This is a genomic window from Pseudomonas fluorescens, assembly GCF_018614775.1.
Classification (GTDB): Bacteria; Pseudomonadota; Gammaproteobacteria; order Pseudomonadales; family Pseudomonadaceae; genus Aquipseudomonas; species Aquipseudomonas fluorescens_BY.
The window spans coordinates 1-48,763 of record NZ_JAGGOF010000071.1; the positions used below are offsets into that span (position 1 = coordinate 1).

Here is a 48,763-nt window from a genome sequence, read left to right on the forward strand (position 1 = left end):
GCCTTGTGACGGATGCTTTTTCGCGAAAGATCGTGGGCTATCACGTCCATGAAAGCCTGCACACCGAGTCGGTCGCGCAGGCGCTGCGCCGGGCGGTGAAGCACCGTCGAACGGAGCAGCCACTGGTTCATCACTCGGACAGAGGCAGCCAGTATTGCTCGGGAATGTACCAGGAACTGCACGCGAAACACGGCATCAGGTGTTCGATGACGGACGGCTATGACTGCTACCAAAATGCCTTGGCAGAGCGGGTCAACGGGATATTGAAGACGGAGCTTTTGCTCCAGCGACCACAGGATTTAACGCAGGCGAAGAAGATGGTGAGCGAGTCGGTATCGATCTACAACCGCGAGCGTCCGCACCTGTCGTTGAAATACAAAACGCCCGATGCGATGCATCGGGCGTTAGGGTGAAACAGGTGTAAACCTATTTCAGGACTAGACATGGATTTTATTGCGCTGTGCGCCGTTCCTGTCCTTGGCTAAACTGCCTGATCTCTAGCCAAAAAGCCGCCCATCATGCTTCGTTTACTGTTCTGGATCGCCCTGATTGCCGCCGCAGTATGGTTCTGGCGCAAGTTCAAGGGCGCCGCGTCCGCACCGAACGCTTCCCGGGAGCAGGACGCGCCGCCGATGGTCCGCTGCGCCCATTGTGGCGTGCATATGCCACGTGACCGGGCGCTGGCCCTCGAACAACAGTGGTATTGCAGCCAGGCTCACCTCGAGCAAGGCCCGGGCACTCGTGATCGCTGAGGCGACGAGCCCGCGCGTCAAACAGACGCAGCGCCTGCTGCGTCTCTATCACCTGTACCGCCTGAGCATCGGCATCACCTTGGTGCTGTTGATCTCCAGCAACATGGACAACCGTTTGCTGGAGTTCGCCAATGACGACCTGCTGCGCAGTGGCAGCTGGTTGTACCTGGTATTGAACATCCTGCTGGTGGTGTTCCTGGAAAACACCCGCCGCCCTGCCCGCCTGTTCGGCCTGGCCCTGGCCGACGTGCTGTTGCTCTCCTGGTTGTTCTTCGTCGCGGGCGGCGCCCCCAGCGCCATCGGCAACCTGCTCATCGTCTCCGTGGCGATCGGCAACACACTGCTGCGAGGCCGAATCGGCCTGTTGATCGCCGCCGTCGCCACCCTCGGCATCGTCGGTTCGAGTTTCTTCCTCGGGCTGAGCGATACGAACCGTCCCAGCAGCTATTTGCAGGCCGGTACCCTGGGGGTGCTGTGTTTCGCCGCCGCGTTGCTGGTGCAAGGCCTGACCCGGCGCCTGGAAGCCAGCGAAACCCTGGCCGAGCAACGGGCCAGCGAAGTGATCGGCCTGGAAGCGCTCAACGCCCTGATCCTGCAACGCATGCGCACCGGCATCCTGGTGCTCGACCGGCAGCGCCGGGTGCAACTGGCCAACGAAAGCGCCCTGAACCTGCTGGGCATGCACGACCTGGTCGGCCAGCAGATCGACGACTACTCCAGCGCCCTGGTCGAACGCCTGCAACTGTGGCTGAACAACCCCAGCCTGCGACCACAGAGCCTGACCGTCATCGGCACCGGCCTGAGCCTGCAACCGAGTTTCATCGCCCTGGGGCATCACGAGCAGCACCAGATCCTGGTGTTTCTCGAAGATCTGGCCCAGGTGTCCCAGCAGGCCCAGCAACTGAAACTCGCCTCCCTCGGACGCCTCACCGCTGGTATTGCCCATGAAATCCGCAATCCCTTGGGCGCCATCAGCCACGCGGCGCAATTGCTGCGGGAGTCCGAGGAACTGAACGACGCCGACCGGCGTCTGACGCAGATTATTCAAGACCATTCCCAACGAATGAATCGCGTCATTGAAAACGTCTTGCAGCTGTCCCGTCGCCAGCAAACCACGCCGCAACGGCTCGACCTGCGGGCCTGGCTCGACCAATTTGCCCAGCAGGCCCGCGAAAGCGCGACCGAGCATCAGGCGTTGCACTTGAGCATCGATCCGGGCGACTACACCACGCTGATGGACCCTGACCAGTTGACCCAAGTACTCGACAACCTGCTGCGCAACGCCTGGCGCCACAGCGCGATGGCCCATGAACGGGCCGAAGCCTGGTTGAAGCTGTTCATCGCCCCCCACAGTCAGTTATCCACGCTGGACATCATCGACAACGGCCCCGGCGTGACACCTGAGCAGCAGGCTCATCTGTTCGAACCGTTCTTCACCACCAGCAGCCAGGGCACTGGCCTCGGGCTCTATCTGTCCCGTGAGCTGTGCGAAAGCAACCAGGCCCGCCTAGACTTCAAACCACGCCAAGGCGGCGGCTGCTTTCGCATCACCTTTGCTCACGGACGGAAACAGATTTGAATACACGCTCACGGCAACGAATCCTGATCGTCGATGACGAACCGGACATCCGCGAACTCCTGGACATCACCCTGGGAAGGATGAAACTCGACACCCGCAGCGCCAAGAACCTGGCCGAGGCCCAAGCCCTGCTGGCGGACGAGGCTTTCGACCTGTGCCTGACCGACATGCGCCTGCCCGACGGCACCGGCCTGGAACTGGTGCAGCACATCCAGCAACGATACCCTCAATTGCCGGTGGCGATGATCACCGCCTACGGCAGCCTGGAAACCGCCATCGACGCTCTCAAGGCCGGGGCTTTTGACTTCCTGACCAAACCGGTCGACCTGGCCCGGCTCCGGGAGCTGGTCACCAGCGCCCTGCGCCTGCCGCCCGTGACTACACCGGTCGCCACCCTCGAGCGCTGCCTGCTGGGCGATTCCCCGCCCATGCGCAGTGTGCGCAAACAGATTGAAAAACTCGCCCGCAGCCAGGCACCGGTGTACATCAGCGGCGAGTCGGGGTGTGGCAAGGAACTGGTCGCCCGGCTGATCCACGACCAAGGCCCCCGCTCCAACCGGGCTTTCGTACCGGTCAACTGTGGGGCGATTCCCACGGAGCTGATGGAAAGTGAGTTTTTCGGCCACCGAAAAGGCAGCTTCAGCGGCGCCATCGAAGACAAGCCCGGGCTGTTCCAGGCCGCCCATGGCGGCACCCTGTTCCTCGACGAAGTGGCCGACCTGCCGCTGGCGATGCAGGTCAAGCTGTTGCGAGCCATCCAGGAAAAAGCCGTGCGCGCCGTCGGCGGCCAGCAGGAAGAGGTCGTGGACGTACGCATCCTCTGCGCCACCCACAAGGACCTCGACGCCGAAGTCGCCGCCGGGCGCTTTCGCCAGGACTTGTACTACCGGCTGAACGTCATCGAACTGCGCGTCCCGCCCCTGCGCGAACGCCGCGAAGACATCGAGCTGCTGGCCAACCACATGCTCCAGCGCTTGGCAGCCAACACCGGCAGCCCTGCGGTAAAACTCCACCCCCAAGCCCTGGATGCCCTCCGCAACTACCGTTTCCCGGGGAATGTACGTGAACTGGAAAACATGCTCGAACGGGCCTACACCCTGTGCGAACACCAACAGATCGAAGCCGACGACCTGCGCCTGGCAGAGGGCAACCACGTCACCGACGCAGGCAGCCCCGATCTGGTGCAGGTCGACAACCTGGAAGACTATCTGGAGGGCGTCGAACGCAAGCTCATCCTCCAGGCTTTGGAGCAAACCCGCTGGAACCGCACGGCGGCGGCCCAGCGGTTGAAGTTGTCGTTTCGCTCGATGCGGTATCGGTTGAAGAAACTGGGGTTGGATTGAGCCTCGGGTTTTGAAGCTCTCGCTTGCTCCCTCGCCACAATGTCGCTCTGTGCGATCCGTTGACCTATGCCACTGGCACCCGCTCATCCAGCACGCGATTGGCCAATAGCTCGCTCAACTCAATCAGTTGCTGCACGCCCAACGCCACGTGCCGTCGTGAGCCTTCAAGCTCGAAGGCCAGGTCGCTGATGGTTGCGTTGGCTGATGCGAGGGTTTCGCTGAGGTTGGCGAGGAGGCACTCGACGTCAATGCCCTCCACGACGGTGAACAGTTGGCTTGAGGTGGATTTTTCTTTGGCTTCAGGTTGAGGGGCTAGGTAGTAGTCGAGGGCGCGCTTGGCGGCTTCATCGAGATTTTTGGGGTTAAGGCCGGTGTAGGGAGAAGGGTTGTTGGTTTCTGAACGTGATTGAGGTTTGTCACTCATTGCGGTACTCCAGCGAAAAATGGATTACCAAGGTTATGCAGGCCGCGACGCCCGGACGCTGAACTGGCAGCGACCGGGAAAGGTTAGCGAGAAGGCTTCCCACCTGGCAACCGCCAGAGATCGTCGGAAGATTCTGCCCGGATGTACGAGCATTCCCACAAATTCTGGTTGGCTGTCAGGTCCTTGTAGGTGTGTATATCCGTTTCTGCGGTAACGGCTACTAAAACTCGCCGAGGCGGCCTAGTAGCCGACCTGCTTTTTGGAGCGACCGCGTTCCCCCCTGTGGGAGCGGGCTTGCTCGCGAAAGCGGTGGGTCAGCATGCAGTGATTTTGGATGTGCCGACGCCTTCGCGAGCAAGCCCGCTCCCACAATTGGATCGGGGTATAGCCGATAGGGCCAGGCCGGCTGTTAGGCCGCCTCGCGAGCAAGCTTTGCTCCCACAGTCCCACAGTCCAGTTCCCACAGTCAGCCTGCCGCCAGAACCTACAACCGCCCCGCCGGCGCATACGGCGCAGGATCAATCACCGGCTCACGCCCCAACATCACATCCACAAACAACCGACACGACGCCGGCGCCAACACCAATCCATTACGGTAATGCCCACAATTCAACCAAAGCCCCGCAAACCCCGGCACCTCACCGATAAAGGGAACCCCCTCCGGCGACCCAGGCCGCAACCCAGCCCAATGCCCCACCACCTCGGCATTTGCCAGCGCCGGAATCAACTGTTGCGCCGAAATCTTCAGGCTCTCAAGCGCAACATCAGTCGGCGTCTTGTCGAAGCCCTCACGTTCCAAGGTACTGCCCACCAGGATATGCCCGTCACGACGAGGAATCGCATAACGCCCCTTGGCCAGGACCATGCTCGACAGAAAATCCGATGCGCACTTGTACAGGATCATCTGCCCCTTGACCGGCTCCACCGGCAGTTTCAGCCCCAGCGTACCAAGCAGCTCGCCACTCCAGGCACCTGCGGCCAGCACCACCTGATCGCCATGAACCGGCCCCGCCGAGCTGTTCACGCCCACTACGCGCTCGCCGTCGCGAATGAACCCACTGATCTCGCTGTGCTCATGCAACGTGACATTGGGCAGCGCCAGCAAGGCGGCCTTGAGGGATTTCACCAATCGCGGGTTGCGCACGTTGGCGACGTCGGCCATGTAGATCGCCCGGGAAAAACCCGGGCCCAGCACCGGCACCGCATCATGGACGCAAGAGATATCCACAGCCCGCAACGGGCGCCCTTCCCGCTCAGCCCAGGCCAGCGCTTCTTGCTGGTCATCCAGGTCCAGCCAATACAGCCCGGTGACATGCACCTGCGGGTCAATCCCGGTGGCTGCAAACAGACGTTGCCCCAGCTGTGGGTAAAAATCCTGCGACCAATGGGCCAACGCGGTGACCGCCGGGCTATAGCGCCAAGGGTACAACGGCGACACGATACCGCCGCCGGCCCAGGACGATTCCTGGCCGACACTGGAGCGGTCCAGCAGCACCACGCGTTGCCCTTCGGACGCCAGATTGAACGCGGTCAGCAGGCCGATGACTCCGCCGCCGACAATCACCACTTGCTGTTGCCTGGTCATGTATTGATTCGACTCATAGGACAGAGGGCGCAAGACCGCGCCCGAAACAAAGAAACCTAGCGCCCCCAGCAGTCCTTGGCGGTCAACCCGGTGGCGGCGTTGAGGATACCCCGTACGCCGGTATTGGTGATCGTGAAGTCACCGCATTTGTCCGTGGCCATGGACGACCCAGGCTTGCGCGCGGCGGTCAGGGTGAAGCTCTGGTCCGCCAGCGTCGGGGTAATGGTGTAGAAATCGTTACCGCCGCTCAAGCCCGTCACGATGGTGTTGTAGACATTGTTCTTCGAGTAGTAGCGCTCGAGAATCTGCGCCTGCTCCGACAACAGCCCGGCGATTTCGGTACGTCGGCCCTTCTTCATGTATTCGGTCAGGCTCGGATAGCCGATGGTGATCACGATACCGATGATCGCGATGACGATCATGAGTTCGATCAAGGTGAAGCCCCGGTTGAATCTGCGCATGCCCTTGCCTCTCACTGTATTTGCCGCCACATGATGCGTCGGCTGCCGCCTACTGATTTGCCCAGCAGATTGGTGATGCCACCACTGGAGTCGTTCACGACCATGTTGGTCGCGCCGTTGGCACTGACGACAGCGCTCAAGGTCGGAATACCCCCCGTGAACACCACGCCCGCCGAGATCGTGTCGAGGCTGTTGAGCGCGCCGTCGCCATTGGTGTCGAGCACCGCGTAGTTGAGCATCTTACCGTTGAACGCATCCACTTCGATCAGTTTGCCGGTGCCGAAGCTGACGCAAGGATCGGTGGTGTCCACCGCGGCGGTGGTAAAGACCACGCGCCCGAGCACCAGGTTGGCTGGGTTGATGACCCGTTCCCCGGTCAACGCGTTGTTGTACACCAGGGGCAGGTACCAGCCCTTCTTAGCAGGGTATGCCACGTCCGTCTGGCTGGTGGTCACGAACTGCCCCGTGCTGCCAGAAAACACACCGGTGATCGACTGGGCCTGCAAGCTCGATACGGTGATTTGCCCCCCACCGCCCGTGGCGTCCCATATCGAGTAGAAAGCCTGCAGATCCTTGTTGAGCTTGTCCGCTGCCTCGTTGAATTTGCCCGTACCGAAAAAAACCTGGGTGCCGCCCTGGGGATTGTCCGCCAGCAGCGGCTGCACGGTGATGGGCTGGGTAGCGCCACCGGGCGCGGTGAACAATGGCTGGCCTCCAAACGCCAGTCCCCACGACGTCGGGGACGTGCCGCTGAGGTCGAATTTCCACATCCGTCCCTTCAAATCGCCACCGTATGCGGCCTGCACCACGTTCTGCGAATTGACCCGAAGCTTGACCGACGACAGGCCGTTATCGGTCTCGCTGCTGTTGATGACGATTTTACGGATCAACGAACCGTCACGGATGTCCACCACGTACAGCGCCGCCACGCCGCTGTTGCTGCCGTAGCCATTGGCGATGAACGCCGCCCAGCGACCGTCCGCCAGGCGCGCGACTTCCGGACGTGCGTAGGCATAGCCCAGGTCATTGAAATTGTTGGCCGTGCTGGCAACAGCCGGCGCGCTGATTTCCCACAGCGCCCGCAACGCATTGCCCGCCGCCGCATCGAACAGTTGCACCGCATAGAACGCCTTGCCGCCCGCCCCAGTGCCGCCCAGGGCCAATGTTTTCCAGGCGCTGCCCGCCTGCACATCAAAAACGCCGACCTGCCCGTCCACCAGGAACTGGTGGCTCACGCCATTGACGTAATTGGGGTCGGCGATATTGTCCAGCGAGAGCAGCACGCTGGAAGGCATATAGGCGTAACGCCGCGTGCCGTTTGTACTGTTGATGACACTGAAGAAGCCGTCGTTGGCGTTCACCACCAGGCTGTCGTTCATGTTCGTCGCCTTGGTTGCCAGATAGGTGCTGTAGCTGGTGTCGTTCAGCAGATCCGAGGCGGTCTGGTCATTGGACGACGCCAGCACCAGGGGCGAGTTGATGATGTCCCCCAGTAATACGCTGCGCACCTTCAGGCCGGTCTTGTTGACACCTTTGCTCCACTCCACCAGATCATTGCCGGTGACACCCGAGGGCAGGCCCTGATTGAGGACGGTTTGTTGCGCGGCTGAAAAGTTGCCATAGGCCAAGGTCACCGGCGCGTTGGTCGCGGTGTTCCAGGATTGGTAAATCGGCGCCAAGGCGCTGGGCACGATCGCGGTGTCGGTGGTCCACTGTACCGCCGCCGTATCGACCGTGCCTGCGGACGTGAATCCAAACGCCCGGATGGTCCCGCGCCAGTCCTTGGGGTCATACGTGGTCTGATAGAAACTGGAGGTACTGGTTAGCGAAGCACCGTTGGTAGCGCCACCGCCCCCCGAGCCGGCCTTGGAGGTGATGTCGCTCAGCGCCGAAGACAAGGCCGAACTCAGGCCTTCGCTGTCAGTCGCCTGGTAATAGGTGCCGGCGCCGTAGCGGGCGGCATCGGACAACATCGGGCTGGCGGCGGTAAACCCCACGGTGTAGGTGTTGAGGTATTGCCGGGGGAAATCCGTAGCGTTCCAGCTCTTACCGGTGGCATCGGTGCCGGTGGAGCGCATGTCGATGTCGAAAGCGAACTTGGCTATGTCGTCCAGGTAAAGCGTATCGCCCTCCCCGTCGCCATTGGGATTATCACCATCGTTGCTGCTGATGCCATCCCAGTTGGGCAGGCGTGTCCCGCCCAGCGGGTCATTGGTGGGGAACGTCCGGTCATAGGTGGGCAAGCCATCGGTGATCACCACGCCGAAGTTTTTCTGGCACCGGTATTGGATCGGACTGGTGTAGGTGGTCGGGGTGGCGTTGTAATAAGGCGCCATGCCCCTGAAATAGCGGGTGACCTCGTAATAGCTCTCGGCCAACGGCGTATTCGCGACAGCGCCCAAAGCACTGATCGAGTTGATCAAGGCGGTGTAGTTGGTATTGGCCTGGGTCTGGGTGACGCTGCCGCTGACCGGCGACAGGTCGCTGACTGCCCGGGAAATAAAGCCTCCGGGGCCGGAATTGCTGCTATTGGGCGGGTTGAACGTGGCCAGGCCAATGCGCAAGGCACGGTTGTTGGTAACCAGGTCCGTGGACACATCCCGGGCGACATTGATTCGATAGTCGTTGGGAATCGTGCCGGTGGTGAAGTCCCGGTTCGAGCCGTTGGCCAGTGTCAGAAGATACGCCAGATATTGGGTGGTGTAGCGGGTATTGCCGCCGCCCACCGGATCCGGCAAGCGCAAGCAGACTCGGCCTAGATTACCCCGGTAGAAGCCGTACCAGCCGCTCGTACAATTGCCACGGAACAGGCTGCCCAGCAAAACGTTTCCATCGTCTGGATCCAGCGGTACACCTCCAGAACAACTCGTGCTGGAATTACAGTTGGAAATAGGGGGCCGCGGTACCGTCGGATCGAACCCCGACGCCCAGATGATGTTGTTCATACTCCCCGAATCGTCGATCAGCAGCATCACGTTTGGCGTAACGGCGGCCGCGCTCAACAAGGGCGAGTCCGACGGTGTGAATGCATAGGCCGGGGCCGCCAGATAAAGGCTGCATACCGCGCCCCATAACACCTGCATCCAGCGGCGAAGCGCCTCAGTATTTCGCATAGATGCTCTCCACCACGCTGCGCTGGTTATTGCCCATCACAGCCACCGCCGTGATTCGATACAGCGTCGCCGAGGTGTTGCTCGGCACGTTCACCGCCGTGAGCGTGGTGCCGATGTTCTGCACGCCATAGAAGCCGCCAGGCACCGCAACCCAGGTGACCCCCGAGGCTGAATTGCGCCCGGCTGCCGTCACAGTCGCCGACTCGGCCGGCGGCGCACATTGGGTCGCGGTGGTACACACGGGCAGGGAGTAGGTAGCGACCTGCACCGCACTCTCGCCCATCCGCAACGCCGCTTCGGCCACCTGGAAGGACTGGTTGCGCAACATGACGCTGCTGGTCATCTTTTCCTGGAGCGTCGCGCTCTGCATCGACGACAGGCCGATCAACGTCAGCAACAGCAGGAACACCAGGCTCACCAGCAAGGCCATGCCACGCTGGTGATGATTGATGGACGTAGGTTTCATGAGTCAGCCCTCACAACAGACGGTTGCGCAAAGCGGCAACCACGTTGAAGGTCTGCTCGCGCACGGCGTTCCTCGGATCGAAGAGCGTCAAGGTCAGGCGCACGCTGCGAATCAGTGCCGGGTCAGCCGGGTTGCTGCTGTAGCTGGACGCTGCGATGTCCGTCGCGCTGCCCGCTACACCGAAGGTCACGTTGAACGCGCGAACATTGTCGACCAGCACCGCCATGGCCGGGTTGGCAGGCCCGCCAGCGGCCTGAACCCCCATGAGCAACTGATTATTGCTGAAACTGTAGATCAGACGCCGTATCGGGAACGCCATCTGCCCGGCCGCCGGTGCCCGCGCGCCGGTGTAGGCGGTAGCCGAGGTGCGGCAATCGGAAACCACCGTCCAGGTAGGCGTCCCGCCACTGCCGCCCACATCGGCCGTCACCAGGGTCAGCTTCAGGTTGGCGTTGTCCCAGCGGATCGGCGTGATCTGGCTGGCATTGAAATCCCCTGCCGAGGACGCGTCGGTGATGGTCCCCAGGCAACCGAACATCCCGACCATGCGCAGCTCCTGGACCATTTTGCTCAGGGCGAACCGGGCGTCCTCCTGTATCACCGCCGCCGCCCCTTGGCTCATGTAGGTGTTTTTCGCCGCGATGAAAATCTGCACCACGCCCAACACGACAATCAGGCTGAGCACCAGCGCAATCATCAGCTCGATCAGGCCGAACCCTCGGCTATACCTGTTCATGGTGTCGTCGCCACCGGGTCGACGGCGACGCGGCTGGTCAGCACGAAACTGCGCCGCGCCTCGGCCGCGTTGGTGGTGTTGGCCGCCCGGGCGTCATCCCAGGAAATGGTGATGGTATAGACCCGCTGGCTCAGCGCGACAGTGCCGGTGGCGGTGGCGCCACCGAAGGCGATGATGTTGGTCTTGAAATCGTAGAGGTCCTGGTCGCGGGCCACGTTGAGGTTCGGCGCGCTGGGGGGTGTCACCGTGTAGTCCGCGCTGGAGTTGGCGCGAATGCGGTCCAGCAAGTCATAGGCAATGAAGCTGGCCTGGCTGGTCATGCGCGAACTGTCGGTGTACTTGAGGGCGTTGAGCTGGATCATCGCGGCGCCCAACAACCCCACGCCGAGAATCAGCACCGCCACCAGCACCTCGATCAGCGTCATGCCTCCCTGTGCGCTTTTCCTGGATTCCTTCATCCGCAACTTCCACCCAATACGATTCTTCCGTTGAGACAGACATTCAGCGTCCTGCTCTGTGTTCCCCGTACATAATTGAAGCTCACCGGTGTAGCCGGCGCCGACAACCCGCCCAGGTTGTTGAAATCAATCACGGTCACGTCTGAGGGTAGCGTCAGAGTCGCGCCGCTGCCCATCGCTGGAACAACCCGCAATATATTGGCCAACGTGCCAGTACCGTCATACACCGTCAGTTCGCCGCTCCAGGCGCTGCCCAGTACCGAGGGGCGAATCCGGATGGTCGCGCCCCGGTCGATGGCCTCCATCCGGGCGAAGTTCAGCGCCCGGCGCAAGTCACCAACCTCGGTGTCCGCCTTGGTGCTCTGCACCGCACCGGTAAAGGCCGGCACCGCCAGGGTGATCAGGATCAGCATGACGCCAAGGGCCACCAGTACTTCGATCAACGTGAAACCTTTTGTACGAAGATCCATCGATTCCCTCTGCCGCCGTCGGCTATACCTGCTTCTACACGCTAGAACAAACCCGTGCCCTGTGCTTGTGGCGAGGGGATTTATCCCCTCGCCACAATGATTTCACAAATCTCAAGGACCGTTTCACGCTCGCCAGGGAGGAAGCAACATGCACCAACAAGGTTTCAGCCTGATCGAACTGCTCATGGGACTGGTGATCGCCGCAATTGTTCTGTCGTGGGGCGGTTCCAGCTTCAGGGCGCTGGTCGAATCCACCGAACGCGTTGACGCCGCGCGCCTGTTGGCCAGCGGCTTGCGCATCGCGCGAAGCGAAGCCATTACACGCAACCGAACGGTGGCGATCAGAGGAATAGACAACGATTGGGGCCAAGGGTGGCAAATCAATCTGGATGGCGATGACCAGGCGTTACTCACACAGCGCAGCAGCGGCGCTCGCGTCATTGGCAACGGCGCGATGAAGGGTTCGGTCAGGTTCGCCGGCCATGGCCAGGCACTATGGCCCAGTGGTGCCTTTCATTCGGGAACGCTACACGTCTGTGGGAAACACGACCCGGTCAGTCACCATCAAGTGGTGCTGGCACCCTCCGGGCGCGTGAGCCTGCGCAGCGAAGTCGCCGAACAGGCCTTATGCGAAAAAGGGCTTAAAGCAAGGAGCGGACGCGCAGTTCCTTGGGCATCGAGAAGGTGATGTTCTCCTCACGACCGGCCAGTTCATCGGCACCGGTGGCGCCCCAGGCCTGCAATTGCTGGATCACCCCGCGCACCAGCACTTCCGGCGCGGAAGCACCAGCGGTGATGCCGATGCGCTCGACGCCTTCAAACCAGCTGCGCTGCATGTCCTCGGCACCGTCGATCAGGTAGGCCGGCGTGGACATGCGCTCGGCCAGTTCACGCAAGCGGTTGGAGTTGGAGCTGTTAGGGCTGCCGACGACCAGGACCACGTCGCACTCATTCGCGAGTTGCTTGACCGCGTCCTGGCGGTTCTGGGTGGCGTAGCAGATGTCATCCTTGCGCGGGCCGCCGATGGCCGGGAAGCGCGAACGCAGGGCGTCGATCACGCGACTGGTGTCGTCCATGGACAAGGTGGTCTGGGTAACAAAGGCCAGGCTTTCAGGGTTGCGCACCTGCAGGGCGGCGACGTCGTCTTCGTCCTCGACCAGGTAGATAGCGCCGCCATTGCTGGCATCGTATTGGCCCATGGTGCCTTCGACTTCCGGGTGGCCCTCGTGGCCGATCAGGATGCATTCGCGACCGTCTCGGCTGTAGCGCGCCACTTCGATGTGCACCTTGGTCACCAGCGGGCAGGTCGCGTCGAACACCTTCAGGCCACGGCTGACAGCTTCGGTGCGCACGGCCTGGGAAACCCCATGGGCGCTGAAGATCACGATGACGTCGTCCGGCACCTGGTCCAGTTCCTCGACGAAAATGGCCCCGCGGCTGCGCAGGTCCTCGACGACGAATTTGTTGTGGACCACTTCGTGGCGCACATAGATTGGCGGGCCGAAGACTTCCAGGGCGCGGTTGACGATTTCGATCGCCCGGTCCACACCGGCGCAGAAGCCACGGGGGTTGGCGAGTTTGATTTGCATGCTGTGCCTCGTGTCTTGCCTGTTGATCGAACGAAGGGCTCGAACACAATGGAGATACCTTGTGGGAGCGGGCTTGCTCGCGAAGAGGACCTTACATCCAACATCGATGTTGGCTGACACTCCGTCTTCGCGAGCAAGCCCGCTCCCACACTTGACCGGATCCGGTCAGTTACAACGCCTTGACCTCGAGAATTTCCACTTCGAAGTTCAAGGTCTTGCCCGCCAGCGGATGGTTGAAATCCACGGTCACCTGGGCGTCGTCGAAAGCCTTCACCACGCCCGGCAGCTCGGTGTTGGCCGCGTCGTTGAAGATCACCAGCAGGCCATGGGACAGCTCCATGTCCTGGAATTGGGAGCGTGGCAGGGTTTGCACGTTTTGCGGGTTGGGCTGACCAAAGGCGTTTTCCGGCGGCACGACCACGGTGCGCTTGTCACCGGCCTTGAAACCGAAGATCGCCGCCTCGAAACCTGGCAGCAGGTTACCGTCACCGACCTTGAACACCGCCGGGGCCTTGTCGAAGGTGCTGTCGACGGTGTCGCCGTTTTCCAGGTGCAAGGCAAAGTGAAGCTTCACTTCGGTGTGTTGAGCGATACGCTGCTCAGTCATGGACGGCTTCTCCGGTTTTCTTGCTCTTGAACATGTCCAGGGCGAGCATGATCGCGCCCACGGTGATGGCGCTGTCGGCAAAGTTGAACGCCGGGAAGTACCAGCGGTTCTGCCAGTGCACCAGGATGAAATCGATCACGTGGCCCAAAGCAATGCGGTCATAGAGATTGCCCAGGGCGCCGCCGAGCACCAACGCCAGCGCCACGGCCAGCCAGGTTTCGTCGCGGCCCAGGCGTTTGAGCCAGACCACCAGCACCGCACTGACCACAATGGCGATCAGGGCAAACAGCCAGCGCTGCCAGCCCGAACTGTCGGCCAGGAAACTGAACGCTGCTCCTGTGTTGTAGGCCAGGGTCCAGCTGAAGTAGTCGGGGATGATCACGATCTGCTGGTACAGGGTCAACGAGCCTTCGAAGTAGAACTTGCTGGCCTGGTCGATGACCAGGACCAGCACACTCAACCAGAGCCAGCCCAGCCTTCCGAAACGGCCCGCTGCATTAGGCATAGTGGCGAACCTCGCCAGTGCCGCTGATGTTGTCGACACAACGCCCGCAGATTTCCGGATGCTCCGGATTCACGCCGACGTCTTCGCGGCAGTGCCAGCAACGGGCGCATTTGACGAAGCTCGACTTGACCACCTTGAGTTTCAGGCCGGCCACTTCGGTGACCACTGCATCGGCCGGCGCCTGCACGAACGGGGCGACACTGGCGGTGGACGTGATCAGCACGAAGCGCAGCTCGTTGCCGAGTTTCGCCAGGTCGACGCCCAGGGTTTCTTCGGCGTAGAGGGTCACTTCGGCCTGGAGGTTGCCACCGACGGCCTTGGCCGCGCGCTGGATCTCCATTTCCTTGTTGACTGCGGCCTTGACCGCCATGACGCGATCCCAATAGGCACGGTCCAGCTCGAAGCCTTGCGGCAGTTCGGTCAGGCCTTCGTACCAGGTGTTGAGCATCACCGATTCGTTGCGCTCGCCCGGCAGGTACTGCCACAGCTCGTCGGCGGTGAACGCCAGGATCGGCGCGATCCAGCGCACCAGCGCTTCGCTGATGTGGAACAGCGCGGTCTGGCACGAACGCCGCGCCTTGCTGTTGGCACCAGTGGTGTACTGGCGATCCTTGATGATGTCGAGGTAGAAACCACCCAGCTCCTGCACGCAGAAGTTGTGGATCTTCGAGTAGACGTTCCAGAAGCGGTATTCGCCGTAGTGTTCCTGCAACTCGCGTTGCAGCAGCAGGGTACGGTCCACGGCCCAACGGTCCAGGGCAAGCATTTCGTCAGCTGGCAGCAGGTCGGTGGCCGGGTTGAAGCCGGTCAGGTTCGACAGCAGGAAGCGTGCGGTATTCCGGATCCGCCGGTAGGCGTCCGCGCTGCGCTGCAGGATCTGCTCGGAGACCGCCATCTCGCCGGAATAGTCGGTGGACGCCACCCAAAGGCGCATGATGTCGGCGCCCAGGGTGTCGTTGACCTTCTGCGGCGCGATCACGTTGCCCAAGGACTTGGACATCTTGCGGCCGGCCTCGTCGACGGTGAAACCGTGGGTCAGCAATTCGCGATACGGCGCGTGGTTGTCGATGGCGCAACCGGTCAGCAACGACGAGTGGAACCAGCCGCGATGCTGGTCCGAGCCTTCCAGGTACAGGTCGGCGCGCGGGCCGGTCTCGTGGCCCATCGGGTGCGAACCGCGCAGCACGTGCCAGTGGGTGGTGCCGGAGTCGAACCAGACGTCCAGGGTGTCGCTGATCTTGTCGTACAGCGGCGCTTCGTCGCCCAGAAGCTCGGCGGCGTCCATCTTGAACCAGGCTTCGATGCCATCGACTTCGACGCGCTTGGCCACGGCTTCCATCAGTTCGACGGTGCGCGGGTGCAGTTCGCCGCTTTCCTTGTTCAGGAAGAACGGGATCGGCACGCCCCAGTTGCGCTGGCGGGAGATGCACCAGTCCGGACGGTTGGCGATCATCGAGTGCAGGCGCGCCTGGCCCCAGGCCGGGACGAAGCGGGTCTCTTCGATGGCCTTGAGTGAACGCTGGCGCAGGGTGTCGCCGCTGGTGGGCTGCTTGTCCATGCCGATGAACCACTGCGCGGTGGCGCGGTAGATCAGCGGGGTCTTGTGGCGCCAGCAGTGCATGTAGCTGTGTTCGATGACGGTGGTGTGCAACAGCGCGCCGACTTCGGTCAGCTTGTCAACGATGGCCGGGTTGGCTTTCCAGATGAACTGTCCGCCAAAGAACTCCAGCGAGGGCACATACACGCCATTGCTCTGCACCGGGTTGAGAATGTCGTCGTTGACCATGCCGTACTTCTTGCAGGTCACGAAGTCGTCGACGCCATAGGCCGGTGCGGAGTGAACCACACCGGTGCCTGCGCCCAGTTCCACGTAGTCGGCCAGGTACACCGGCGACAAGCGGTCATAAAACGGGTGACGGAAATTGATCAACTCCAGCGCCGAACCTGGCGCGGTGGCCAGCACCGAGCCTCCGAGGTTGTAACGGGCCAGGCAGGATTCAACCAGCTCCTCGGCCAATACCAGCAGCTTGTCGCCAACGTCGACCAGGGCGTAGCTGAATTCCGGGTGGACGTTCAGCGCCTGGTTGGCCGGGATGGTCCACGGGGTGGTGGTCCAGATCACGATGGCGGCGGGCTTGCCCAACTGGCCCAGGCCGAACGCGGCAGCCAGTTTGGCTTCATCGGCGATCGGGAACGCGACGTCGATGGTCGACGACTTCTTGTTCTCGTACTCGACTTCCGCCTCGGCCAGGGCCGAACCGCAATCGAAGCACCAGTTCACCGGCTTGAGGCCCTTGAACACGAAGCCACCCTCGACGATCTTCGCCAGGGCACGGATTTCACCGGCTTCGTTCTTGAAGTCCATGGTCTTGTACGGGTTGGCGAAGTCGCCCAGCACGCCAAGGCGGATGAATTCGGACTTCTGCCCTTCGATCTGCTCGGTCGCGTAGGCACGGCACAGTTCGCGGGTCTTGTCCGCGCCCAGGTTCTTGCCGTGGGTGACTTCCACCTTGTGCTCGATCGGCAGGCCGTGGCAGTCCCAGCCCGGGACATACGGCGCGTCAAAACCCGACAGGGTCTTGGAGCGGATGATCATGTCCTTGAGAATCTTGTTCAGCGCGTGACCGATGTGGATGGTGCCGTTGGCGTACGGAGGGCCGTCGTGCAAGACGAACTTCGGACGATCCTTGCCAATTTCGCGCAACTTTCCGTACAGGCCAATGCTGTCCCAACGCTGCAGAATCTGTGGTTCGCGCTGAGGCAGGCCGGCCTTCATAGGGAAGGCGGTGTCCGGAAGGTTTAGCGTGGCTTTATAGTCGGTCATTTAAGGCTCTTCATTAGCGATTGGCGCTGGTTGCGACAAGGGCACGGGCGGCGGCGATATCTGCATGGATCGCCGTCTTGAGCGCCTCCAGAGAGGCAAAACGCTGCTCTTCACGCAGCTTCTGGTGGAAAACCACCGTCAAACGCCGGTCATACAGATCGCCGGCAAAATCCAGAACATGTACTTCGAGGTGGGCCTTGCCATCTCCTTGGACCGTAGGCCGCACGCCAATATTGGCGACACCGGGCCAGGTCTTGCCGTCGATCTCGACACTGACCAGGAACACCCCGGTCAGCGGCACGCGACGACGCTTGAGTTGCACGTTGGCGGTCGGCGTGCCCAATTGGCGCGCCAGTTTCTGCCCGTGCAGGATCCGCCCGGCAATCCGGTACGGGCGGCCGAGCAAGCGCTCGGCCAGTTCGAAGTCGGCGGCGGCCAGGGCATTGCGGACCTGGGTGCTGCTGACGCGCAAACCGTCCATCTCGACGGTCTGCGCCGCTTCGACGGTAAAGCCATGGGCCAGCCCGGACTGTTGCAGGTAATCGAAATCCCCTGAACGGTCGCAACCGAAGCGGAAATCATCGCCCACTTCCAGGTGCTTCACGTCGAGACCGTCCACCAGGATGGTCTCGACGAATTCGGCGGCGCTGAGTTTGCTCAGGCGCTGGTTGAAGGCCAGGCACAAGACCCGGTCGACGCCTTCGCTGGCGAGCAGTTGCAGCTTGTCCCGCAGCCGGGCCAGACGGGCCGGCGCGGTGTCCGGGGCAAAAAACTCCCGCGGCTGCGGCTCGAAGATGACCACGCAACTGGGCACGCCCAATTCCAGCGCACGCTCACGCAGCCGCGCCAGGATAGCCTGGTGGCCACGGTGGACACCGTCAAAGTTGCCAATAGTGGCGACACAGCCCCGATGCTGGGGGCGCAGGTTGTGGAGGCCTCGAACCAGCTGCATAACGCGCTTCTTGCTCATAAAGTGGCCGATTATAACCACACCCGGCGGCCGACGACAGGCAACACCGTAACCCAAAGTGCCCGAACCGACAAAACCACTGTCCGGCCCGGGATTATCGCGAGCCCGCGCTCAGCCCAAGGCCTTGCGGTTGAAGTCGCGCAGACGGAACCCCATCAGCAGCAGCATGCCGAAATATGCCACCACGCCCGCAACGACCAGCACGCCCAGGCGCAGGAATCGCTCGAGCATCTGCCCTTCGTCCCACGCCGGCATAAAGTGCATCGCCCCCAGCAGGACCGCCGACATCACCGCCACGGCGACCAGCAATTTGAGGCCGAACAGCCCCCAGCCCGGCTGCGGTTGATACATGTTCTGCTTGCGCAGTTGGTAAAACAGCAGCCCGGCATTGAGGCAGGCGCCAGCACTGATGGCCAGGGCCAGGCCAGCGTGGGCCAGCGGACCGATCAGCAGCAGGTTGAACATCTGGGTCATCACCAAGGTGAAAATGGCGATTTTTACCGGCGTGCGGATGTTCTGCTGGGCGTAGAACCCCGGCGCCAGCACCTTGATCACGATGATCCCGAGCAAGCCCACTGAATAGGCGATCAGCGCCCGCTGGGTCATCGCCGCATCGAGGGCGTTGAACTGGCCATACTGGAACAGCGAGACGGTCAGCGGTTCAGCCAGGATCCCCAGCGCCAAAGCACAGGGCAACACCAGCACAAAGCACAGGCGCAGGCCCCAATCGAGAATGCGCGAGTATTCGTGGCGGTCCTGGCTGGCGTAGGTCTTGGCCAGGGTCGGCAACAGGATCGTGCCCAGGGCCACGCCCAGCACACCCGACGGCAATTCCATCAGACGGTCGGCGTAGTACATCCATGACACTGAGCCGGCCACGAGGAATGAGGCAAAAATAGTGTTGATGATCAGGGAAATCTGGCTGACCGATACCCCGAGGATCGCCGGCAGCATCTGCTTCATCACCCGCCATACGCCGCTGTCACGCAGGTTCAGTCGCGGCAGCACGAGCATGCCGATTTTTTTCAGGTGCGGCAGTTGATAGAGCAGTTGCGCCAGGCCACCGACCAGCACCGCCCACCCGAGGGCCATCACCGGCGGATTGAAGTACGGCGTCAGGAACAGCGCGAACACGATCATGCTGACATTGAGCAAGGTCGGCACGAAGGCCGGCACGGAAAAGCGGTTCCAGGTATTGAGGATCGCGCCGGCCAGGGACGACAGGGAGATCAGCAATATATAAGGAAAGGTCACCCGCAACAGGTCGGAGGTGAGCTGGAATTTTTCCGGGGTATCGGTAAAGCCCGGCGCCGTGGCCCAGATCACCCATGGCGCAGCGAGCATGCCGGCAGCCGTGACCAGCGCCAATACAAGCGTCAGCAGTCCGGTGACGTAGGCAATGAATGTGCGGGTCGCCTCGTCGCCCTTCTGGCTTTTATATTCCGCCAGGATCGGCACGAAAGCCTGGGAAAACGCCCCCTCGGCGAAAATCCGCCGCAGCAGGTTGGGCAGTTTGAAGGCAATGAAGAAGGCGTCGGTGGCCATCCCGGCGCCGAATATCCGCGCGATCAACGTGTCGCGAACGAACCCCAGGACACGGGAAAGCATCGTGATAGAGCTGACGGCAGCCAACGATTTGAGCAGATTCATGAAAAGAGTTTTTGCCTGTCGATAAACAGCAGGCGAACAACGCGCCCACTTGTGCGATACTCCGCGCCGCTAAACAGCACAGCGCCAAAGCCCGCGAGTTTACAGGTCGCACGCCGGAAAGAAATCCTTCGGTGCGCAGGACCTGCCATTCAGCGGAACGCGTCACCCGCCCTTGACAAGACTTCAACTCATCGGCATGATTCGCGGCCTATTTTGTTTGCTATTTCCCAAAAAGTCTTTCGAGGAGCTCGACGGTGGCCAACACACCTTCCGCCAAAAAACGTGCAAAACAGGCTGAGAAGCGTCGCAGCCACAACGCCAGCCTGCGTTCCATGGTCCGTACCTACATCAAGAACGTAGTCAAGGCCATCGACGCAAAAGACGCTGAAAAAGCTCAAGCTGCTTACGTTCTGGCTGTGCCTGTTATCGACCGTATGGCCGATAAAGGCATCATCCACAAGAACAAGGCTGCTCGCCATAAGAGCCGCCTGAATGGCCACGTAAAGGCCCTGAACGTTGCCGCTGCTGCCTAAGCGACGCGCTCATTAAAAAACCGACCTCAGGGTCGGTTTTTTATTGCTTGTGATTTCGCAAGCACACCACAAAGATAAATGTGGGAGCGAGCCTGCTCGCGATAACGGAGTGTCAGACGACTTGCCGTGACTGTCACACCGCTATCGCGAGCAGGCTCGCTCCCACAGGGAGGGTTATGCGTTGATTATTGAGCGCGAGCCCAGGGCAGGATCGGAATCGCCGTCACCGCATTCTGCGGGCTGCCTTCGATCACGCGGTCGCTGTAGACCAGGTACACCAGGGTATTGCGCTTCTTGTCGAGGAAACGCACCACCTGCATGGTCTTGAACACCAACGACGTACGCTCCCGGAACACCTCTTCGCCATCCTTGAGCTCACCCTTGAAGCTGATCGGCCCCACCTGGCGACAGGCAATGGAGGCCTCGGCGCGGTCTTCAGCCAGGCCCAGGCCACCTTTCACGCCACCGGTCTTGGCTCGCGACAGGTAACAGGTCACACCGTCAACCTTGGGGTCGTCGAACGCTTCGACCACGATCCGGTCGTTCGGCCCGACAAACTTGAACACCGTCGACACCTGGCCAATCTCCTCGGCCGACGCCAACAGCGGCACCGCCAACAGCAAGCCAATCAATCCTTTTGCCAAACCCATGATTTTTCCTTAGACGAGAATCAGGTTGTCGCGGTGAACCAGCTCAGGTTCCGCCATGTAACCCAGCAGACCGACAATTGCATCAGACGACTGGCCGATGATTTTCTGTGCTTCCAGGGCGCTGTAATTCGCCAGGCCTCGGGCGATCTCACGGCCGTCCGGCGCGACGCACACCACCATTTCGCCACGACGAAAACTGCCCTGGACCAATTTCACACCCACTGGCAGCAGGCTTTTGTTGCCCTGGGACAGGGCCGAGACAGCCCCCGCATCCAACACCAGCGTGCCCCGGGTTTGCAGGTGCCCGGCCAACCATTGCTTGCGCGCCGCCAACATGCCGCGCTCAGGGGACAGCAAGGTGCCAATGCGCTCACCCGCTTTCAGACGGTCCAGCACCCGCTCCAACCGCCCACCGACGATGATCGTATGAGCCCCGGAGCGCGCCGCCAGACGCGCGGCACGCAGCTTGGTCTGCATACCGCCGCGACCCAGCGCACCGCCGGTGCCGCCCGCCACGGCGTCCAGCGCCGGGTCATCAGCGCGCGCTTCGTAAATCAGATTGGCATCGGGGTTGTTGCGCGGATCGGCGTCGAACATGCCGTCGCGATCAGTGAGAATCACCAGCAGGTCCGCTTCCACCAGGTTTGCCACCAGCGCGGCCAGGGTGTCGTTGTCACCAAAACGGATCTCGTCGGTGACCACCGTGTCGTTCTCGTTGATAACCGGGATGACTTTCAGCTCCACCAGCGCCCGCAGGGTGCTGCGGGCGTTGAGGTAGCGCTTGCGGTCGGACAGGTCGTCGTGGGTCAGCAGGATTTGCGCCGTGTGGCGACCGTGTTCGGCAAAGCTCGATTCCCAGGCTTGCACCAGGCCCATCTGGCCAATGGCAGCAGCCGCCTGCAATTCGTGCATCGCGCTGGGTCGCGACGTCCAGCCCAGGCGGCTCATACCGGCCGCCACGGCACCCGAAGAGACCAATACCAGCTCGACGCCAGCCTCATGCAGGGCCACCATCTGCTCGACCCACACCGCCATGGCCTGGCGATCCAGACCCTTGCCATCCGCCGTCAGCAGTGCGCTGCCGATCTTCACGACCCAGCGCTGCGCACCCGTCACCTTGCTCCGCATCATCTTCAACCTTTGCCAGCGAACGGCGCGACCCAGCGCCGCCCATGGGATTATTCGTATTTGCGTTCTGCAGATACCAAAACGCCGCTCGAATGAGCGGCGCCTTGGAAACCGGCTGGTTGCGATGATAACACCGCGCCCCGGCAGATGAACCGGGCAAGCCCGATGCCACCCAGCTAAAGATCACGACAACCCCCCTGTGGGAGCGAGCCTGCTCGCGATTGCGGTGGGCCAGTCACTACAAATACAACCGACATGACGCCATCGCGAGCAGGCTCGCTCCCACAGGTTTTGACTTCAACCAGTACAGATCAGTCACGCACGTAGATGATTTCCGGACCGTCTTCGTCATCCACGTCTTCTTCATCCCAATCGTCATCACCGATGTCATGGACCGACTTCACGCCGCTGCGGCGCAGGGCACGCTGGTCATCCAGGGCCTGCAACTGGGCACGGGCTTCGTCTTCGATGCGCTGGTCGAGCTCGGCCAGCTCTTCCTTGTAGGCCGGGTCGTTGGCCAGGCGATCGGCGCGATCTTCCAGATAACGCATGATGTCGTGGCACAGGCGCTCGGTGCCTTCTTTGGCAATGGCCGAGATCACGTAGATCGGACCTTCCCACTCCAGGCGATCGACGATTTCCTTGACCCGCTCCTCGTGCTCTTCTTCGAGGATCTGGTCGCACTTGTTCAGCACCAGCCAACGATCACGCTCGGCCAGGGCCGGGCTGAACTTGGTCAGCTCGCTGACGATGACTTCGGCAGCATCGGCGGCACTGGTTTCATCCAGCGGCGCCATGTCCACGAGGTGCAGCAACAGACGGGTGCGGGACAAGTGCTTGAGGAAGCGAATGCCCAGACCGGCACCATCGGAAGCGCCTTCGATCAGCCCCGGGATGTCGGCGATCACGAAGCTCTTCCAGCGATCGACGCTGACCACGCCCAGGTTAGGCACCAGGGTAGTGAACGGGTAATCGGCGACTTTCGGCTTGGCCGCCGACACCGAGCGAATGAAGGTACTTTTACCAGCGTTTGGCAGGCCCAGCAGACCCACGTCGGCCAACACCTTCATTTCCAGCTTCAGGTCACGCTGCTCGCCGGGTTTGCCTGGCGTAGTCTGGCGCGGCGCGCGGTTGGTACTGGATTTGAAACGGGTGTTGCCCAGGCCGTGCCAGCCGCCATGCGCCACCAGCAGGCGCTGGCCGGCCTTGGTCAGGTCGCCGATCACTTCCTGGGTCGCGGAGTCGATCACCGTGGTGCCGACCGGCACCCGCAGGATCAGGTCTTCGCCTTTCTTGCCGGTGCAATCGGTGCTGCCGCCGTTGGAGCCACGCTCGGCATCGAAGTGCCGGGTGTAACGGTAGTCCACCAGGGTGTTGAGGTTCTCGTCGGCGAGCATGTAGATCGAGCCGCCGTCACCACCATCACCCCCGTTCGGACCACCGTTTTCAATGAATTTTTCCCGACGGAAACTCATGCAACCATTGCCGCCGTCGCCGGCCTTTACTCGAATCGATACTTCATCAACAAACTTCATGACACACGCCTCTCGCCATACGGACGAGCCGAAAAAAACAAGACATAAGACTCTTGCAAAAATGAACGCAGCGGCCAGTTCAAGCGCCCGGTTGCAGCGCCGGCAGCCCATACAAACAGCTTTGCAAGAGACTCACCCCACAAACGAAAAAGCCCCGTCGCAAGACAGGGCTTCTCCAGCGGTCTCGCAATTAAGCTGCGATAACGCTTACGTAACGACGACCGAAGGCGCCTTTTACTTCGAACTTGATCACGCCTTCGACTTTAGCGAAGAGGGTGTGATCCTTACCCATGCCCACGCCGTAGCCAGCGTGGAATTGGGTGCCGCGCTGACGCACGATGATGTTGCCTGCTTTGATAGCCTGGCCGCCATACATCTTCACGCCAAGGCGTTTGGCTTCTGAGTCGCGACCGTTACGGGTACTACCACCAGCTTTTTTGTGTGCCATGAGTTCAATTCTCCTAGTGAGGAATTAGGCTGAAATTAAGCCTGAATACCGGTGATTTTGATCTCGGTGTACCACTGGCGGTGGCCCATACGCTTCATGTGGTGCTTACGACGACGGAACTTGATGATGCGGACTTTATCGTGACGACCTTGGGAGATCACTTCAGCCACAACGGTAGCGCCAGCAACAACTGGAGCACCGATATTCACGTCATCGCCATTGGCGACCAACAGAACGCGATCAAAAGTCACGGATTCGCCGGTAGCGATTTCCAGTTTTTCGATCTTCAGGTATTCACCTGGGGCGACCTTGTATTGCTTGCCACCAGTAACGATTACTGCGTACGACATGGTATTTCTCCGATAATCCTGCTCACCCAGCGCTTTATAAGAAGAGGTATTGGCTGGCATGGCTGCATGGGCTGGAAGGCCCGTATGCAATTGCGTAAGGCAGGTGCTGCCCAGGAAGTTCAGGGTGCGCGATTGTACGCAAGCTGATCGAGCCTTGCAAGTGGCCGTCCGACCTGCCCAAGCGTGCGCCTTGACAGGCCTGGGTGGGGGTCCTAGCATGCCGCGCAACCCTTCTGGAGCACCTGTCGCTGATGCAACCCCAAGCTTTCTACCGCGCGGTGGCGGACGATTTTAGCGCCGTCGACGGCATCATCAAGAAGCAGCTGACTTCCCGAGTGCCTCTGGTATCGAAAATCGGCGACTACATTACGTCGGCCGGTGGCAAGCGCCTGCGTCCTTTATTGGTGCTGCTGTGTGGCAAGGCCCTGGGACGCGAAGGCGACGACATGCGCCTGTTGGCCGCCACCATCGAATTCCTGCACACCGCCACCCTGCTGCATGACGACGTGGTCGACATGTCCGGCATGCGCCGCGGCCGCTCCACCGCCAACGCCATGTGGGGCAACGCCCCCAGCGTGCTGGTGGGCGACTTCCTCTATTCGCGATCCTTCGAAATGATGGTCGAACTGGGCTCCATGCCGGTGATGAAGATCCTGTCCCAGGCCACCCGCATCATTGCCGAAGGTGAAGTGCTGCAGCTGTCCAAGGTGCGCGACGCCAGCACCACGGAAGAGACCTACATGGAAGTCATCCGCGGCAAGACCGCGATGCTCTTCGAAGCCTCGACCCACAGTGCCGCCGCCCTGGCCGGTGCCAGCGCCGAGCAGAGCGAAGCGCTGCGCACCTTCGGTGACCACCTGGGCGTGGCCTTCCAGTTGGTGGACGACCTGCTGGACTACAAGGGCGACGCCGAGACCCTGGGCAAGAACGTCGGTGACGACCTCGCCGAAGGCAAGCCGACCCTGCCGTTGATCTACACCATGCGCGAAGGCACGCCCGAGCAGGCGGCGCTGGTACGCCAGGCGATCCAGAAAGGCGGCATCGAAGACCTGGAAAGCATTCGTGCAGCAGTTGAAGCCTCCGGCTCGCTGGACTACACCGCGAAACTGGCCCGGGACTACGTCGCCCGCGCGATCAAATGCCTCGACGCCCTGCCCGCCAGCGAATACCGCGATGCGCTGGTGGAGTTGAGTGAGTTTGCGGTAGCCCGTACTCACTGATACCCACGGTTTTTTTTGTGGGAGCAAGCCTTGCTCCCACATACCCCCTCGCAACAATGCAGCGTCACCCGCCTCGCTGTAAAACCCTATACAATGTGCGCCCTTTGCCTCCTGACACCCAAGGAACCCTAGTGAGCACGTTGCCTCCCTGCCCGAAATGCAATTCCGAATACAGCTACGAAGACGGCACTCAACTGGTCTGCCCGGAGTGTGCCCACGAATGGTCCGCCAGCGGCGACATCGAGACGGCGTCCGACGACACCGTGAAGAAGGATTCGGTCGGCAATGTGCTGCAGGACGGCGACACCATCACCGTGATCAAGGACCTCAAGGTCAAGGGCACGTCGCTGGTGGTCAAGGTGGGCACCAAGGTCAAGAACATCCGCCTGTGCGAGGGCGACCACGACATCGATTGCAAGATCGACGGCATCGGCCCGATGAAGCTCAAATCCGAGTTCGTCAGAAAAGTCTGATTCTTCCGTACGCCATCCTGCGCCCCGCGTCGGATGGTGCGTCGCCCTCCCCGATCCCGCTCCGCTTTTCCCAACGCTAGCCAAGCGCCAGAGCTGTCGCCACCCCTCGTCAGAAAAGAAACCGGAAGACCAATAGAGACTTGCTATTTCGCGAATAAGAATTATTCTCATAAAACCCATCAAGGAGATGAGAACCATGACTTATTTGATCGATGCCTGGCTGGACCGCCCACATCCCTACCTCCGGATCCTGCATCGGGAAACCGGGGAAGTCTTCGCAGTGCTTGGGGAGGAAGCCTTGAACGAGCTGCAGGATCAGGGCGACCTGGACCTCAACAGCCTCAATTCCAGCGAGCCGCTGGTACTCAAGGAATTGGTGCGCAATCTGTTTCTGTTCTGCTACGCCAGGGCGTTGCGCCCGAGTGGCGATTTCAATGGCAGGTTCCACGGATGAGCATGAGGACAATGTGGGAGCGGGCTTGCTCGCGAAAGCGGTGTGTCAGCCACAATATTGTTAACTGATGTACCGTCTTCGCGAGCAAGCCCGCTCCCACATTTTTGCCCAGTGCTAAACCAGACCGGGTCTTACAGCACGTCCAGCAACTCGACGTCAAACACCAGTACGCTGTGCGGCGGAATGCTGCCAACGCCTTGAGCGCCGTAAGCCAGTTCGCTCGGCACATACAGGCGCCATTTGCTGCCGGCGTTCATCAATTGCAGCGCTTCGGTCCAGCCTGGGATCACGCCGCCAACCGGGAATTCGGCAGGCTGGCCACGATCGTAGGAGCTGTCGAACACAGTGCCATCGATCAGGGTGCCGTGGTAATGGGTACGCACCTGATCTTCACGGGTCGGCTTGGCGCCTTCGCCCTGGGTCAGCACTTCGAATTGCAAGCCCGAAGCCAGGGTGGTGATGCCTTCGCGCTTGGCGTTTTCCGCCAGGAATGCCCGACCTTCGCCAGCAGCGGCCTCAGCCTTGGCAGCCGCTTCGGCTTGCATGATTTCGCGGATGACCTTGAAGCTGGCGGACATCTCGTCCTGGCCCACACGGCTCGACTTGCCGGCGAAGGCGTCGGTCAGGCCGGCGAGGATCGCGTCGAGGCTGACACCCGGTGGCGGATTGTCGCGCAGTTGGTCGCCCAACTGACGGCCAATGCCGTAGCTGACGCGGGTTTCGTCGGTGGACAGGTTAATGTCGGACATGGTGCTGCTCCGCTGTGCGGACGGCTCGGGATTTGCCATGGATGACACGGCGCTTCCCGGAGCGCCCGGAACCAAAAGGGCGAGCAGACTAGCACAGATGCCAGGGCGGATGACCAGCGCCGACGCCAAAGCACCTCGCCGGAAACGACAACGCCCGCCTGCTTCTCAACAGGCGGGCGTTGCGCCAGCGCGAGGAACGAGCCTCAGTGCTTGGTCAGTTTATCCAGGTAACCCATGGCAAACGCCGAGACCACGAAGGTCATGTGGATGATCACATACCACATCAGGTGCTCGGGATCGACGTTCTTGGCGTCCATGAAAATACGCAGCAGGTGGATCGAGGAAATGGCCACGATCGAGGCGGCCACTTTCATCTTCAGCGAGGAAGAGTCCATCGTGCCCAGCCAGTTGAGCTTTTCCTTGTCGTCATCGATGTCCAATTGGGAGACGAAGTTCTCGTACCCGGAAATCATCACCATTACCAGCAGACCGCCCACCAGGGCCATGTCGATCAGCGACAGCAGCACCAGGATCAGGTCGGATTCGGCCATGGAAAACACGTTGGGAATGATGTGAAAGACTTCCTGGAAGAATTTCAGCGACAGCGCCAGCAAACCCAGGGACAGCCCGAAGTAGATCGGCGCCAGCAGCCAACGGGAGGCGTACATTGCATTTTCGATAAAGCGTTCCATTGAGTCTCACACCAGGGCTGAAAAATCGCGGCGAGTATATCAGCCACGAGCAGCCCCACAAACGCAAGGTCCATCCCTGTAGAGGTGGCTGCTCAATCCGGGCGGTAATGACCCTCAATGCAATGGACGAAACTCGAAGCCACCCACGTTGCGACACCGGCCGCCATTGATTTCACGCAGCTGGGCCTGCATGTGCAGGCACCAGATTTGCGGATCATTGGCCAGCTCATAGCCGTGCAGCGTGAGGCTCTGGACGATGGTGTCGAGGATGGATTCGGCGGCGTTCGGACCGGCAAACGGGCCCTGGGCCTTGATGGCGGAAGGTTGTTCACCGGCCATTCCGGCGGCGAAGAGCAAGGTCCACATACCGGTATCTCCCGCCAGCGGGCGGATGGCGCATTCGATACGGGTGACAAGGCCCAGGCATTGGCGAGTGAGGCAAAGGTTGCGCGACATGGCGGCGCCCCTCGGTAGATCCGGTATTCAGCCTCGGGATGGGGCTGTTTCGATCCGATGATGGCTCTCGTTATCCTTGAGCTGAGGATAGAAGAAAAGTTCCGGGCACAAGGGATTTTGAGACCAGAATGCGCCGAGCGGTCACAGTGTGAATATTGGCGCCAAGGTCGTGGCATCCTGTACAACAAATCACCGCAAAACCTATTGTGGGAGCGGGCTTGCTCGCGAAGGCGGGCGGCCAGTCGACATTGTCGTTAGCTGACAAACCGCATTCGCGAGCAAGCCCGCTCCCACAGAGAGGGTTGCCGACTGGTTCAGGCCGGCTTGGCCTCCGCCAAGGCCTGCTGCGCCAGTTCTTTTTCCGCTTCCTTGAGGTCGTCTTCGCTGATCATCTCCGCGATGACCCGCAGACGCTCGACCACCCGGGCGTTGACGCTGCCCTCCGGGAACTCACCGTTTTCATCCGGCTCGCCAGCAGGCTCGCCCACCAGCAGGCTCAAGGCTTCGTCGGCTTGGCGCACCGCGTAGACGTGGAACTGCCCGGCGCGCACCGCGGCCAGCACTTTCTCGTCGAGCATCAGCGTCGCGACGTTGGCCTGGGGAATGATCGCCCCCTGCTCGCCGGTCAGCCCACGAGCCTCGCAGAGGCGGAAGAAGCCTTCGATCTTCTCGTTGACCCCGCCCACCGCTTGCACTTCACCGAACTGGTTGATCGAACCGGTGATGGCGAAGCACTGCTTCAACGGCGTCTTCGACAGTGCCGAAATCAGCGTACAGGCCTCGCCCAGGGACGCGCTGTCGCCGTCGACATAACCGTAGGATTGCTCCAGGGCGATGCTGGCCGAGATCGCCAACGGGAACTCCTGGGCATACCGGCTGCCCAGGTAACCGGTGAGGATCATCACGCCCTTGGAGTGAATCGGCTGGCCAAGGTTGACCTCCCGCTCGATGTCGACGATGCCGCTGCCGCCCGGGTACACCGTGGCGGAAATCCGCGCCGGCACGCCAAACGCCGAGTCGCCGACTTCCAGCACCGTCAGCCCGTTGCACTTGCCCACCGCCGCGCCGTCGGTGTCGATCAGGATGATCCCCGCCAGCATGTCGTCGAGGATTCGCGCCGAGACTCGCCCGGTGCGGGTGGCCTTGGCCTTGAGCGCGCGTTCGATGTGGCCGGCATCGGTCATCTCGTCACCGGCCAGTTGGCGAATGAAATCCGCTTCGCTGACCAGCTGGAACAGGTCGCCGATACGCGCCGACAAACGCCCCTGATGCTCAGCCAGTCGTGCGCTGTAGGTCGCCAGGCGTGCCACCGCATCAGCGGTCAGCGGCGCCATGCCCTCCTCCGAGGTGCGGGTCTTGAGCAACTGGGCGAACTGCTCCAGGCTTTCGTCGCCCATCGGGATGTCTTCATCGAAGTCCACCAGCACGCGAAACATTTCCTGGAAGTCCGAGTCCAGGTCCTGCAAGGCGTAGTAGAGCTGGCGGGCGCCGATGATCACGACCTTGACCTGCAACGGGATGTGTTGCGGAGTCAGGGTCACGGTGGCTAGCCGCCCCAGTTCACCCAGGGGCGATTCCATTTTCAGCTTGCGCGATTGCAGAGCGCGCTTGAGCGCATCCCACACGAACGGCTCGCCGAGCATTTTTTCCGCTTCGAGAATCAGGAAGCCGCCGTTGGCCCGATGCAAGGCACCCGGACGCAGCTGCCGATAGGTGGTGTAGAGCGCACCCTGGTCGGTGCTGTACTCAATGCGACCGAACAGGTTGTCGTAGGTGGGATGCGGTTCGAACACCACCGGCGCACCGCCGCTGGATGGATGCCCGACCACCAGGCTCGGGGCGTATTGCTCCTCGAGCAGTTTGCGGGCGACGGCGTCGGTCTTGCTATCGTCCACCAGTTGCTCGACCACCGTGCGGAGCAGGTTGACCTGCATGGCCTGCAAATAGCCGCAGACGGCCGCGTTCTCGGCGTACTTCTCCGACAATGGCGCCAGCAGGGGTTGCAGGGCCAACGTAATGGTTTCTTCGTTGAGCTGGCGCAACTGGTTGTTCGACTCACGCTTCCACTGCGGCAGGCTGGCGAGTTCTTCGTTCAGACGCTCTTCCAGGCCCGAGATGTCCTCGTGGAAACGCTCACGCTCGGCTTCCGGCAACTGGGCGAATTCCGCTTCATCGAGGGCCTTGCCTTCGCTCATCGGCGTGAAAGCGATGTTGCTGCTGTCACGGTACAGCGCGACATCCTTCTCCAGCGCCAGGCGCTCGATCACATCGAGGGCGCGGTCGTAGCGCTGGTTGAAGGCGCGGTCGATGGCGCTTTTCTTCTGCTGGTAGGAAGGGTGTTCGAACACCGCAGGAAAGGTCGCCAGCAGGTTGTCGATCAGGCCATTGATGTCGGCGATAAAGGCGCCGGCCGTGCCGGATGGCAGCTCCAGGGCGCGGGGTTCGCGGGGCTCGTCGAAATTGTTGACGTAGACCCAGTCCGCCGGGGTCTGCAGGCGCTTGCCTTCGGCCTTGAGGTAGCGTTTGACGAACGAAAACCGACCGGTACCGGGCTCGCCCATGACGAATACGTTGTAACCGGGGCGCGGCATGGCCACGCCGAACTGCAAGGCTTCGACCGCACGTTCCTGGCCGAGCACACCGCGGAAGGGCTCCAGATCATTGGTGGTAGAGAAGCTGAACTGTTCAGCGGAAAACGGACGGGTCAGCGCTTCGGGCGCTAGACGCAAGCTGGCAGCAACAGGATCAGGCATCGGGCTTCCTTACATCAGGCGGGGCAGATAGCGGCATTCTGGCGCTGCCCGTACCTGACTGGCAAGGAGCGCCTCAGGCCAAAGCATAGTCGAGTGACATCCCCCGGGCCGGGCTCGGTAAATTCATGACTTAAAGATACTTTTTGCAAAATGTCACGGAACCCTAAGATCATGCCTAAACTCCAAATTGCGCGGCTGGAACAATAACCGGCCCACTGGCACGAGTGGTTGATGCCACGAAGACGCCAGACCCTGTCCATTGGTATGCACATAAAGAGAACATAGCTATGAAACGGATTCTTCTCGGTACTCTCTTCACCGCTGTATCCATCAACGCCATGGCTCAGGCGCCAGGCGGCCCGGATTGCGGTTGGGGCAACATGCTGTTCGAAGGTCAGCGTGGCACCCCGGCTCACTTCCTGGCGTCCACCACCAACGGCACTTCCGGTAACGCAACCTTCGGTATGACCTCCGGCACCAACGGCTGCTCGACCAACGCGGCACTGACCTACGGTGGCAAGTCCTGGCTGGCCATGAATGGCATGATGAACGAGCTGTCCGAAGACATGGCCAAGGGTCAAGGTGAGGCACTGACCACCTACGCCGTGGTACTGGGCGTGGCGCCGGAAGACCGCGCGCACTTCTCTGCCGTTACCCACGAGCACTTCCAGCAGATCTTCAGCAAGGCTGACGTGACCGCCGAAGACGTGCATACCAACACCCTGGCCGTGCTCAAGAGCGATCCTCGCCTGGCCAAGTACGCCACTCAAGCTTAAGCTGCACAGCACTCGCTCCCCTCGGGGAGCGGGTTTTCTTTTCGGGGCCCCGACGGTCTTTATTTTTCCGACTTTCCAAGTAGCCGACTATGCTCAAACGCCTTGCCTGGCTGGCGCTCTGTGTGTGCGCCCCGCTGTCCGCCGCGCCTCATGTCGACCCTCAACGTTTGCAGCAACTGGCCAATGACCGCTTCTGGATTTCCCTGGGCCACTACGAAACCGCCAAGCTCGGTGGCTGGCGCAGCTATGTCAGTGACAAAAAGTTCTTCCTCGCCCCCGACGGCAATGAACACCCCGACCGTGAACTGACCGCCACCCTGCAAGCCCTGTACGGCCCGGCCAATGCCGGCCAGCAACATGCCCAGTGCGTGTACCCGGCGCGAACGCGCTGGCTCAAGGCGCAGCTCAAGCTCACGGACCTGCCCGCCGTCGATTGCGGCGACTTCAACCAATGGTTCAAGGATGTCTCGCCCCACAGCGCGGTGATGATTTTCCCCGCGGCGTACCTGAACAGCCCCTCCTCGATGTTCGGCCATACGTTGTTGCGCATCGACCAGGCGGATGTGCAAAGCGACAAGACCGCGCTGCTCAGCTATGCGATCAACTTCGGCGCCTACATCGAAGGCTCGGACAACAGCATCCTCTACGCCTGGAAGGGCTTGATGGGTGGCTACCCCGGCCTGTTCGCCCTGGTGCCGTACCAGGAAAAACTCTCCGAGTACCGTAGCCTGGAGAACCGCGACCTGTGGGAATACCGCCTCAACCTGAGCCAGGCGGAAACCGAGCGCATGGTCGAGCATGTGTGGGAGCTCAAGCAGATCCAGTTCGACTATTTCTTCTTCGACGAAAACTGTTCCTATCGCCTGCTCGAACTGTTGCAGGTGGCCCGTCCCAGCCTGCGCCTGACCGAACAATTCCCGCTGACCGCCATCCCCACCGACACCGTCAAGGCCGTGAAGGAAGCCGGCCTGGTGGAGAGCATCGAGTATCGACCGTCCCGGGAACGTGAACTGCTCAGCCGCGCCGAGCCGCTGAGCGATGACGAACAACAATGGGTGCTGAAAGTCAGTGCCGATCAGCAGCAACTGCAAACCGCCGAATTCAAGGCGCTGCCCCGCGCGCGCCAGGCCTTGATCATCGATGCGGCCTACCGGCTGGAGCGCTATCGCGCCAACGGCCAGGAGCGCGACCCGCAACGTGCTCAACGCAGCTTCGAACTGTTGCGGGCGATCAACCAGAACCCCGCGCCGGAACTCGACATCCCGCACCCGGGCTTGCCCGAGGATGGGCATGAATCGCGCACCTGGCAGGCCGGCCTCGGCACGCGGGGCGACCGGGCATTCGGCGAGTATGGCTTGCGCATGGCCTACCATGACCTCAACGACAACGCCGAGAGTTTCCCACTGGGCGCGCAGATTGAAATCCTGCAATTGAAGCTGCGTCAGTACGAAGGCAATGACTGGCAGGTGCAACAACTCGACCTGGCGACGATCCGCTCGCTGACCCCGCGCAACGAGCTGCTGCAGCCATTGTCCTGGCAGGTCACCGGCGGCCTGGAGCGGGTGCCGGGCAAATACGACGATGAAACGCTGGTCAGCCACATCAACGGCGGAGCCGGTGGAACGTGGGCGCTGGGCGACGATGTGCTGGGCTTTGCCCTGGGCACGGTGCGGGTCGAGCATAACAACGACTTCGCCGAATTCATCGCCCCGGCCGGCGGCTTCAACAGCGGTGTGCTGTGGAAAAACCCGCTGGGCAACCTGAGCCTGGAAGCCAAGGGCGACTATTTCGTCAACGGCGAAGTGCGCCGTAGCCTGAGTCTGAATCAGCAGTGGGAATTGTCCCGCAACCTCGGTGTGCGCCTGAGCGCCCAGCGCGAGTTCAGCCACCTTGCCTCACCGGAGAACGAGGTGATGCTTGAGGTGAAGTGGTATCACTATTGAACTGGGCGACGCCCGATGCAGGGCAACCCGTCACCACACGGGTCGGAACCGAACGGATTAATCACCGCGCTTTCACAACGGCCTGACGAATCGGCTTCTAGACTACCTGTATATGTGGATGCGGCAGGAAGGCTGAAATGAGGCGCGCGGTAGCGGTATTGGGTGTGTTGATGTTGCTGGGCGGCTGTGAAACCACCCACGAGGATCTGGTCGCCCGGGGTTACCCGCCAGCGTTCGCCGACGGTTATGACGACGGGTGCAGCAGTGGGCGGCAAGCGGCAGGCGCGATCACCGGCCAATTCAGGAAAGACGTGCCGCGTTACCTCAAGGACGCCCGCTACGCCGAAGGCTGGAGCGACGGCTTCCGCCAGTGCCAGGCCATGCGCGAAAGCGAAGAACGCGATGCCTATCGCGAGCATCACTGGGACGAGCGCGAACGCGCCTGGCAGCAAGAGAAGGACCGCGACGCCGGTCGGGCTTATCGTTCGCAGTGAGTCGCCCACAGACATTCGTCGAAACCAAAAGCTTGCGACCATGGCCCAAACTCCAATAGAGGAGAACACCATGAGTCGCGCTTTCGTTAATGAAGACAACGCCGCTGCCCAGGCCGACCAGCCGGTCGAACGCCAGGTCAGTGCGCAACCCAACTACGTCACCCCCGAGGGGCTCGCCCAGCTGCAAGCGCGGGTCGCGCAACTGCAGGCGTTGCACAGCCAGCAAACAGCCCGAGGCGATCAGGCCGACAAGCAACGGATCGCGGACATCGAGCGAGACCTTCGCTATTTCAACCAGCGCCTGCAAAGCGCTCAGGTGGTTGCGCCGACTTCATCCGATCAGGTTCGGATCGGCCATTGGGTGACCTTCGCCGATGAACAGGATCTCGAGCAACGGGTGCAGTTGGTGGGTGAAGACCAGGCCGATGCGGCCAGCGGGCTGATCAATTGGGGGTCGCCGCTGGGGCGGGCATTGCTGGGGGCAAAACTGGGGGACGAGGTGATCTGGAAGCGACCGATAGGGAACCTGGCCATTGAAGTCATTGCAATTGAGTTGTCCTGACATCGCTGGACAAGAATGTCTTATTACTTGTTTAAGCAACTAAGCGCTCACCCATTACATGCGTGCGGCAATGGGTAACCGCAACATAAGGTCATAACCACACATTTGCGTTAAATCAGGAGCGTGCTACTGTTTTCCCGCTCCTCACCGAGGGGCTTGAACAATAAGAAAGGAGCTACTTGATGAGTGAATATCTACTGGCACTGTCAGGCGACTTTGATAGCGAACTCAAGCGTTATCAACCGTTGAACAGCCTTGGCATCGATTCAGTACACGTCTCCATTGTTGAGTGCGGCACGGTGCACTGCACCGCAATCTTGTGCTGAAACCCGTCCTCCAAGACTAACCCAACTCCCTTGATCCCGCTGAATCGAGCGCAACTACCGGCGCTCGAATAAGTGTGGATCGCTGTAACCGATATCCGAGGAAACATCATGAGCGAAAAAATCCTGAATATGTCCGGCGACTTCCATCTCGAGTTCGACGCCTACCAGGCACCCGCCAACAACGTTGGAGCGATATTCGCAACAACCCTGGAGTGCAATACCTTTGGGACCTGCACCAACATTGAATGTTCGACGGTCATGTGCTAATCCCTTATTCGACTAATTAAACAGCAGTACTTATAAATATAGAGCAGGCAGCGCCTGCTCTATTCATGTCAGGAGCCACGGCATGCTTGTTAACGCTTTGAGGTTTGATCAACAAGGTCAATGCAAATTCTCTTCCGACGCCGCCGTCACCCTCTTTGAAAACAACCTGACCCGTTTGCATGCTGATGATCAAGCCTTGCTGAATCATTTTGGCGTAGGCAGGGAGCATTTGATTTCGTATGCCAAGGCCTCTGTCGACAATCAGCGCTTACCCACCGACAGCGAAACCACCCTGGACGCTTTGAAGAAAAAGCTTATCCGGCTCGACTGCGTCAGCGTCGATACGACAGCGACCCCAAGCAACAAGGACAATTTCCATTGGTTTGGCCACCGTCTTTTTCTTTATTTCATCGACACACTCAAGGCGGACGAGCGCTATGGCAACGCGTCAATGCACATTGACGAACCCGCCGTGCTTGCCAGCCTCGAACGGTATGTCCTGGCCCGTGTCAGTCGTACCGCAGAACAAAGCCTGGTGCATTATCTGAATACCCGAATTGCGGAGGGCGATAACATTGACTTGAGTCGGTTCAACGAATGTTTACGATCCTTGCCGCTGCTGAAATTTTTCGAATCCTATCCAGTCCTGGCCACGCTGCTGCTTGGTATGTTGGAAGACACCGTCAACTACCTGTATGCAGTCATTCTCAACTTCGCCAATGATATTGAATCGCTGGAGACGGCGTTTTCGATCACATCGCGGAAAATAGATGCTATCGAGCTTGGTCTCGGTGACCCCCACGGTCGTGGCGAAACGGTCTGCAAGGTCAGCATCGGCGGGACTTCGCTGGTTTACAAGCCAAGGGCAAACCGGGAGGCACTTTTCTTCAATCGCCTTCTTGGACAATTACATGAGTGGACAGGCGCGGACTGTTTTTCCATCCATGCGCCAAAGACCCTGAGCCGCGAACGGCATAGCTGGGTAGAAAAAGTCGACAACCTGCCTTGCGACAGCCCAGAGGACGTTGAGCTGTTCTATGAAAAAATGGGCGCACAAATCGCCGTTATTCATGCCTTGAACGGCATCGACTTCCATTACGAAAATATTATCGCGTGTGGCAACAGCCCCGTCATGATTGACCTGGAATGCCTGTTTACCGCCTCCACCAGCGAAGCCCTGCTCGATTTGCCCGCTGGCTGCGCGCTATCCAATAGCTTTAAGTTGATCCAACAGTCGGTCTGCTCCAGCGGTTTTGTGCCCTTCTCGCAAAAATCCAACAACGACCAGAGTGGGCTGACTCGACAAGCGCTGTTCATCTCCACTCGCCGCTCGCTGGTTTTCGAGGACGGGTTTTACCATCTGCGAAAATTTGAATTCGAACACACACTTGAGCAAAGACATCTGCCGCTGTTGCAGGGCGAGCGCAAGGGGCATGAAGCCTATAAAGAAGCGCTTTTCCAAGGCTTTGAATATGCCTATGACGAACTGATGAAGCATCGGCATACCCTTATGCAGATGCTTGAACAATCAGCGGGCCAGTTATCAACCCGTGTATTGCTGAAAAACTCTCAACGCTATGCCGATTTTATCGGGCTGAGCCGCCACCCCCGCTTTATGCAAAACGGGCTGGACAAAGAGCTTCTGCTCGCAACTTTATGGAGTGACTCGAAAGAACTCTACCTGGCGGCCGGCATTCCTCGTCATGAAATGGCGGACCTGCAGAGATCCAGTATTCCATGCTTCACAATGCCCCTCAGTTCCAACAGTTTGACGAGCGCACAAGGTGTAACCATAGAACTGGCACAGGTGGAACCACCGATCAAAAGCTGCCTGCAGAAAATAGCCAACCTGGCTCCAGCAGACAAAGCGCTGCAACGCACACTCCTCGAACTCTGTTTATTCCGGCAACCCGATAGTCATCCGCCAGCCCCTGCCGGGCAGACGCCAGAAAAACCTGAAAATGCCACCCAAGCGAACCGACTCGATGCCGTGCTGCGCATCAGTGCCCGCCTCGAAGCGCTGGCGATCACGGGAACAGCAACTGACGTTCGCTGGCTGTCTTTTCATATGCACCCTACGACCCACAGAAAATACCCTTCGCCCATGGACCACGGCCTGTACTCCGGGATCGCCGGGATCGGTCTTTTTTGTTTGAGCCTGTTCAAGGTGAGCGGCAAGCCTCACTGCCTGTCTCTGCTGGATCAGGTATTGCATTCAATGGAGCAACATTTCGGCTTCTTCAAAACCGACCTGACCGTCAGCGCTTATCACGGCCTGGGGGCTTATCTCTTTCTGCTCATCAATCGTCACCAGATAACGGGGGATCCGGAACAGGATGAAAAAATCGCCGGCCTGCTGACCCAACTGATTGAAATGCCTCCTGAGCAATATGACTTCGACTTCCTGGGCGGCTGCTGTGGCGCCGTGACGCTGCTGGCCAACATCCATGAGCTGTCCGGGCGCGAAGATGTATTGCCGGCCATCAGGCGCATGGTCGATTACATAAAGGATCAGGTGCTGATTGAAGAAGGCCGACTGCTGCGACGTGATGATCGCTCGGTGATTCTGACGGGGCTGTCTCACGGTCTGTCGGGCGTCATCCATGCTTTGTGCAAGGCCTATGACGTGACCGGGGATGCGACGCTGGTGCCTTTGGCCATCCAGGTGCTCGAAGGTGAAAACCGTTTGAGTCGGGATGGTTTCTGGCTGGACCTGCGCGACCATGGCCATGCGGATCATTCGACCAAGTGGTGCCACGGAGACGGTGGCATTCTCATCGCCCGGCGACAGCTCATGAAGTCCATGGGCAACGTTCTGGACCAAGCGACCCGTATGACGGTGCTGGACGATATACGGCGATGTGAGAGCAATCTCTGGCAGCACGGGCTTGGCGATGGCTATAACCTGTGCCACGGGGACTTGGGCAATCTGATCTGCCTGTATGACGGGTATCGGCATTCAAATGACGCCGAGGGCATCCGCAGAGTCGAGCGAGCGCTCGACGAAGTGGCCAAGCGGTTTATCGATAGCTCGATTCTCGACAGCGACAGGGTACCCGACGTCAGCCTGATGACCGGAATAACGGGCGCAGGCTTTGCCTTGCTTTACTCGATCGATCCAACACTCCCCAACATTCTCTCACTCGATTTCGCGGGCCGGTCGCGACTTGAGCCTTAGACAAACCACCGTGGCGAGGGAGTTTGCTCCCTCGTTGCAGAATCATGTTCAACTTAACGTCGCGGAACCGAGAGCGGAACAAAATGACGAGCGAGCTATTACGCTACCTCATTAACCCGCCACCAAATAACAACCAATCATTTCCGGGTAGCCGTCAGTAAACGCAATATCAGGTCATAATCACAAACTTGCTTCAATCGAAGAGCGTGCTACTGTTTCCCCGCTTCTTATCGAGGAGCTTAAACAAAACAGGAGACGCTAATAATTAACAACCACTGGCAATGTCGGACAAGTTTTACAGCAGATTTGTACATTATCGACTGTTGAACAAGCTCGACATCAAAACAGTACAAGGAACATTATTGAGTCTGACACGGTGCACCGCACCGCGAGTGTGCTGAAACCTGTGTAACACAATCAAACTCTCCCTAATCCACCGCATGATTGCCGTTATGGCACTCGAACTGCGGACCGGTGAAACATTCTCGCTAACGAGGAAACATCATGAGCGAACAAATTTTGAACATGTCCGGCGACTTCAGTCTTGATTTTGAAGCCTATCAAGCGCCCAAGAAAGACGCTATGGAGGCAATGGCTGCTACTATCCTGGATTGCGACACGCTGGGCTGCACTGTCATTGGCTGCCCCTTCCCCTGATATGAGCTAAGTTAAAACTCAAATCAATTCGTTGAACGCGTTAGTTCAATAGTCGACGGGCCAAATCCCGGTGGGAGCGAGTTCGCTTGCTCCCACAGAGATGCGCCCATGAAAAACGGAGCCCGAAGGCTCCGTTTTTCATGCAACCAACCCCATCAAGCCAGCTTCTTGTGCCGTACACGATGCGGCTGGGCAGCGGCTTCGCCGAGGCGTTTCTTGCGATCAGCTTCGTACTCGGTGTAGTTGCCTTCGAAGAACACCGCTTGCGAGTCGTCTTCGTACGCCAGGATGTGGGTCGCCACGCGGTCGAGGAACCACCGATCGTGGGAGATCACAATGGCGGCGCCCGGGAAGTCCAGCAGCGCTTCTTCCAGGGAACGCAGGGTTTCGACGTCGAGGTCGTTGGACGGTTCGTCGAGCAGCAGGACGTTGCCACCCTCCTTCAACGTCAACGCCAGGTGCAGGCGGCCGCGCTCACCACCGGACAAGTCCTTGACGAACTTCTGCTGGTCGCCGCCCTTGAAGTTGAACCGCCCCACGTAGGTGCGCGACGGGATCTCGTAATTGCCGATGCGGATCTGGTCGGAACCGTCGGAGATCTGCTGGAACACAGTCTTGCTGCCGTCCAGGTCTTCGCGGCTCTGGTCGACGCAGGCCAGTTGCACGGTGTCGCCGACTTCGATGCTGCCCGAGTCCGGCGTTTCCTTGCCCATCAGCATGCGGAACAGCGTGGATTTACCCGCGCCGTTACCACCGATCACACCGACGATGGCGCCTTTTGGCATGGAGAACGACAGGTTGTCGATCAGCACGCGGTCGCCATAACCCTTGGTGACGTTCTTGAATTCGATGACCTTGTCACCCAGGCGCGGACCGGCCGGGATGTAGATCTCGTTGGTTTCGCTGCGCTTCTGGAATTCCTGGGACTGCATTTCCTCGAAGCGTTGCAGGCGGGCCTTGGATTTGGACTGGCGGGCCTTGGCGCCTTTGCGCACCCATTCCAGCTCTTCCTTCATGGCCTTTTCATGGGCCGACTGCTGCTTGGATTCCTGGGCCAGACGATCGGATTTGGCTTCCAGCCAACCCGAATAGTTGCCCTCGTAGGGAATGCCCGCGCCGCGGTCGAGTTCCAGGATCCAGCCGGCAACGTTGTCGAGGAAGTAACGGTCGTGCGTGATCGCGACCACCGTGCCCGGGAAATCGTGCAGGAAGTGTTCGAGCCAGGCGACGGAGTCGGCGTCCAGGTGGTTGGTGGGTTCGTCGAGCAGCAGCATGTCCGGGGCGGACAGCAGCAGGCGGCACAGGGCCACACGGCGTTTCTCACCGCCGGACAGGTGTTCGACCTTCGCGTCCCAGGCCGGCAGGCGCAGCGCATCGGCGGCGACTTCCAACTGGCGCTCCAGGTTATGCCCGTCGCTGGCCTGCAGGATCGCTTCGAGCTTGGCCTGTTCGGCGGCCAGCTTGTCGAAATCGGCATCGGGATCGGCATAGGCGGCATAGACCTCGTCCAGGCGTGCCTGGGCGTTCTTGATCACACTGACCGCCTCCTCGACCACTTCACGGACGGTCTTGGTCGGGTCCAGCTGCGGTTCCTGGGGCAGGTAACCGATGTTCAGGTCCGGCATCGGGCGGGCTTCGCCATCGAATTCGGTATCGACGCCGGCCATGATTTTCAGCAGCGTGGACTTACCCGAACCGTTGAGGCCCAGTACGCCGATCTTGGCGCCGGGGAAGAACGAGAGCGAAATGTTTTTCAGGATTTCCCGCTTCGGCGGAACAACTTTGCTCAGCCGATGCATGGTAAAGACGTATTGAGCCATGGTGAACCTAGCGTCAGTGACAGGTGAAAAGAACGAGCCAGGCCATGCACGGCGCCGGCGCTTGAGGGTGATCAAGGCCTGAGGGCGGATGCAGCCTGGGAATCTGGAGCTGGAACGCTCTTGTTTGACGGGCAAAGCTACCTCAACCGTCGGTCAAGGTCCAGCCGCCAGGGGCTGGCACTTTGCCACGCAGCAAGGCATGCTAGCCGCCCTTCGGGCGTCCGGCTTATAGTGCACGTCGCGCCAGTCCAGCAAAAGCAAACTGCAGGATTACAGCTTGTCCAACGTCACGCCGTCCTCGCCCCCACGTGCACCTGCTGCTGTGCCTGGCTCGCCCCTGCGCGGGACCTTGAAGGGCGCGCTGGCCACCCTCGTGCTGATGCTGCTCGGATTGCTCTTCTGGCAATTGCTCGACCAGATGCGCGAAACCCAGCAGCAACAGCGCCAGTACACCATCGACTACACCGCTGACCTGGCCGCGCAAGTCAGCCTGAACATGGCGCTGAACGCGCAGATCGCCCTGAATCTGCTACCGATCGTCGAACAACCGCAAACGGCCGACGAACAACAGGCGCTGGTGCGCAAACTCCAGCAATCGCTGCCTGAACTGCGCAGCCTGGCGTTGCTCAGCCCTTCCGGCAAGGTACTCAGCGACAGCGACGCCGCCAGCCACGACGCCGACTACCTGGGCGATCTGGTGCGGCGCAGCCGGGCCCAGGCACATTACTTCAGCAATTCCGAAGACGGCTCCATGGTGCACCTGCTGTTGCATCAGGCCAGCGGCAGCAGCCGTGGCTATTGGGCCCTGCGGCTGGCACCGAACTTTTTCGCGACGCTGACCAAGCAGGCCGATGTGGGCCTGCGCCCGATGTGGCTGGTGGAGAACCGCCTCAATCAGCAGATCGTCAGCCGCGACGAGGGCCTGCCTGCGGTCAGCACTGTCCGGCTCACCCCGGATGACCTCGACAACACCGTGCTGACCGTGCCGCTGAGCAGCAGCGACTGGCAACTGCGTGGGTTGTTCGACCGTCGCCAGGTAATCGAACAGCTGTTGCCAGCCTTTATCGGCAAATGCCTGCTGGGCCTGGCCTTTTCGATGCTGCCGGTGATTGCGCTGTTGAACATGCGGCGGCGCCAGCGCCAGTTGCACGAAGGTCGCCGTCGTTACCAGGATATTTTCGAAGGCACTGGCGTGGCCCTGTGCGTACTTGACCTGTCGGGGCTCAAGGCGTTCTTCCAGAAGGCCGGCCTGCACACGGGCGATCAGTTGCGCGCCTGGCTGCAAACCCCGCACCAATGCGAGCAACTGCGACAGGAAGTGCTCGTGACCGAGGTCAACCAGATGGCGTTGAAGCTGCTCAACGTCGACTCTTGCGAACAGGCCTGGCAATTGCTGGTGGGTAACGGCCCACAAGACCAGAACCCCGTTGGCTCGAAACTGCTCGAAGCACTGCTCGACCAGCACAAGCAACTGGAACTGGAAATCCGCCTGCAGGACGCCCATGGCCGCGACCAGCACCTGTGGCTGGTGCTGCGCCTGCCGGAACACGAGCACGACTATAACGCCGTCATCCTGAGCATCAGCGACATCACCAGCCGCAAGCTGGTGGAACTCTCGCTGCTCGAACGCGAAGGCTTCTGGTCCGATGTGGTGCGCACCGTGCCGGATCATCTCTACGTGCAGGATGTCATCAGCCAGCGGATGATTTTCAGCAACCATCACCTCGGCCAGACCCTGGGCTACGACCGCACCGAACTGCACCAGATGGGCGAGTACTTCTGGGAAATCCTGCTGCACAGCGAAGACGCCGACCACTACCACTGCCTGCGCCAGGAACAGCGCCGGGGCGGCTACACGCAACTGCTGCAATGCCAGCTGCGTTTCCGCCACCGCGACGGCAAGTGGCGGCGCTTTGAGGTTCGCGAACAGGCACTGGCCCGGGATCGACATGACCAGGTGACGCGGATCATCGGCGTGGCCAAGGACGTTACCGAGCAGATCGAGGCCAGCGAATCGCTGCGTGACAGCGAACAACGCTACCGGATGCTCGCCGAAAGCATCAGCGACGTGATTTTCTCCACCGACAGCAAGCTTTCGCTCAACTACGTCAGCCCGTCGGTGCAGGCGGTGCTGGGTTATAACGTCGACTGGATTTTCCAGAACGGCTGGCAATCGACCATCGCCAATCCGCAACAACTGACCGGTATCTACGATTTGATGAACCGGGTCAGCAAGGCCCTCGACCAGCCTGAGCAATTGGCCGAGCTGCGCAACCAGCTGCAGACTCAACTGTTCCTGTTCGACTGCCTGCGCGCCGATGGACGCAAGATCCCCATCGAGCTGCGCCTGGTGCTGGTGTGGGACGATCACGGCGCCTTCGAAGGCGTGCTCGGCGTGGGTCGCGACATCAGCCAGCAGCGGCGCGCCGAGAAAGACCTGCGCATGGCCGCCACGGTATTCGAGCATTCAACCTCGGCGATCCTGATCACCGACCCGGCCGGCTACATTGTCCAGGCCAACGAAGCATTCAGTCGCGTCAGCGGCTACGCGGTGTCGCAGGTGCTGGACCAGTTGCCCAACATGCTGACCGTGGACGAACAGCAGGAAGCCCACCTGCGCTACGTGCTCAAGCAGTTGCAACAGCACAGCACCTGGGAAGGCGAAGTCTGGCTCAAGCGCCGCAATGGCGAACACTACCCGGCCTGGGTCGGCATCACGGCGGTGCTGGACGACGAAGGCGACCTGGCCAGCTACGTGTGTTTCTTCAGCGATATCAGCGAGCGCAAGGCCAGCGAGCAGCGCATCCATCGCCTGGCCTACTACGACGCCCTGACCCACCTGCCCAACCGCACGCTGTTCCAGGACCGCCTGCACACTGCGCTGCAAGCGGCCGAGCGGCAGAAGAGCTGGGTCGTGCTGATGTTCCTCGACCTCGACCGCTTCAAGCCGATCAACGACTCCCTGGGCCATGCCGCCGGCGACCGGATGCTCAAGGAAATGGCCACGCGGCTGCTCGGCTGCGTCGCCGACGACGACACCGTGGCGCGCATGGGCGGTGATGAATTCACCCTGCTGCTGCAACCGCGCGCCAGCCGCGAAATGGCCCTGAACCGGGCCATTACCGTGGCCGAGCAGATCCTCGCCAGCCTGGTCCGGCCGTTCGTGCTCGAGGGGCGGGAGTTCTTTGTCACGGCCAGTATCGGTATCGCCCTGAGCCCCCAGGACGGCAACGAACTGAGCCAGTTGATGAAGAACGCCGACACGGCCATGTACCACGCCAAGGAGCGCGGCAAGAACAACTTCCAGTTCTATCAGGCCGACATGAACGCCAGCGCCCTGGAGCGCCTGGAGCTGGAAAGCGACCTGCGCCATGCCCTGGAGCAGAATGAGTTCGTGCTGTATTACCAGCCGCAATTCAGCGGCGACGGCAAGCGCCTGACCGGTGCCGAGGCGTTGCTGCGCTGGCGCCATCCGCGCCGCGGGTTGGTGCCGCCGGGGGACTTCATCCCGGTTCTGGAAGAGCTCGGACTGGTGGTGGACGTTGGTGATTGGGTCATCGCCGAGGCCTGCCGGCAACTCAGGACCTGGCACCAGGCCAAGGTCCGGGTGCCGAAGGTCTCGGTCAACATTTCGGCCCGGCAGTTCTCCGACGGCCAATTGGGTACGCGCATCGCCGACATCCTGCGTAGCACCGGCCTGCCGCCGGCGTGCCTGGAGCTGGAGTTGACGGAGAGCATCCTGATGCGCGAAGTCAGCGAGGCGATGCAGATCCTGGCCGGGCTGAAAAACCTCGGCCTGAGCATCGCCGTGGATGACTTCGGCACGGGCTACTCGTCGCTCAACTACCTCAAGCAATTCCCCATCGACGTATTGAAGATCGACCGCACCTTCGTTGATGGCCTGCCGTCGGGCGAGCAGGATGCGCAGATTGCCCGCGCGATCATCGCCATGGCCCATAGCCTCAACCTGGCGGTGATCGCCGAGGGCGTCGAGACCCATGAGCAACTGGACTTCCTGCGTGAACACGGCTGCGATGAAGTCCAGGGCTACCTGTTCGGCCGGCCGATGCCGGCCAATCGGTTTGAAGCGCAGTTCAGCAATGATGCGCTGTTTATGATTGATTGAGGCAGCTACGAGCTTGAAGCTTCAAGCTACAAGTAGAAGCAGTTCGTGTCAGCTTGTGGCTTGAAGCTTGAAGCTTGAAACTCTTCAATCTGAATTCCTTTCATACCCCTTCCAAAACCGGTGGGTTAGAATGCCCCCCTTTTCTGCCCCGATCCTTGAGGACCGCCATGTTCAGCCGTGATTTGACTATTGCCAAGTACGACGCCGATCTCTTTGCCGCCATGGAGCAAGAAGCTCAGCGCCAGGAAGAGCACATTGAGCTGATCGCTTCGGAAAACTACACCAGCCCTGCGGTGATGGAAGCTCAAGGCTCGGTACTGACCAACAAGTACGCCGAAGGCTATCCGGGCAAGCGCTACTACGGTGGTTGCGAGTACGTCGACGTGGTTGAACAACTGGCCATCGACCGCGCCAAGCAACTGTTCGGGGCCGACTACGCCAACGTCCAGCCGCACGCCGGTTCCCAAGCCAACGCCGCCGTGTACCTGGCGCTGCTGTCGGCCGGCGACACGATCCTGGGCATGAGCCTGGCCCACGGCGGTCACCTGACCCACGGCGCCAGCGTGTCCTCCTCCGGCAAGCTGTACAACGCTGTCCAGTACGGCATCGACGGCAACGGCCTGATCGACTACGACGAAGTCGAGCGCCTGGCACTCGAGCACAAGCCGAAAATGATCGTGGCGGGTTTCTCGGCCTACTCGCAGATCCTCGACTTCCCGCGTTTCCGCGAAATCGCTGACAAGGTCGGTGCCTACCTGTTCGTCGACATGGCTCACGTAGCCGGCCTGGTCGCCGCGGGCGTCTACCCGAACCCGGTGCCGTTCGCCGACGTCGTGACCACCACCACTCACAAGACCCTGCGCGGTCCGCGTGGCGGCCTGATCCTGGCTCGCGCCAACGCCGACATCGAGAAGAAACTGAACTCCGCGGTGTTCCCGGGCGCCCAGGGCGGCCCGCTGGAACACGTGATCGCGGCCAAGGCGATCTGCTTCAAGGAAGCGCTGCAGCCTGAGTTCAAGACCTACCAGCAACAGGTCGTGAAGAACGCCCAGGCCATGGCCAGCGTGTTCATCGAGCGCGGCTTTGACGTGGTGTCCGGTGGTACCCAGAACCACCTGTTCCTGCTGTCGCTGATCAAGCAGGAAATCTCCGGCAAAGACGCCGACGCCGCGCTGGGCAAGGCGTTCATCACCGTGAACAAGAACTCGGTGCCAAACGACCCACGCTCCCCGTTCGTCACCTCCGGCCTGCGTTTCGGCACCCCAGCCGTGACCACCCGCGGCTTCAAGGAAACCGAATGCAAGGAACTGGCCGGCTGGATCTGCGACATCCTGGCGGACCTGAACAACGAAGCGGTGATCGACGCCGTTCGTGAGAAGGTCAAGGCCATCTGCAAGAAGCTGCCGGTGTACGGCGCTTGATACAACGCTGAACCGTCATCAAAAAGCCCACACCGAAAGGTGTGGGCTTTTTTATTTGCATTCCATGAAAGCAGCCCAACTGCCGAACAACCTCCAATATAACTAACGCGCCTTTAACCATACACTTTAATCCTTGAAACACACCCCTCAACATCCTCAACCCAGAAACCCATAACATCGAATCCCATCTTTCACGGCAACTTATGCCACCTGATAAAGGATGCGATTTCTACATGGACAGTAAACACTCTTTTACCGCGACGCTCAGCCTGCCCGACATGGATATCCAGTTGCTTGAGACGCTCCATGGCAAACCGGCACTGGCGACCCTTACGCCATTCAGCGGCGGTTTTTTCAGCGGCAGACCGCAAACTGTCGATCACTCAAGCCTGCTGGGCATGCACCCCAAAGCCGAGGGCAGGGTCATCCAGCCCTTGAGGCTGTACTTTCGCCATACGGCCGAGGGCTACATCCTGTCCGTAAAAAACCCAGGAGAACATGTCAACAAATTCATCGGCAAACAGTGGTTTGAGGTATTAGGCGTAAAAGACTCGGGGACACCCACCCTGTTTACACTCCTCGACCCACAAAACAGAGCGATCAGCCGGGACTTATTCGCCAAACATACTCCATTGTCACTCATGACCCAGAACAACAAGTATATCGGCGGGCTACGTGTGCGCGGTTCGCCCTATCGTTATCTGGCAGAGACGGAAGCGCGCTCAAAGTTGACTTTCATACTTAGCGTCATTGGGTAGGCAAGACCCGGACATTATTTAGCGCATGGAACTGCGCGGGGGTTGTGGCGAGAAAATACCTCGCCACAGGCCGCAGGCGTCAACCTAGTAGGGCGTCGAAGCCCGCGCGGATCTTCTCTTCCGGCAACTCGTCGGCAATGAACACGATCACGCTTTCGCGGGTCTCATCGGCGGCCCATTCGGTGTCCCAATCGAAGCCGTACAATTTGAGCACACCCTGGAACACCAGTCGGCGGGGTTCGCCGGCGATATTCAACACGCCTTTGTAGCGCAGCAACTGCTTGCCGTGGTCTTCGAGCAACTGGTTCATGAACTCGCTGAGCTTGTCGATATCCAGCGGCTTGTCAGTGCGCAGCACCAGGCTGCTGATGCGGTCGCCCGGGGTCGCCTTGCCGACGGGGCGCAGGCTGAGCCCGGCGCCCAGGTCCGCATTGAGGTTGAACCCGCGGATGTCGAGCAGTTCGGCCAAGTCGATTTTGCCGTGCTCGACCACCCGAATGGGTGCCCGGCGGTTGATGCGCGTCAGCCGTTCGCCAAGGGCTTGGACCTGGGCCGCGTCCACCAGATCGGTCTTGCTCAGGAGCAGGCGATCGGCGAACCCGACCTGCGCCTGGCCGATGGCCTGGGTCAGGTGCACGTCGGCGTGGGCGGCATCCACCAGGGTCAGGATCCCGTCGAGGATGTAGCGCTCGCGCAGGTCCTCGTCAATGAAAAACGTCTGGGCCACCGGGGCCGGGTCGGCCAGGCCGGTGCACTCGATCACCAGGCGATCGAAGGCAATCGCACCGCTATCCAGTCGTTCGAGCAACAGGTACAGAGCTTTGGTCAGGTCGGTGTGAATGGTGCAGCACACACAGCCGTTGGCCAGTGTCATGACCTGCACCGGCTCGTCACCCAGCAACTGGGTGTCGACGCCGGCATCACTGAATTCGTTCTCGATCACGGCGATCTTCAGGCCATGCTCGGCCTTGAGCAAATGACGCAACAACGTGGTCTTGCCGGCGCCGAGGAAGCCGCTGAGGATGGTGACCGGGATGGGAGAGGACAAACAGAGTCTCCTTGATGCAAGTTTTTTGTGGGAGCGAGGCTGCTCGCGATGGCGGTGGGTCAGTCAATACCGATGTCGGCTGATAGTACGCCATCGCGAGCAGGCTCGCTCCCACAGGGGATTTGTGGCGCAAGCAAATCCTGAGTCCACGCCAAACAACTGTGGGAGCGGGCTTGCTCGCGAAGGCGGTGGATCAGTCAATATCTTCATCAACTGACCCATCGCATTCGCGAGCAAGCCCGCTCCCACAAGGAATTACCTCAAGGCTACCGAGTCAGCAGCACTTGGGCCCACCCTTGCCACCGTAGCGGGCTTGCTGGCGTTCGCGGAAGAACGCCTCGTAGTCCATCAGCGGTTTGTCCGGGTGCTTGGTTTGCATGTGCTCGACGTAGGTGTCGTAGTCGGGCATGCCGA

45 protein-coding genes and 1 pseudogene are annotated in these 48,763 nt (G+C 60.6%); 20 read left to right on the forward strand and 26 right to left on the reverse strand.

From position 1 onward, the window contains the following. From J7E36_RS18200 to J7E36_RS18215, 4 genes and pseudogenes are all read left to right on the forward strand, one after another. Positions 1–441 (forward strand): annotated as a pseudogene (locus J7E36_RS18200) (IS3 family transposase); the annotation flags it as partial. Positions 442–518: 77 nt separating this feature from the next. Then, on the forward strand, positions 519–752 hold the full coding sequence (locus J7E36_RS18205) for a PP0621 family protein (RefSeq protein WP_215005733.1): 234 nt from the start codon (positions 519–521) through the stop codon (positions 750–752). Beyond that, a complete protein-coding gene (locus J7E36_RS18210; protein WP_215005735.1) occupies positions 742–2,331 on the forward strand; it encodes a two-component system sensor histidine kinase NtrB in 1,590 nt (529 codons plus the stop codon). The genes J7E36_RS18205 and J7E36_RS18210 overlap by 11 nt, the downstream gene beginning before the upstream one ends. Further along, a complete protein-coding gene (locus tag J7E36_RS18215; RefSeq protein WP_215005738.1) occupies positions 2,328–3,674 on the forward strand; it encodes a sigma-54-dependent transcriptional regulator in 1,347 nt (448 codons plus the stop codon). Before J7E36_RS18210 ends, J7E36_RS18215 begins: the two co-directional genes overlap by 4 nt. Positions 3,675–3,738: 64 nt before the next feature. Here J7E36_RS18215 and J7E36_RS18220 read toward each other — a convergent pair whose 3' ends face one another. From J7E36_RS18220 to J7E36_RS18255, 8 genes are all read right to left on the reverse strand, one after another. Beyond that, complete coding sequence (locus tag J7E36_RS18220) at positions 3,739–4,098, reverse strand: DUF6124 family protein (protein WP_215005741.1); 360 nt, start codon at positions 4,096–4,098, stop codon at positions 3,739–3,741. 484 nt (positions 4,099–4,582) lie between these two features. Further along, complete coding sequence (gene thiO / locus J7E36_RS18225; protein WP_215005744.1) at positions 4,583–5,683, reverse strand: glycine oxidase ThiO; 1,101 nt, start codon at positions 5,681–5,683, stop codon at positions 4,583–4,585. Positions 5,684–5,739: 56 nt separating this feature from the next. Further along, a complete protein-coding gene (locus tag J7E36_RS18230; RefSeq protein ID WP_215005747.1) occupies positions 5,740–6,144 on the reverse strand; it encodes a type IV pilin protein in 405 nt (134 codons plus the stop codon). A gap of 11 nt (positions 6,145–6,155) precedes the next feature. Then, positions 6,156–9,257, reverse strand: coding sequence for a pilus assembly protein (locus J7E36_RS18235; RefSeq protein WP_215005750.1), 3,102 nt, complete (start codon positions 9,255–9,257; stop codon positions 6,156–6,158). Beyond that, on the reverse strand, positions 9,244–9,723 hold the full coding sequence (locus J7E36_RS18240) for a pilus assembly PilX family protein (RefSeq protein ID WP_215005753.1): 480 nt from the start codon (positions 9,721–9,723) through the stop codon (positions 9,244–9,246). Before J7E36_RS18240 ends, J7E36_RS18235 begins: the two co-directional genes overlap by 14 nt. A 10-nt stretch (positions 9,724–9,733) precedes the next feature. Then, entirely contained in the window at positions 9,734–10,459 is a 726-nt protein-coding gene (locus J7E36_RS18245; protein WP_215005756.1) for a PilW family protein, read from the reverse strand. Further along, positions 10,456–10,917, reverse strand: coding sequence for a type IV pilus modification protein PilV (gene pilV, locus J7E36_RS18250; protein ID WP_215005759.1), 462 nt, complete (start codon positions 10,915–10,917; stop codon positions 10,456–10,458). The genes J7E36_RS18245 and pilV overlap by 4 nt, the downstream gene beginning before the upstream one ends. After that, positions 10,914–11,387, reverse strand: a complete 474-nt coding sequence (locus J7E36_RS18255; RefSeq protein WP_215005762.1) for a GspH/FimT family pseudopilin — start codon at positions 11,385–11,387, stop codon at positions 10,914–10,916. Before J7E36_RS18255 ends, pilV begins: the two co-directional genes overlap by 4 nt. Before the next feature lie 148 nt (positions 11,388–11,535). Between J7E36_RS18255 and J7E36_RS18260 the strand changes: the two genes are divergently transcribed. Further along, positions 11,536–12,075, forward strand: coding sequence for a GspH/FimT family pseudopilin (locus tag J7E36_RS18260; protein WP_215005765.1), 540 nt, complete (start codon positions 11,536–11,538; stop codon positions 12,073–12,075). Here the strand turns inward: J7E36_RS18260 and ispH are convergent. The 6 genes from ispH to murJ form a co-directional block, all read right to left on the reverse strand. Then, a complete protein-coding gene (gene ispH, locus J7E36_RS18265) occupies positions 12,029–12,976 on the reverse strand; it encodes a 4-hydroxy-3-methylbut-2-enyl diphosphate reductase (RefSeq protein ID WP_215005768.1) in 948 nt (315 codons plus the stop codon). The genes J7E36_RS18260 and ispH overlap by 47 nt on opposite strands. Before the next feature lie 169 nt (positions 12,977–13,145). Continuing rightward, complete coding sequence (gene fkpB, locus J7E36_RS18270) at positions 13,146–13,583, reverse strand: FKBP-type peptidyl-prolyl cis-trans isomerase (RefSeq protein ID WP_215005771.1); 438 nt, start codon at positions 13,581–13,583, stop codon at positions 13,146–13,148. Further along, complete coding sequence (lspA, locus tag J7E36_RS18275; protein WP_215005774.1) at positions 13,576–14,088, reverse strand: signal peptidase II; 513 nt, start codon at positions 14,086–14,088, stop codon at positions 13,576–13,578. Before lspA ends, fkpB begins: the two co-directional genes overlap by 8 nt. Further along, complete coding sequence (gene ileS / locus J7E36_RS18280; RefSeq protein ID WP_215005777.1) at positions 14,081–16,912, reverse strand: isoleucine--tRNA ligase; 2,832 nt, start codon at positions 16,910–16,912, stop codon at positions 14,081–14,083. The genes lspA and ileS overlap by 8 nt, the downstream gene beginning before the upstream one ends. 13 nt (positions 16,913–16,925) lie before the next feature. After that, positions 16,926–17,864: a bifunctional riboflavin kinase/FAD synthetase gene (gene ribF / locus J7E36_RS18285; RefSeq protein ID WP_215005780.1), complete on the reverse strand. Its 939-nt coding sequence runs from the start codon at positions 17,862–17,864 to the stop codon at positions 16,926–16,928. Between the two features lie 129 nt (positions 17,865–17,993). Continuing rightward, positions 17,994–19,532 (reverse strand): murein biosynthesis integral membrane protein MurJ, encoded by a 1,539-nt coding sequence (gene murJ, locus J7E36_RS18290; protein ID WP_215005783.1) that lies wholly within the window; start codon positions 19,530–19,532, stop codon positions 17,994–17,996. Positions 19,533–19,786: 254 nt separating this feature from the next. Between murJ and rpsT the strand changes: the two genes are divergently transcribed. Continuing rightward, positions 19,787–20,065 carry a 30S ribosomal protein S20 gene (gene rpsT, locus J7E36_RS18295; RefSeq protein ID WP_003185593.1) on the forward strand — a complete coding sequence of 93 codons (279 nt, stop codon included), beginning with the start codon at positions 19,787–19,789 and terminating at the stop codon, positions 20,063–20,065. Between the two features lie 185 nt (positions 20,066–20,250). Here the strand turns inward: rpsT and J7E36_RS18300 are convergent, their stop codons facing one another. From J7E36_RS18300 to rplU, 5 genes are all read right to left on the reverse strand, one after another. Then, entirely contained in the window at positions 20,251–20,715 is a 465-nt protein-coding gene (locus J7E36_RS18300) for a CreA family protein (protein ID WP_030140286.1), read from the reverse strand. A gap of 9 nt (positions 20,716–20,724) precedes the next feature. Next, complete coding sequence (gene proB / locus J7E36_RS18305; RefSeq protein WP_003185596.1) at positions 20,725–21,843, reverse strand: glutamate 5-kinase; 1,119 nt, start codon at positions 21,841–21,843, stop codon at positions 20,725–20,727. Positions 21,844–22,154: 311 nt separating this feature from the next. Next, positions 22,155–23,378, reverse strand: a complete 1,224-nt coding sequence (gene cgtA / locus J7E36_RS18310; RefSeq protein ID WP_215005797.1) for an Obg family GTPase CgtA — start codon at positions 23,376–23,378, stop codon at positions 22,155–22,157. A 190-nt stretch (positions 23,379–23,568) separates the two neighbouring features. Next, the gene (gene rpmA, locus J7E36_RS18315; RefSeq protein WP_003205738.1) at positions 23,569–23,826 is read right to left on the reverse strand and encodes a 50S ribosomal protein L27; all 258 of its coding nucleotides are present in this window, start codon (positions 23,824–23,826) and stop codon (positions 23,569–23,571) included. Positions 23,827–23,861: 35 nt separating this feature from the next. Continuing rightward, on the reverse strand, positions 23,862–24,176 hold the full coding sequence (gene rplU, locus J7E36_RS18320; RefSeq protein ID WP_003176051.1) for a 50S ribosomal protein L21: 315 nt from the start codon (positions 24,174–24,176) through the stop codon (positions 23,862–23,864). 251 nt (positions 24,177–24,427) lie between these two features. Here rplU and J7E36_RS18325 point away from each other — a divergent pair, with 251 nt between their 5' ends. The 3 genes from J7E36_RS18325 (at position 24,428) to J7E36_RS18335 (ending at position 26,323) form a co-directional block, all read left to right on the forward strand. Next, a complete protein-coding gene (locus J7E36_RS18325; protein WP_109756389.1) occupies positions 24,428–25,396 on the forward strand; it encodes a polyprenyl synthetase family protein in 969 nt (322 codons plus the stop codon). A 131-nt stretch (positions 25,397–25,527) separates the two neighbouring features. Beyond that, positions 25,528–25,869 carry a zinc ribbon domain-containing protein YjdM gene (locus J7E36_RS18330; protein ID WP_215005801.1) on the forward strand — a complete coding sequence of 114 codons (342 nt, stop codon included), beginning with the start codon at positions 25,528–25,530 and terminating at the stop codon, positions 25,867–25,869. A 196-nt stretch (positions 25,870–26,065) separates the two neighbouring features. Next, positions 26,066–26,323, forward strand: a complete 258-nt coding sequence (locus J7E36_RS18335; RefSeq protein WP_215005803.1) for a PA4570 family protein — start codon at positions 26,066–26,068, stop codon at positions 26,321–26,323. Positions 26,324–26,454: 131 nt separating this feature from the next. On the opposite strand, the gene J7E36_RS18340 is transcribed toward J7E36_RS18335, so the two are convergent. The 4 genes from J7E36_RS18340 to J7E36_RS18355 form a co-directional block, all read right to left on the reverse strand. Beyond that, positions 26,455–27,072 (reverse strand): FKBP-type peptidyl-prolyl cis-trans isomerase, encoded by a 618-nt coding sequence (locus J7E36_RS18340; RefSeq protein WP_215005805.1) that lies wholly within the window; start codon positions 27,070–27,072, stop codon positions 26,455–26,457. Positions 27,073–27,275: 203 nt separating this feature from the next. Beyond that, the gene (locus J7E36_RS18345; protein ID WP_215005807.1) at positions 27,276–27,764 is read right to left on the reverse strand and encodes a TIGR00645 family protein; all 489 of its coding nucleotides are present in this window, start codon (positions 27,762–27,764) and stop codon (positions 27,276–27,278) included. A gap of 114 nt (positions 27,765–27,878) precedes the next feature. Next, positions 27,879–28,220: a hypothetical protein gene (locus J7E36_RS18350; RefSeq protein WP_215005809.1), complete on the reverse strand. Its 342-nt coding sequence runs from the start codon at positions 28,218–28,220 to the stop codon at positions 27,879–27,881. A gap of 314 nt (positions 28,221–28,534) precedes the next feature. Continuing rightward, a complete protein-coding gene (locus J7E36_RS18355) occupies positions 28,535–30,973 on the reverse strand; it encodes a Lon protease family protein (RefSeq protein WP_215005811.1) in 2,439 nt (812 codons plus the stop codon). Positions 30,974–31,260: 287 nt separating this feature from the next. On the opposite strand from J7E36_RS18355, the gene J7E36_RS18360 reads away from it, so the two are divergent. The 8 genes from J7E36_RS18360 (at position 31,261) to J7E36_RS18395 (ending at position 39,176) form a co-directional block, all read left to right on the forward strand. After that, on the forward strand, positions 31,261–31,749 hold the full coding sequence (locus J7E36_RS18360; protein ID WP_003185616.1) for a DUF3015 domain-containing protein: 489 nt from the start codon (positions 31,261–31,263) through the stop codon (positions 31,747–31,749). Positions 31,750–31,838: 89 nt separating this feature from the next. Beyond that, on the forward strand, positions 31,839–33,692 hold the full coding sequence (locus tag J7E36_RS18365) for an Lnb N-terminal periplasmic domain-containing protein (RefSeq protein ID WP_215005813.1): 1,854 nt from the start codon (positions 31,839–31,841) through the stop codon (positions 33,690–33,692). A 137-nt stretch (positions 33,693–33,829) separates the two neighbouring features. After that, complete coding sequence (locus J7E36_RS18370; protein WP_215005815.1) at positions 33,830–34,186, forward strand: hypothetical protein; 357 nt, start codon at positions 33,830–33,832, stop codon at positions 34,184–34,186. Between the two features lie 70 nt (positions 34,187–34,256). Beyond that, positions 34,257–34,748, forward strand: a complete 492-nt coding sequence (locus J7E36_RS18375) for a GreA/GreB family elongation factor (RefSeq protein WP_215005818.1) — start codon at positions 34,257–34,259, stop codon at positions 34,746–34,748. 182 nt (positions 34,749–34,930) lie between these two features. Beyond that, entirely contained in the window at positions 34,931–35,074 is a 144-nt protein-coding gene (locus tag J7E36_RS18380; RefSeq protein ID WP_215005821.1) for a hypothetical protein, read from the forward strand. A gap of 108 nt (positions 35,075–35,182) precedes the next feature. Then, positions 35,183–35,341 carry a hypothetical protein gene (locus tag J7E36_RS18385; RefSeq protein WP_215005824.1) on the forward strand — a complete coding sequence of 53 codons (159 nt, stop codon included), beginning with the start codon at positions 35,183–35,185 and terminating at the stop codon, positions 35,339–35,341. Positions 35,342–35,423: 82 nt separating this feature from the next. Continuing rightward, positions 35,424–38,519 (forward strand): type 2 lanthipeptide synthetase LanM, encoded by a 3,096-nt coding sequence (gene lanM / locus J7E36_RS18390; RefSeq protein ID WP_215005828.1) that lies wholly within the window; start codon positions 35,424–35,426, stop codon positions 38,517–38,519. A 504-nt stretch (positions 38,520–39,023) separates the two neighbouring features. After that, entirely contained in the window at positions 39,024–39,176 is a 153-nt protein-coding gene (locus J7E36_RS18395; protein ID WP_215005831.1) for a hypothetical protein, read from the forward strand. Positions 39,177–39,331: 155 nt separating this feature from the next. Here the strand turns inward: J7E36_RS18395 and ettA are convergent, their stop codons facing one another. Further along, the gene (gene ettA / locus J7E36_RS18400) at positions 39,332–40,996 is read right to left on the reverse strand and encodes an energy-dependent translational throttle protein EttA (protein WP_215005834.1); all 1,665 of its coding nucleotides are present in this window, start codon (positions 40,994–40,996) and stop codon (positions 39,332–39,334) included. A 277-nt stretch (positions 40,997–41,273) separates the two neighbouring features. Between ettA and J7E36_RS18405 the strand changes: the two genes are divergently transcribed. The 3 genes from J7E36_RS18405 to J7E36_RS18415 all read left to right on the forward strand — a co-directional run bounded on the left by J7E36_RS18405 (position 41,274) and on the right by J7E36_RS18415 (position 47,301). After that, complete coding sequence (locus J7E36_RS18405; RefSeq protein WP_215005837.1) at positions 41,274–45,122, forward strand: sensor domain-containing protein; 3,849 nt, start codon at positions 41,274–41,276, stop codon at positions 45,120–45,122. 167 nt (positions 45,123–45,289) lie between these two features. Beyond that, on the forward strand, positions 45,290–46,543 hold the full coding sequence (glyA, locus tag J7E36_RS18410) for a serine hydroxymethyltransferase (protein WP_215005839.1): 1,254 nt from the start codon (positions 45,290–45,292) through the stop codon (positions 46,541–46,543). Positions 46,544–46,776: 233 nt separating this feature from the next. Then, a complete protein-coding gene (locus J7E36_RS18415; protein WP_215005842.1) occupies positions 46,777–47,301 on the forward strand; it encodes a hypothetical protein in 525 nt (174 codons plus the stop codon). A gap of 79 nt (positions 47,302–47,380) precedes the next feature. On the opposite strand, the gene yjiA is transcribed toward J7E36_RS18415, so the two are convergent. Further along, positions 47,381–48,349 (reverse strand): GTPase, encoded by a 969-nt coding sequence (yjiA, locus tag J7E36_RS18420; RefSeq protein WP_215005845.1) that lies wholly within the window; start codon positions 48,347–48,349, stop codon positions 47,381–47,383. 274 nt (positions 48,350–48,623) lie between these two features. Then, positions 48,624–48,763, reverse strand: a 140-nt coding sequence (locus tag J7E36_RS18425; RefSeq protein WP_215005848.1) for a YbdD/YjiX family protein, incomplete at its 5' end; no start/stop codon positions are given.

Bases quoted from the DNA above. Each gene is read 5' to 3' on its own strand.
- J7E36_RS18415 (WP_215005842.1), top strand. From the start codon at position 46,777: ATGGACAGTAAACACTCTTTTACCGCGACGCTCAGCCTGCCCGACATG.
- J7E36_RS18240 (WP_215005753.1), bottom strand. From the start codon at position 9,723: ATGAAACCTACGTCCATCAATCATCACCAGCGTGGCATGGCCTTGCTG.
- J7E36_RS18255 (WP_215005762.1), bottom strand. From the start codon at position 11,387: ATGGATCTTCGTACAAAAGGTTTCACGTTGATCGAAGTACTGGTGGCC.
- J7E36_RS18365 (WP_215005813.1), top strand. From the start codon at position 31,839: ATGCTCAAACGCCTTGCCTGGCTGGCGCTCTGTGTGTGCGCCCCGCTG.
- J7E36_RS18235 (WP_215005750.1), bottom strand. From the start codon at position 9,257: ATGCGAAATACTGAGGCGCTTCGCCGCTGGATGCAGGTGTTATGGGGC.
- ileS (WP_215005777.1), bottom strand. From the start codon at position 16,912: ATGACCGACTATAAAGCCACGCTAAACCTTCCGGACACCGCCTTCCCT.
- J7E36_RS18360 (WP_003185616.1), top strand. From the start codon at position 31,261: ATGAAACGGATTCTTCTCGGTACTCTCTTCACCGCTGTATCCATCAAC.
- ribF (WP_215005780.1), bottom strand. From the start codon at position 17,864: ATGCAGCTGGTTCGAGGCCTCCACAACCTGCGCCCCCAGCATCGGGGC.
- rpmA (WP_003205738.1), bottom strand. From the start codon at position 23,826: ATGGCACACAAAAAAGCTGGTGGTAGTACCCGTAACGGTCGCGACTCA.
- cgtA (WP_215005797.1), bottom strand. From the start codon at position 23,378: ATGAAGTTTGTTGATGAAGTATCGATTCGAGTAAAGGCCGGCGACGGC.
- J7E36_RS18355 (WP_215005811.1), bottom strand. From the start codon at position 30,973: ATGCCTGATCCTGTTGCTGCCAGCTTGCGTCTAGCGCCCGAAGCGCTG.
- rplU (WP_003176051.1), bottom strand. From the start codon at position 24,176: ATGTCGTACGCAGTAATCGTTACTGGTGGCAAGCAATACAAGGTCGCC.
- J7E36_RS18385 (WP_215005824.1), top strand. From the start codon at position 35,183: ATGAGCGAAAAAATCCTGAATATGTCCGGCGACTTCCATCTCGAGTTC.
- J7E36_RS18370 (WP_215005815.1), top strand. From the start codon at position 33,830: ATGAGGCGCGCGGTAGCGGTATTGGGTGTGTTGATGTTGCTGGGCGGC.
- J7E36_RS18205 (WP_215005733.1), top strand. From the start codon at position 519: ATGCTTCGTTTACTGTTCTGGATCGCCCTGATTGCCGCCGCAGTATGG.
- murJ (WP_215005783.1), bottom strand. From the start codon at position 19,532: ATGAATCTGCTCAAATCGTTGGCTGCCGTCAGCTCTATCACGATGCTT.
- lanM (WP_215005828.1), top strand. From the start codon at position 35,424: ATGCTTGTTAACGCTTTGAGGTTTGATCAACAAGGTCAATGCAAATTC.
- J7E36_RS18350 (WP_215005809.1), bottom strand. From the start codon at position 28,220: ATGTCGCGCAACCTTTGCCTCACTCGCCAATGCCTGGGCCTTGTCACC.
- fkpB (WP_215005771.1), bottom strand. From the start codon at position 13,583: ATGACTGAGCAGCGTATCGCTCAACACACCGAAGTGAAGCTTCACTTT.
- J7E36_RS18245 (WP_215005756.1), bottom strand. From the start codon at position 10,459: ATGAACAGGTATAGCCGAGGGTTCGGCCTGATCGAGCTGATGATTGCG.
- J7E36_RS18325 (WP_109756389.1), top strand. From the start codon at position 24,428: ATGCAACCCCAAGCTTTCTACCGCGCGGTGGCGGACGATTTTAGCGCC.
- J7E36_RS18380 (WP_215005821.1), top strand. From the start codon at position 34,931: ATGAGTGAATATCTACTGGCACTGTCAGGCGACTTTGATAGCGAACTC.
- J7E36_RS18345 (WP_215005807.1), bottom strand. From the start codon at position 27,764: ATGGAACGCTTTATCGAAAATGCAATGTACGCCTCCCGTTGGCTGCTG.
- pilV (WP_215005759.1), bottom strand. From the start codon at position 10,917: ATGAAGGAATCCAGGAAAAGCGCACAGGGAGGCATGACGCTGATCGAG.
- J7E36_RS18230 (WP_215005747.1), bottom strand. From the start codon at position 6,144: ATGCGCAGATTCAACCGGGGCTTCACCTTGATCGAACTCATGATCGTC.
- J7E36_RS18335 (WP_215005803.1), top strand. From the start codon at position 26,066: ATGACTTATTTGATCGATGCCTGGCTGGACCGCCCACATCCCTACCTC.
- lspA (WP_215005774.1), bottom strand. From the start codon at position 14,088: ATGCCTAATGCAGCGGGCCGTTTCGGAAGGCTGGGCTGGCTCTGGTTG.
- proB (WP_003185596.1), bottom strand. From the start codon at position 21,843: ATGCGGAGCAAGGTGACGGGTGCGCAGCGCTGGGTCGTGAAGATCGGC.
- thiO (WP_215005744.1), bottom strand. From the start codon at position 5,683: ATGACCAGGCAACAGCAAGTGGTGATTGTCGGCGGCGGAGTCATCGGC.
- J7E36_RS18260 (WP_215005765.1), top strand. From the start codon at position 11,536: ATGCACCAACAAGGTTTCAGCCTGATCGAACTGCTCATGGGACTGGTG.
- ettA (WP_215005834.1), bottom strand. From the start codon at position 40,996: ATGGCTCAATACGTCTTTACCATGCATCGGCTGAGCAAAGTTGTTCCG.
- glyA (WP_215005839.1), top strand. From the start codon at position 45,290: ATGTTCAGCCGTGATTTGACTATTGCCAAGTACGACGCCGATCTCTTT.
- J7E36_RS18375 (WP_215005818.1), top strand. From the start codon at position 34,257: ATGAGTCGCGCTTTCGTTAATGAAGACAACGCCGCTGCCCAGGCCGAC.
- J7E36_RS18220 (WP_215005741.1), bottom strand. From the start codon at position 4,098: ATGAGTGACAAACCTCAATCACGTTCAGAAACCAACAACCCTTCTCCC.
- J7E36_RS18300 (WP_030140286.1), bottom strand. From the start codon at position 20,715: ATGGGTTTGGCAAAAGGATTGATTGGCTTGCTGTTGGCGGTGCCGCTG.
- J7E36_RS18340 (WP_215005805.1), bottom strand. From the start codon at position 27,072: ATGTCCGACATTAACCTGTCCACCGACGAAACCCGCGTCAGCTACGGC.
- ispH (WP_215005768.1), bottom strand. From the start codon at position 12,976: ATGCAAATCAAACTCGCCAACCCCCGTGGCTTCTGCGCCGGTGTGGAC.
- J7E36_RS18395 (WP_215005831.1), top strand. From the start codon at position 39,024: ATGAGCGAACAAATTTTGAACATGTCCGGCGACTTCAGTCTTGATTTT.